Source organism: Blastococcus sp. VKM Ac-2987 (genome assembly GCF_026967805.1).
GTDB lineage: Bacteria > Actinomycetota > Actinomycetes > Mycobacteriales > Geodermatophilaceae > Blastococcus.
This window is the reverse complement of the sequence record NZ_JAPVBG010000001.1, coordinates 611,864-667,586: the sequence shown is the minus strand read 5'-3', so window position 1 is coordinate 667,586 and position 55,723 is coordinate 611,864. Positions and strand designations below refer to the sequence as shown.

The following is a 55,723-nucleotide window of genomic DNA, read 5'->3' as shown; positions in this document are numbered from 1 at the left end:
CCGTCGCGGAGCTGCGCGAGATCTACGTGGCCGCCCTCGGCTACGAGGTCACCGCCACCAACCTGCAGCGCGTGCTGCTGCGCCGCGGCGTCCTCGAGGCGACCGGCGAGACGGCGGCCTCCGGCCGTGCGGGCGGCCGGCCGGCGGCGCTCTACCGCTTCGTCACGTCGTCGCTCGAGGTCACCGACCCGTTCGCCGTGCTCAGACCGCCGTCGTCGCGCGCGCGCTGAGCGGCCCGCTGCTTCCGCAGGAGGGAGGCGCCCAGGGCCAGGTTGGCGATGCCCAGGAGCACGAAGGCCACCGCCGCGGCCGTGCTCTCGGCCGAGGCCCACATCACGACGGCGAGCACCGTCCACATCGCCCCGAGGACGAAGTACCACGTCGGGTTCGGGCGTCGGCCGCGCGTCTCCACGTGTCTTTCGTAGGCCACGGACCCGGGGGAGGGCAAGCGCCGGAGGTGGCGCGTTGCCACGGGACGGCACGGGGACGCCGCTGCCGGAGGCGTCCCCGTGCCGGCACGGGCCGGGTACCGGTGAGCGCGCCCGGCAGGGATCGAACCTGCGACCAAGTGCTTAGAAGGCACCTGCTCTATCCGCTGAGCTACGGGCGCTCGCGCCGCCGATCATCGCATCGCCCGGCGACGGCGTGCTGCGGGTCCGCGACGCGTCGTCCACAGGGCGCGGCTGCGTCCACAGTTCGCGTTCCGGCCTGCTCCCGCCGGGCGGCGGCGGCCAGTGTCGACGGCACACCGGCACCGCGCCGGTGGCGCCGACCCGGCGCCCACTCCTGGAGGAGCACCGTGAACGACACCATCGTGACCGTCGTCGGCAACGTCGCCGACTCCCCCCGCCGCAACAGCACCCAGAACGGCGCGGTGACCAACTTCCGCCTCGCCTCCACCGCCCGCCGCTACGACTCCGGCAGCGAGCAGTTCGTCGACTCCGGCACCTTCTGGGTCGACGTCGAGTGCTGGAACGGCCTCAGCGGCAACGTGTCCGCGTCCCTCAGCAAGGGCGATCCGGTGATCGTCCACGGCGCCCTCACGACGCACAGCTGGGAGTCCGACAGCGGGCCGCGCAGCAAGCCCCGCATCAAGGCCTTCGCGGTGGGGTGCAACCTGGCCAAGGGGACGTCGGTCTTCCGCCGCACCCCGGCGGTGCGCACCGCCCAGCCGGCCGAGGCGGGCCCGGCCCCGGCGGAGGCGCCGGCCGGGGAGGACTTCCCCGGCGCCGGCTGCGACCCGGTCACCGGCGAGCTGTACGAGACCGACACCGGTTTCGCGACCACGGACGCCGAGGAGCTGGAGGAGGCCGCCGGGGCGCTCGTCGGCCGCTAGGGGATTCGGGACGGGCCGGGCGCTGCCCGGTCCGTCCCGTCGGCGGCCGGGTCAGTGGCCGCAGGAGTCCTCGAGCTCACCCTCCCACGCCTCGCGCCCTTCCATGACGGCGAAGACGGCGATGACGAACCCGGCGACCGGGTCCAGCCAGGTCCAGCCGACCAGGGCGTACAGGCCCAGCCCGACGAGGGTGGAGATGCTGAGCAGCACGCAGATCCGGGTCTCGGCCGCGTCGGCCAGGATCAGCGGGTCGCCGCCCAGCTGCTCGCCGACCCTGCGCTTGGCCCGCGCCAGGATCGGCATGACCACGATCGAGGCGGCCAGGAGGACCAGGCCGACGGGGGAGGAGTCCGGCGTCTCGCCGTCCACCAGGCTCCGGATCCCCTCGACCGTCACGTAGCCGGCCAGCACGAAGAAGGTGAGGGCGACGGCCCGGAGCGCGCGGCGCTCCTTCACCTCGTCCGCGTGCCCGTGGCGCAGGCGAGCGGCCAGCCGCAGGCCGACCAGCACGGCCGACGCCGACTCGATGCCCGAGTCGACGCCGAAGCCGACCATCGAGACCAGGCCCGCGAGAACTCCCACGGTGATCGCGACGGCGCCTTCGACGACGTTGTAGGCGACCGTGAACCAGGCGAGCCGGAGACCGCGGCGGGTCAGCCGCTCGGTCTCGGCCGGGGTGAGGGTGGCAGCACTCACCGGATCTGCCCGGTCGGTCGCCGCGGCGGCATCGTCATGCGGCGATGCTAGCGGGGCGGCTCGATCGATCGGCAAGGTCTACCGCCGCGTCGGGAATCCGAGGGGACGGACGAGGCGTTGCACCGGATCGATCGATGGCCGGCCGCGCCCGGACGGTCGGCCGCGGAACGCCTGCGCCCCCAGCAGAGCGGACGTCCGCCATCCCCGCCCCCGGTAGGCTCGCCAGGCGGGATTCCCCGCGAGACGACGGAAGGCTCCGAAGCCCAGTGGCTCAGTACATCTACACGATGGTCCGTGCGCGCAAGGCGCACGGCGACAAGGTGATCCTCGACAACGTCACCCTGTCGTTCCTGCCCGGCGCCAAGATCGGCGTCGTCGGCCCCAACGGTGCCGGCAAGTCCACCGTGCTCCAGATCATGGCCGGCATGCAGCAGCCCTCGAACGGTGACGCGACGCTCGCCCCCGACGCCTCGGTCGGGATCCTGCTGCAGGAGCCGCCGCTCAACGAGAACCTCGACGTCCGCGGCAACGTGGAGGAGGCCGTGAAGCCCCTCCGCGACGCGCTCACCCGCTTCGAGGAGGTCAGCGCGGCGATGGGCGAGCCCGACGCCGACTTCGACGCGCTGATGGCCGAGCAGGGCGAGCTCATGGAGGTCATCGAGAACGCCGACGGCTGGGAGCTCGACGCCCGCATCGAACAGGCCATGGACGCGCTGCGCTGCCCGCCCGGCGATGCCGACGTCACCGTGCTCTCCGGTGGCGAGCGCCGCCGGGTCGCGCTGTGCCGGCTGCTGCTCGAGGCGCCCGACCTGCTGCTGCTCGACGAGCCCACCAACCACCTCGACGCCGAGAGCGTGGCGTGGCTGGAGCAGCACCTGGAGAAGTACGCCGGCACCGTCGTCGCCGTCACCCACGACCGGTACTTCCTGGACAACGTGGCGCAGTGGATCCTCGAGCTCGACCGGGGTCGCGCCTACCCGTACGAGGGCAACTACTCGACCTACCTCGAGACCAAGGCCGCCCGCCTCCAGGTGGAGGGCGCGAAGGACGCCAAGCGCGCCAAGCGCCTCAAGGAGGAGCTGGAGTGGGTCCGCTCCGGCGCCAAGGCGCGCCAGGCCAAGAGCAAGGCCCGGCTGGCCCGCTACGAGGAGATGGCGTCGGAGGCCGAGAAGTTCCGCAAGCTGGACTTCGAGGAGATCCAGATCCCGCCGGGCCCCCGTCTGGGCAGCGTCGTGGTCGAGACGAAGAACCTGACCAAGGGCTTCGGCGACCGCGTGCTCATCGACGACCTGTCGTTCACGCTGCCGCGCAACGGCATCGTGGGCGTCGTCGGCCCGAACGGCGTCGGCAAGACCACGCTGTTCAAGATGCTGGTCGGCGAGGAGAAGCCCGACGACGGCGACATCAAGGTCGGCGATACGGTGAAGCTCTCCTACGTCGAGCAGTCCCGAGGCGGCATCGACCCGAAGAAGACCCTGTGGGAGGTCGTCTCCGACGGCCTGGACCACATCAAGGTCGGCAACGTCGAGATGCCCTCGCGCGCCTACGTCGCGGCGTTCGGCTTCAAGGGCCCGGACCAGCAGAAGCCGGCCGGCGTGCTCTCCGGCGGTGAGCGCAACCGGCTGAACCTGGCGCTCACCCTCAAGCAGGGCGGCAACCTGCTGCTGCTGGACGAGCCCACCAACGACCTCGACACCGAGACGCTGACCAGCCTCGAGGGTGCGCTGCTCGAGTTCCCCGGCTGCGCCGTCGTCGTGAGCCACGACCGGTGGTTCCTCGACCGCGTGGCGACGCACATCCTGGCCTACGAGGGCGACTCGAAGTGGTTCTGGTTCGAGGGCAACTTCGCCGACTACGAGAAGAACAAGGTCGAGCGGCTGGGCCCGGATGCGGCTCGTCCGCACCGCGCCACCTACCGCAAGCTCTCCCGCGACTGACGGAAGACCCCCGGCACGTCCCCACCGACGGCCGGCGTGGAGCACCCGCTCCGCGCCGGCCGTCGGCGTTCCCGCGCCGGTGCGGAATCGAGTTCCTCGCTGAGCGACCCCTGGCCCACCGGGCGCCGGTTGCCTACTCTCGCGGCACTCCCGTCGCGTAACGGCGCGACCGCGAGAGCCCCGGAGTGCGCATGGACGTGATGGCCCTGGCCCGCGCCGAGCGCGAGGAACTCCGCGAGCTCCTGGCCGGGCTCGCCCCGGAGCAGTGGTGCGCCCCGACGCTCTGCGCCGGCTGGACGGTCCGGGACGTGGTGGCGCACATGCTGAGCTACGAGGAGCTCCGGCCGCGCCAGCTGGCCGAGCGGTTCTCCCGGGGCCTGTTCATGGTCGACCGCGTCAACGCCGTCGGGCTGCGGGCGTACGCGACGCGGACCCCTGCCCAGCTGATGCAGCTCCTGGACGACCACCTCACGCCGTCCGGGCTGACCGCGGGGATGGGCGGAGCCATCGCGCTGACCGACGGGATGATCCACCAGCAGGACATCCGCCGCCCGCTCGGCCTGCCCCGCAGCATCCCGGCCGAGCGGCTGGCGCCGGCGCTCCGCACGGCCCTGTTCGCGCCCACGCTCCTCGGGGTGCTGCGCGTCCGGGGGGTCCGGCTGGTGGCCACCGACATCGACTGGACGTTCGGGCGCGGCCCGGAGGTCAGGGGGACGGCGGAGGCGATCCTGATGGCCGTGTCCGGGCGCCGCGGAGTCGCCACGGAGCTCTCCGGCCCCGGGCAGGCGCGGCTGGCCCCACGGCTCGGCGGCTGAGCCGTCGTCCGCTCGCCCGGGCGGCGCCCGACCGGAGCCATGCGGCAGGGTGGACGCCGTGAGGCACACCGCGCACGTCCCCATGCGCTGGTCGGACATGGACGCCTACCAGCACATCAACAACGTGGCCTTCCTCGGCTACTTCGAGATGGCGCGGGTGCAGCTGTTCTTCGAGCAGCCGACGCACGACGACCACACCGGGATGCGCCGCGGGCTGGTCGTCGCGTCGCACGAGATCGCCTACAAGCGGTCGGTCGTCTACGACGCGGACCCGCTCGAGGTCCAGGTCTGGGTCTCCGGTGTCCGCGCCGCCGCGTTCACCTGCCACTACGAGCTCTTCGACCACGGGAAGCTCGCCGTCACCGGCAGCACGCTGCTGGTCCCCTTCGACTTCGCGCTCGCGCGGCCGCGCCGGCTCACCGTGGAGGAGAAGGAGTTCCTCGCCCGCTGGGCCGACGACCGGATCTGACACCGGACCGGTGCCGCGCCCTCGGTACGCCGCCGGAGCCGCGGCCTGGCGGGCAGTCGCTGCCCGTCCAACGGGACTGGGCGAGGGAGCGAGTGCCCGTGGACCGGTTGGTGGGGCGGCCGGCGACCCCGGCCGGATCCGAGGAGATGCCTGGGCGGGAAAGCGGTTCCGCGATCGCCGCGGCCGGGGCAGGGTGTCCCCTGCGGGGGCGGTCGGCCTCGACGCGGGCCCGGCCGGCACGGGCCTCCCGCGTCCCCGGCCGGGACGACGGGACGCTGCCACCCAGCGGAAGGACCCCGCCGTGACCTCCACCGAACCGACCACCCAGCCGACAGTGCCCGCGCCTCCCCCCGGGAGCTCCCCGGAACCGGCCCCGGGCACCGCAGACCTGGTCGAGCGGCTCTTCGCCGCCGTCCTGGCCACCCTCGACGTCCAGACGGCGTACCTCGGCGACCGGCTCGGCTACTACCGGGCGCTGGCCGACGGCGGGCCGCAGACGCCGGCCGAGCTCGCCGCGCGGTGCGGGACGGCCGAGCGGTACACCCGAGAGTGGCTCGAGCAGCAGGCGGTGACCGGCTTCCTCACTGCGGTGGACTCCCCGGCCGGACCCGGGAACCCACGGCTGCGCCGCTTCGCCCTGCCCGCCGCTGCCGTCGAGCCGTTCACCGATCAGCTCAGCCCCGACCACGTCCTCCCGCTGGCTCGCTTCCTCGTCGGCGTCGGCAAGCAGGTGGACGCGCTGGTCCGCGCCCACCGCACCGGCGGCGGGGTGAGCTGGGCGGAACTGGGCGACGACGTGCGTGAGGCCCAGGCTGCGGCGAACCGGCCGCTCTTCCTGGGCGCTCTCGGGCGGGACCACCTGCCGTCGCTGCCCGAGGTGGACCGCGCGCTGAGCACCGGGGGACGCGTCGCCGACGTCGGTTGCGGCGAGGGCTGGTCCGCCATCGGCATCGCCCTGGCCTACCCGGCGGCGACCGTCGACGGGTACGACGTCGACGTCCCCTCCGTCGAGGCCGCGCGCCGGCACGCCGCCGAGGCGGGTGTGGGCGATCGGGTCCGCTTCGAGGTCGCCGACGCCGCCACGGTCGGCCGGGACGGCACCTACGACGTCGTCACCGCGTTCGAGTGCATCCATGACCTGCCGCAGCCGGTCGACGTCCTCGCGGCCATGCGCCGACTGGCCGGCGAGGACGGCTACGTGCTGGTCATGGACGAGCGGGTGGCCGAGACCTTCGGCGCGCCCGGAGACGACGTCGAGCGGCTGATGTACGGCTACAGCGTGATGTGCTGCCTCGCCGACGGGTTGTCCTCCCAGCCTTCGGTCGGCACCGGCACCGTGATGCGGCCCGACGTCCTGCGCGGGTACGCCCGCGAGGCGGGGTTCGACGATCTGGAGGTGCTCCCGATCGCCGACGACTTCTTCCGCTTCTACCGCCTCTTCGGCTGAGGCCGCGCCCTCCGCAGTCATCGCGGCGGCCGCGTACGGGTGACGCGCCCGCCGCTCCCGGTGATGCGTGGGACGGGGTGTTCGGCCGTCGCCGCGCACGGGTCGACCCGGATCGCGCCGGGTGGAGCCGCGCGCGCATCCGGCTCGACCTCGCCGCGCCCGGGTCGACCCGGCGCCCAGGCACTCAGCCGGGAACGATCCGCGGCACCGGTCGGTCGGCCCCGGTCGGCGCACCCCGCTGGGCGGCCTCCTCGTCCGGCACCGGCCGCACGACGGCGCCGGCGGTCACCAGCCCGCCACCGAACACCGCCGCGTTGATCCCGCCGCGGTGCACCATCGCCTTCACCAGCCTCAGCCCGGTCAGCCGCTCCAGGTGCGTGCACGGCGGGCAGCGCTTCATGCCGAACAGCAGCGCGTCGCCCACCGCGAACCAGCGGCCCACCAGCGCCGGCAGGTCCACGCCGGTGGTCACCAGGTTCCGGCGGGTGTCCGCCGTCGTGAACGGCCCGCCGACCTCGGCGCCGACGGCGGCGACGTCGTCCCGGTCGATGAGCGTGAGCTGCTTCTCCAGGTCCGGGTACTGCGCCCAGGTGCCGCCGCCGAGGGCGTAGCGGTCGCCCTCCAGCCCGATGCCGGGCACCAGACGTGCCGACGGCGCCCGGCGCATCGGCGCGGCGGCCGCGGGCGTCATCCAGATCTCCAGCAGCGAACCGGTATCCATTCCAGACCTCCGGGGTCAGGCGGCGGGAGCGGGGGAGCGGCGTCCCCGGGCGGGCGGGACGTCGTCGGCGCCGCGGGCGTCGAGCGCCTCGCTGATGGTGTGCGCCATCTGCAGCAGCTGGACAAGCAGCGGGGTCACCGTCGTCCGCAGGCCCCGGATGCCGCGTGCCGAGCCGCCGCGCGCGGCCTGGGCCTCGCGGATGCGGTCGGCCCGCTCGGCCAGCACCGGGATGAAGCGCAGCGCCATGGAGATGACCAGGCCGATCCGCGCCGGGCGCACGCCCACCACCCGCAGCGGCGCGCACAGCCGCTCGATGACCGCCACCATCTCCGTCACCCGCGTCGTCGCCGTCACCACGGCGGCGGCGAGCACGAGGGCCAGCAGCCGCAGCACGGTCACCGCGGCCGTCGGCAGGTCGCTGAACAGCGTGTGGAAGACGAGCAGGCCGGCCAGCCACCAGCGCACCGTCCGTGCCTGCCGGGCCAGCGCGGTCGCCGGCAGCCGCGCGGCGCCCAGGCCCACCGCCAGCACCCCGAGCAGCGCGGCGACGACCACCGGCAGCGTCGGCACGGCGAACAGCAGCACGGCCAGGGCCGCGAGGGCCAGGAGCTTGCCGCCGGCGGGGACGCGGTGGACGACGCTGCGCCGGGGCACGTAGAGCGCGAGGGTCATCGCCGCTCCATGAGCGCCCGGTAGGCCGCGATCGCGGCACGGGGCGCGGCGTCCTCGACGATCCGGCCCCCGTCGACGACGAGGACGCGGTCGAACCCGTCGAGCAGATCGAGCTGGTGGGTCACCACGACCACCTGCTGCTCGAGCTCCCCGATGACCCGGGCCACGCGCCGCGCGTTGACCAGGTCCAGCAGCGTCGTCGGCTCGTCGAACACGACGCGGGCGGGGCGCATCACGAGCACGCCGGCGATCGCGAGCAGCTGCTTCTGGCCGCCGGACAGCAGGTGCGCGGGATGGTCGGCGTGCCCGGCCAGCCCGTACCGCGCCAGCACCTCGGTCACCCGCTCGGCCCGCTCGGCGGTGGGCACGCCCTGGTTCTCCAGCCCGTAGGCGGCGTCCTCGGCGACCGTGGGGTGGACGATCTGGGCGTCGGGGTCCTGGAACACGAAGCCGACCCGCCGGCGCACCTCGCGCACCGACGCCCGGGTGTCCAGGCCGTCGACCAGCACCTGCCCGGACGTGGGCAGCACCAGCCCGTTGAGCAGCCGCGCGAAGGTGCTCTTGCCCGAGCCGTTGGCGCCGACGACGCCGATCCGCGCCTCGGTCAGGTGCAGGTCGACGTCGGTGAGCACCGGGCGGTCGCCGTAGCGGTGGGAGACGCCGCGCAGCTCGATCCCCCGTGCGGGGTCGGCGACGGCGTCGGGCCGCGGCTCCGGCCGGCGGAACCTCACCGGGTGGCGACCGCCCGCTGCGGTCGCTCGATCACCGGGTAGCTGCGGCGCACCTGGGCGGCGATCGCCGCGGCGATGAACGCCTTGACGGCGTCACCGGGGAGGAAGGGCAGGGCGCCGGAGACGATCGCCTCGCCCAGGGACAGGTTCGCCACGGCGGCGAGCACCGGGACGCCGACCAGGTAGATGACGACCATGCCGCCGACCACGTTGAACACCACGCCCCACGCGACGTTGTAGCGGGCCCAGAAGCGCTCGGTCAGCCAGCCGATGACGAACGCCGCCACCGGCCAGCTGAACAGGTAGCCCGCGGTGGCGCCGGCGAACACCGCCAGGCCGCCCGAACCGCTGGCCAGCAGGGGCAGCCCGATCGCGACCAGGACCAGGAACAGCAGCACGGCGAGGAAGCCGCGGCGGGCGCCCAGCACGCTGCCGGCGAGCATGACGCCGAGGGTCTGCGCGGTGATCGGGACGGGCCCGATGGTCACGGCGGGGAGGGTGCCCAGCACGGCGATGATGGCCGCGAAGAGCGCGATGTAGGCCAGGTCCCGGGTCTTCATGCTCACTCCTGCGATGCGCCGGTGGACGGGCGCCGCCGTCCCGGCGTCACCTGCGGCAAGGTACCCGAGCGCCGTCCGGCGCCCGGGTACCGGCCGGTGCGCTCAGCCCTGCAGCCACACCGCGGCGTCGTCGGGCAGGGAACCGTCCTCGACCGGGGCGCTGCTGAGCAGCACCCGGCCCTCCGGCAGGAGGACCGGGGAGCCGGAGAGGTTGAGCAGGCAGACCAGCCCGCCCGGACGGCGGAAGGCGACGCAACGGTCGGGTGCCTGTAACCACTGCACCTCGTCCCCCGCGAAGGCGGGCGAGGAGGCGCGCAGGGCGATAGCATCCCGATACAGCGACTGCATCGAACCGGCGTCCGCCCGCTGCGCCTCGGCGGTCAGCGACGCCCAGCCCTCGGGCATGGGCAGCCAGGTGTCGGCGGCGGTGGAGAAGCCGTACGAGGGCTCGGTCCCCGACCAGGGCACCGGGATGCGGCATGCGTCGCGCCCCCGGTCGGCGCCGCCGGACCGGAACCAGATCGGGTCCTGCAGCACCTCGTCGGGCAGGTCGACGTCGGGCATGCCGAGCTCGTCGCCGTTGTAGAGGTAGGCCGCACCCGGGAGGGCCAGCTGCAGCAGCGCCGCCGCCCGGGCCCGCCGGGTGCCGAGCTCGCCGCCGCCGTAGCGGGTGACGTGGCGGGGGCGGTCGTGGTTGGACAGCACCCAGCAGGCCGGTGCGGGCGTGCCCGCCACCGCGGCCAGGGAGTGGGTGATCGCGTCGCGCAGCCCCTCGGGGGTCCACTCGGCGGTGAGCAGCTTGAAGTTGAAGGCCAGCTGCAGCTCGTCCTCGCGCAGGTACTGGGCCAGCCGCTCGTCGTCGGAGACCCACACCTCGCCGACGGCCATCGTGCCGGGGTACTGGTCGAGGACGCTGCGGATGCGGCGGTGCACCACGTGCACGCCGTCCTGGTCGAACCGGTGGTCGCCGGGGCCGTGGTCGTCGAGCAGCCCGGTGTCGTCCATCGGCACCATGTCGGGCAGCCCGTCGGGCTTGGCCATGCCGTGGGCGACGTCGATGCGGAAGCCGTCCACCCCGCGGTCGAGCCAGAAGCGCATCGTCTCGTCGAGGTCGGCGACGACCTCGGCGTTGGCGAAGTTCAGGTCCGGCTGCTCGGGCGCGAAGATGTGCAGGTACCACTGCCCGTCGGGCACCCGGGTCCACGCCGGCCCGCCGAACACCGACGGCCAGTTGTTCGGCGGCTCGGCGCCGTCCGGCCCGCGGCCGTCGCGGAACAGGTACCGGGCCCGCTCCGGCGAACCGGGCGCGGCGGCCAGCGCCGCCTGGAACCACTCGTGGTCGTGCGAGCTGTGGTTGGGCACCAGGTCGACGGTCACCCGGATGCCGAGGGCGTGCGCATCGGCCAGCAGCGCGTCGAACCCGGCCAGGTCGCCGAACACCGGCTCGACGTCCCGGGGGTCGGCGACGTCGTAGCCGTGGTCGGCCATCGGCGAGGGGTAGAACGGCGTGATCCACAGCGCGTCGACCCCGAGGTCGGCCAGGTAGGGCAGCCGCGACCGGATGCCGGCCAGGTCGCCCACGCCGTCACCGTTCCCGTCGGCGAAGCTGCGGATGTAGATCTGGTAGAAGACCGCGTCCCGCCACCAGTCGGTGTCGGTCGTGGACAGGGTGCGGTTCGGCTCCGGGCTCACCGGGCTCCTCGGGGGCTCTCGTGGGCGTTCGGGTGTGCGGGCGCGCCGGCGGTGATCGCCGGGCGCGGGCGGTCCGGCGGCGTGCGGCGGACCGGGACGGCACCCCGGCAGGGGCGCCGGCGGCTCAGCGGTTCTGCATGCTCCCCGCGGCCATCTCCAGGTATCCCCAGAGCGTGGCGTCCTGGTCCGGGGGGAGCTCGAGCGAGTCGACGGCGTCGCGCATGTGCGTCAGCCAGGCGTCGCGCTCGGCGGGGCCGATGGCGAACGGGGCGTGCCGCATCCGCAGCCGCGGGTGCCCGCGCTCCTCGGAGTAGGTCGTCGGACCGCCCCAGTACTGCTCGAGGAAGCCCCGGAGCCGGGTCTCGGCGCCCTCCCAGTCGTCCTGGGGGTACATCGGCACGAGCACCGGGTCGGTGCGCACGCCGGCGTAGAAGCGGGCGACCAGCCGGCGGAAGGTCTCCGCGCCGCCGACCTCGTCGTAGAAGGTCCGTGCCGACGGCAGGGACCGCCTCGACTCGCTCATGCGCCTGGTGCTCCCTCAGCCTCGGTCGGGGCGTCCGCCCGGTCGCGCGTCCGCCGATAGGCCATCAGCGCCGGGGCGACCGCGATCATTCCGAGCACCCCGGAGAGGGCCACCACGACGCTCGGGTCGAACTCCTCCGCGGCGAGGCCGGCGCCGATCGCGCCGAGCCCCTGGACGCCGGCCAGGCCGCTGGCCACGACGCCGAATGCGCGCCCGCGGTAGGCGCTGGGCACCGCCTGCACGAAGGCGACGTTGAGCGGGATCGACCACGCCGCGCCCAGGCCGGAGACGAAGAGCATCCCGACCAGGAACCAGAACGGCACCGCGCCCGGCCCGGCCGCGGCCGCGACGAGGCCGCCGACGAGGACGGGGGCCAGGGAGACCACGACGAGCGGGACGACGAGGCGTTCCCGCCGCGCCGGGGGCACCAGCCGCGCGATCACCAGCCCGCCGATGGTGACCCCGAGCGGGTTGGCGGCCAGGAGGACGCCGACCGCCGTCGTGCCCTGGCCGAGGGAGTCCACCAGCGGCGCGGCGATGCCCTCGGAGGCGTACACGAAGCCCGTCGTCACCCAGACGACGCCGACGATGGCCAGCAGCCGGGGGCTGCGGCCGATGAACCGCAGGCCCTCGGCGGTGTCGCGCCACAGGGACCCCGGCGCGCCGCCGCCCTCGGCCACCGGGGCCGGCCGCGGCGTCAGCCGTGCCCACAGCCAGACGGCGGAGATCAGGAAGGTCGCGGCGTCCACCAGCAGCGCGGCGGAGGGGTTGAGCACGGCGATCAGCGCGCCGCCGGCGAGGAACCCGGCGACCTGGGCCAGCTGCAGGGTGATGCCGGTCAGCGACGTGGCGACGGCGTACCGGTCCCCGTCGAGCACGTCGGCCATCAGCGCGGAGCGGGCCGACTCGAACGGCGGCGCGCACATGCCGACGACGAAGAGCAGGCCCAGCAGCACCGGGAGGGGCGTGCCGGGGATGGCCATGATCGCGACGAGGACCGCGCGGGCGACGTCGGTGGCGATCAGCACCCGGTGCCGTGGCAGCCGGTCGGCCAGCGTGGAGAGCAGCGGCCCGCCGAGCAGCCAGGGCAGGTGGCTGATCGCGAAGGTCAGCGCCGCCAGCAGCGGGGACGCCGTCCGGTCGTAGACGAGCACGGTGAGCGCGACCCGCGCCAGCTCGTCCCCGGCCGCGGACAGCACGAAGGTGCCGAAGAGCGGCCGGAACTCGCCGACGGCGAAGACCTCGCGGAAGGTGGCCTGCCGCACCGGGGCTCCCGGTACGGGGCCCTGCGGTGCGGGCGCGCTCAGCGGGACCCCGCCCCGGCGCCGGAGGCGCTCAGCAGCGGGACCGGCGTGCGGATGCCCTCGGCGACGAACCGCTCCTTGAGCCGCATGCGCAGCTCCCGGCCGACCCGCCACTGGGCGGCGTTGGTGGTGCGCACGGTGAGCCGGAGGAACACCCCCTCCGCGGTGATCTGCTCGACCCCGAGGGACTCCGGCTCGGCCAGGAGGATGCCGGCCCACTCGTCCTCGGCGTACATCGCGTCGGCAACCTCCTGCATGACCGCACGGCAGCGTTCCAGGTCGGTGTCGTGGGCGACCGGCATGTCGATGACCACCTGGGCGAAGCCCTGGCTCTTGTTGCCGACCCGCAGCACCTCGCCGTTGCGGACGTACCAGACGACGCCGTTGACGTCCCGCAGCCGGGTGATCCGCAGGCCGACCGCCTCCACGGTGCCGATGGCCTCGCCGAGGTCGACGACGTCACCCACGCCGTACTGGTCCTCCAGGATGATGCCGATCCCGGCGATGAAGTCCTTGACCAGGTTCTGCGCGCCGAAGCCGAGGGCGACGCCGACCACGCCGGCGCTGGCCAGGATCGGCGCCAGGTTGATCCCCAGCTCGCCGAGCACCAGGACGACGGCGATGCCCATGATCACCATCGAGGCGAAGCTGCGCAGCACCGAGCCGATGGCCTCGGCCCGCTGGGTGCGCCGCGCGGTGATCTGGTCGATGACCTCCTCGGCGGCGGGCGTGCGGCTGCGGAAGGGCCGCAGGATGGTGGGCATCGCCCCGGTCGCCGTGCGGTCGGTCAGCCGGCCGATCGCCCGGTGGGCCAGCAGCCGGAGCCCGGCCGCCAGCACGACGATCAGCAGGATGCGGGCCGGGGTGGCGATGAGCGTCTCGGCGTTCTCGGCCAGCCAGTCCATGCCGGACCAGTCGTAGACCTCCTGGCAGAGCCAGTAGTCGGCGCAGTCGGCGACGCCCGCCCCGTCGTCCGCGGCGAGCACCGTGGTGGGTCCGGTCATTACCGGAATGCTCTCAGGTGCGGGTGGCGGTGGCGGTGCAGCCAACAGTGCGTGTCCGGATGCTGACGCACGGCTGTCTCAGCCGGTGAGGCCCGTGTGTGCCGCCAGGAAGGCGAGCTGGTCCGCGGCAAGGCCCACGGTCCGGCTGACCGCACGGGCGCCGTGCCCGACCGAGACCTCGCGGCGGAGGACCACCGGGGCCGCGGAGCTGGTGGCGTGCTGCAGCGCGGCGGCGAGCTTGCGCCCGTGCAGCGGATCGACCCGGGTGTCGGACTCGAACGTCGTGAACAGCACCGCCGGGTACGCCGTCCCCTCGCGCACCGCGTGGTAGGGCGAGTAGCCCAGCAGCCAGCCGAGCTCCACGGGGTCGTCGGCGGTGCCGTACTCGTCGTTCCAGGTGCGGCCGAGGCCGAAGCGCTCGTACCGGACCATGTCCAGCAGCGGCGCGCTGCAGACGACGGCGGCGGCGAGCTCGGGGCGCTGGGTCAGGGTGGCGCCCACCAGCAGACCGCCGTTGGACCCGCCCATGACCGCCAGCTGCCCGTGCGTCGTCCACCCGCCGGCCACCAGGTGCTCGGCGGCGGCGGCGAAGTCGTCGAAGACGTTCTGCTTGCGCTCGCGCATCCCGGCGCGGTGCCACTCCTCGCCGTGCTCGGAGCCGCCGCGCAGGTTCGCCACCACCCAGACGCCGCCCGCGGCGACCCACGCCAGGGCCTGCGCCGTGTAGGCCGGCGTGAGGGAGACGTTGAAGCCGCCGTAGCCGTAAAGCACCGCCGGGCGCGGTCGGTCGGCCGTGCCCGTCCCGGAGAGCACGAACAGGTGCACCGGGGTGCCGTCCTCCGACGTCGCGTGCGTCTCGACGACGGTGAGCTCCGGCACCTCCCCGGCGACGTCGGCCCGCTCCCAGCCGTCCAGACCGGTGGGCGAGGCGGCGTCCCAGCGCAGCACCGACTGCGGCGTGCCGTAGTCGGTGTACCCGACCCAGGCGCTGGTGCCGCCCTCGGGCGGCGCGCTCACGCCGGAGATGCTGCCCGCGCCGGGAGCGGCGACGTCGGCGATCCGGCCGCTGCCGTCCGCCGCCCACAGCGACAGCCGGTCGGTGGCGTCCACGGCGTGCACGGCGAGCACCTGCGGGGTGCCGTCCGGGGCGTCGACGAGCGCCAGGTCGGAGAGGACGGCGCCGTCCTGCTCGGGGACGACGTCCTGCCACCGCTCCGGCGCCCACGTGGCGGGGTCGGCCGGGTCCGCGACGGCGAGCCGCCAGCGCGGGGCGTCGCGGTCGGACATCAGCCACAGCCGCCCGTCGCGGGCCACCCAGGCGGCGGTCTGCGCGTCGACGCCGAGCTGCAGCTCGCGGAGCGCGCCGTCCCCGCCGAGGTCGGCGAGCCACACGTCGTCGCGCGGTGCGGTGCCGACCGACCGGGAGACGACCAGCCAGCGGCCGTCGCGGCTGGTGCGTACGCCGAAGTAGCTCGCCGGGTCGCTGCCCTCGCCGTGCACGAGCACGTCGTCGTCGGCCGGCGCGCCCACCCGGTGGCGCCACACCCGGCGGTGGAACTGCTCCTCGCCGGCGGGCACCTGGTCGGGGGCGAGGCGGCGGACGTAGAACAGCTCCTCCCCGCCGGGCAGCCAGCCGACGGGGGAGTAGCGGCACCGGTCGACCGGCCCGTCGAGCAGCTCGCCGGTGGCGACGTCGAGGACGTAGAGCTGCGACTCCTCGTCGCCGCCCGTGGAGACCTGGTAGGCGAGCCGGTCGCCCTCCCAGGACGGCGACCAGGCGTCGAGCGTCGTCGTCCCCTCGGGGTCCAGGGCCATCGGGTCGACGAGCACCCGGACGCTGCCGTCGGCCTCGCGCACCCGGAGCACGGCGTGCTCCTGCCCGGGGTCGCGGCGGGTGGAGAAGGCGCGCTCGCCGCGCCACACCGGCAGGCCGACCGCGCCGGCGCGCACCAGCTCGCCCAGCTTCCCGGCGAAGCGCTCGCGCAGGGGCAGCGACGACAGCACCTCCGCGGTGAGCTCGTCCTGCGCCTGCGCCCACGCGCGGGTGCGGGGGTCGGCGGCGTCCTCGAGCCAGCGGTAGGGGTCGGCGATCCGGTGGCCGTGCAGCTCGTCGACGAGGTCCAGCCGCGGGGCTTCCGGGTAGCGCATGGCGGGCACGCTAGTCGGCGCCGGGGACAGCGAGCCCGGACCGGACGGATTTCGAGTGCGCCATCCCGGCGATCCCGGGTCAGAATGGGGCTGCCCGCGGGTCGTGCAGCACCCGGCGGTCCGGGGCGTCCGGAGGTGATCCGTGCCGCGTTCCGCGCCCGGGTCGACGCCGGCGGGTCACCCAGGCTCGCGGCGCGACCCCGTCCCGCCGCTCGTCCCCGTGCCCTCGCCCGCGACCACGGGCGCCACCCTGCTGCTCAACGCCACCTACGAGCCGCTGTGCGTGGTGTCCAGCCGGCGGGCGATCGTGCTGGTGCTCGCCGAGAAGGCCGAGTCCGTCGACGTCGCCGCCGACGTCTGCCACTCCGAGACCCTGAGCCTCCCGGTGCCCGTCGTCGTGCGGCTCACCCGGTACGTCCGGGTGCCCTACCCGGCGTCGGTCCCGCTGTCGCGGCGGGCGGTGTTCACCCGCGACGGGCAGACCTGCGTCTACTGCGGCGGCTCGGCCACGAGCATCGACCACGTGGTGCCGCGCAGCCGGGGTGGCACGCACACCTGGGACAACGTGGTGGCCGCCTGCCGCCGGTGCAACCACACCAAGGCCGACCGCTCGCTGGCCGAGCTGGGCTGGAAGCTCCCGCACCCGCCGTGCACCCCCAGCGGTGCGGCGTGGCGGCTGCTCGGCCACCGCACCGTCGACCCGCGGTGGCGGGAGTGGCTCGGCATGCCGGAGAGCGTCAGCGCGTGACAGCCCGCCCCGCGACCGCCCGCCGGCTGTGGGCGCTCGCCGAGCCGTTCCACGCGCTGACCTACTTCGCCGGCGAGGCGCGGGCCGCCTTCGAGGCGGCGGGGATCCGCGGCTTCTGGGCGGGTTACTTCGCCGGCCGGGCGGCGCCGCTGGGCGCCGTGGGCCCCGAGGTCGTCACCGCGACGTTCGGGAACTTCGCCCCGGGGTTCGTCGCCCGGCGGGTGCCCGCCGTCTGGGAGTCGGCGACGCCGTCGGCGGCCCTGGCGGCGCGGCTGGAGGGTGTCGACGCCGCGGTCCGGCGGGTGCTGGGGGACGGGTGGGTCGGCTCCGCCGCGGCGAGCGAGGCGATGGAGCTGGCCGCGACCGCGGCGGCCGCCGTCGACCTGCCCGGTCGTCCGCTGGCCGCCGCCAACACCGCGGTGGCCGTGCCCGGGGAGCCGCACCTGGTGCTGTGGCAGGCGCTCACCACGCTGCGCGAGCACCGGGGCGACGGGCACGCGGTGGCGCTGGTGCACCGGGAGATCGACGGCGTGCAGGCGCACGTCCTCGCCGCCGCGGCCGGCCGTTCCGACCGCGCCTGGCTGCAGAAGGCGCGGGGCTGGGACGACACCGCGTGGGACGAGGCCGCGGCGCGGCTCGGCGACCGCGGCTGGCTGGCCGGTGACGGGCTGACCGCCGCCGGGGCCGTGGTGGTCGCCGACGTCGAGGCGGACACCGACCGGCTGGCGCTCCGACCGTGGCGGGCGCTGGGCGACCGCCGCTGCGACCGGCTCGCGGAGCTGCTGCTCCCCGTGCGGCGCGCCGTCGTCGCCGCGGGGGAGTGGCCGGCCGGCAACCCGATCGGCGTTCCCGACCCCGGGTGAGCCCCACGGGCTAGCGTGCCGGTCGTGACCTCGCTGCACGACCTCACCGCGCTCGAGCAGGCCGCCGCCGTCCGCGCGAAGGAGGTGAGCCCCACCGAGCTGGTGGAGCACGCGCTGCATCGGATCGACGCGCTGGACGCGGGCCTGGGGGCGTTCATCACGGTGACCCCCGAGCGGGCGCTCGCCGGTGCGGCGGCTGCCGAGGCCCGGGTGCGCGAGGGCGGCGAGCTGCCGCCGCTGCTCGGCGTCCCGACGGCGATCAAGGACCTCAACAACACCGCCGGTGTCCGGACGACGTTCGGCTCCACCGCGTTCGCCGACTTCGTGCCGACGGTCGACGACGCCGTCGTGACCCGGCTGGCCGACGCCGGGACGATCAGCGTGGGCAAGACCAACACCCCCGAGTTCGGCTTCCCCTGCTGGACCGACAACGACCTGGTCGGGTCGGCCCGGTCCCCGTGGGACCCCTCCCGGCTGGCCGGCGGCTCCAGCGGGGGCGCCGCGGTCGCGGTGGCCGCCGGCTTCGTGCCCGTCGCGCAGGGCAGCGACGGCGGCGGGTCGGTCCGCATCCCGGCGAGCATCAACGGCCTGGTCGGCATCAAGCCCACGCGCGGGCGGATCAGCAACGCCCCCTACGGCAGCGAGGTCACCGGCCTGGGGACCAGCGGGCCGCTGGCGCGCACCGTCCGGGACGCCGCGGCGCTGCTCGACGCGATGGCCGGCCCGGAGATCGGCGACCCGTTCTGGGCGCCGCCGCTGCCGCCGGGGGAGACCTTCCTCGCCCTCGCCGACCGGGAGCCGGGCCGGCTGCGGATCGGGCGTTACTCCGAGTCCCCGATGCCCGGCGTCGAGCTCGAGCCGGAGGTCGCCGGGGCGTTCGACGACGCCGCCCGGCTGCTCGAGGACCTCGGCCACGTGGTCGAGGACGTGCCCGCAGGGCTGCTGGACCCGGCCGTCCTGCCGTCCTTCGAGCGGGTGTGGGCGCTGAGCGCCACCACGTTGCCGGTCCCGCCCGACCGGCTCGACCAGCTGCGGCCGCTGACCCGCTGGATGCGCGACCGAGGGCTGGCCCTGTCCGCCCGGGACGCGATGGAGGCGATGTTCGCGCTGCGGGTCTTCTCCCGGCAGTTCGTCCGCGCCACCGCCGGCTTCGATGTATTGCTCGCCCCGGTGCTGACCATGACGCCGCGGCCGATCGGCTGGTTCCAGGCCGACGGCGAGGGCGCGCCGGACTTCGAGCGGCAGAAGCGCTACGCCGCGTTCACCGCGCTCTTCAACGTCACCGGGCAGCCGGCGGTCAGCGTGCCGCTGCACTGGACGGCCGACGACCTCCCGGTCGGCACCATGCTCGTGGGCCGCCCGGCCGACGAGGCGACCCTCATCTCGCTGGCCGCGCAGCTCGAGGCGGCCCGGCCCTGGGCGCACCGGCGCCCCGCCGTCTGGACCGACAGCCGATGAACCGCGGGGGTCCCCGGTAAGTTGTCCGGCGTGACCGTCGCCGAGACCCTCCTCGTCTACGCCGGCATCCCGCTGGCCATCGTCCTCGTGCTGGCGTTGCTGACGCTCAGGCCCGGCGCCGACCGGCGCCCCCGCTACAAGCCCGGCCAGCCCTGGAACTACGCCCCGGTCTGGTACGAGCCGCATCCCGCGGCCACCGGCGGGCACGGCCCGGCCCCGGCGCACGGGCCGGCCGCGGTCCCGGGCAGCGGCACCGCGGCCCTCGGCTCCTCGATGTACCCGGAGCAGCCGGGTGAGCGCGCCCTGGAGTCCGGGCACGGGGTCGGCCCCGCCGTCGGCACCGGCTCCGGCGGGGCGCACGGCGGAGCCACGGCCGCCCGCCTCCCGCACCCCGCCGGGCCGCTCGGCGGCGCCCGTGGGACCTGGTGACCCGGTGACCCCCTGCTCCGTTCCGACGACCACCCCCGGAGGCCGGCCATGACCCGCGCGCCCGAGCTCAACACCCCCCGCACCGGCACCGACGTCGGCGACACCCTCCACCCGCGCACGGCGGAGGCCAAGCTCGACGAGGTCTTCAGCTTCCGGGAGCTGGCGCGCCTCGACGAGGCGCTGACCATGTCCTCCCGCGAGACCGGGCTGCGCTTCACGCTGTACGTGGGTGAGCTCCGCGCGCCGACCCGCGCGCACGCCGAGGAGCTGCACGCCCGCTCCGGCCACCACCCGACCGACGCGGTGCTGCTCGCCGTCTCGCCCGGCCAGCGGGTCGTGGAGGTCGTGACCGGTGCCGGGGCGGCCCGCCGGCTGCCCGACCGCGCCTGCGCGCTCGCCGTGCTCTCCATGACCAGCGCCTTCGGCTCCGGTGACCTGGTGGGCGGCATCGTCAACGGCCTGCGCCAGCTCTCCGACCAGGCCGGCCACCCGGCGGGGCTGCGCCCGCACTGAACGACGACGGAGGCGCCGCACCCCCTCGGGAGTGCGGCGCCTCCGTGCTGTCTGCCCGCCCCACTGTTGATCAGGTGACCTGATCGTTCCGGGTCCTGGCTCAGCACCGGTGGTGAGCCAGGACCCCTGTTGATCAGGTGACCTGATCATCATCGAGGGCGCGGACGACGACGGAGCCCCGCCCACCGGCTGGTGGACGGGGCTCCGTCGGATGCGGGTACGGCTCAGCGCTGGCCGGCGTCGGCGTCCCGCTCGCGGGCCCGCAGGGCCCGGGCGATGCCGTCCCGGCCCTCGAACACCAGCCGGCGCAGCGCGGGCGGCTGCTCGGCGTCGGACAGCCACGCGTCCGCCGCCGCGATGGTGCGCGGCTCGACCACCGGCGGGAACAGGTACTGGACGGCGTTCTTGGCGATCTCGCCCGGACGGCGGTCCCAGACCGGGCGGACCTCGGCGAAGTAGCGGTCGACGTACCCGGCGGTCAGCTCGCGCTGGGCCGGGTGCCAGAAGCCCTGCAGCATCGCCTCGTGCACGGCGTTGGGCAGCGTCTCGTCGGTGAAGGCCCGCTGCCAGGTCTCCTCCTTGGACTCCGCCGTCGGCCGCAGCGCCCGCGCCGTGGCCGCCCGCCGTATTCCGGTGGCGGTGGCGTCCCGCTCGGCCTCGGCGTCGATCTCCGCGTCCCCGGCCGCGCCGATCGCGACCAGCCCGTGCAGGAAGGCCCAGCGGGCGTCGGCGTCGACCTCGAGCCCGGCGACCGTCCGCGAGCCGTCGAGCAGACCGCGCAGCGCGGCGGCGTGCTCCTCGGTGCGGGCGGCGGCGGCCAGGGTGCGCGACCACAGCAGCTGCTGGTCGCTGCCCGCCGGGGCCGTCTCCAGCGCGGCGAGGGCCGCGTCGGCCAGCTGCGCCCAGCCGGTGGGCGCCCAGGCCGGGTCGGCGTAGGAGGACAGGGCGGCCTGCACCCGGGCCAGCAGCGACTGGATCACGCTGCTCTCGGTCTCCGTGCCGACCCCGGCGAGCACCAGCTGCACCCACTCGCGGGCGGGCAGCTCGGCGTCGCGTGTCATGTCCCAGGCCGCCGACCAGCACAGCGCGCGGGCCAGCGGGTCGGGAATGGCGCCGATCCGGGTGCGCAGCGTCGTCAGCGACCGCTCGTCCAGGCGCAGCTTGGCGTAGGTGAGGTCGTCGTCGTTGACCAGCACCAGGTCGGCCGCCGGGTGGCCGGCCAGCTCGGGGACCTCGGTGCGCGCGCCGGCCACGTCCAGCTCCACCCGGTGCGTGCGGGTGAGCCCGTCGGGGCCCTCGCTGTAGAGGCCGACCGCCAGCCGGTGGTTGCGCAGCACCGGGTGCTCGGCGACCGCCGTCTGCTCGATGGCGAAGCCGGCGTACCGGCCGTCGTCGGTGAGCTCGTACACCGGGCGCAGGGTGTTGACCTGGCTGGTGCGCAGCCACTGGTCGGCCCACTCCGACAGGTCGCGCCCGGAGCTCTCCGACAGCGGGCCCAGCAGGTCGGCCAGCGTCGTGTTGCCGTACTCGTGGCGGCGGAAGTACCGCTGCACGCCGGTGAGGAACTCCTCGCGGCCGACGTAGGCCACCAGCTGCTTGAGCACCGAGGCGCCCTTGGCGTAGGTGATGCCGTCGAAGTTGACCTCGACCGCGGCGACGTCGGGGATGTCGGCCGCGATGGGGTGCGTCGAGGGCAGCTGGTCCTGCGCGTACGCCCAGGCCTTCTCGGTGTTGGCGAATGTCGTCCAGGCCGTCGTGTACTCGGTGGCCTCGGCCTGGGCCAGCGTGCTGATGTAGGTGGCGAAGGACTCGTTGAGCCACAGGTCGTCCCACCAGCGCATGGTCACCAGGTCGCCGAACCACATGTGCGCCAGCTCGTGCAGCACCGTCTCCGCGCGGCGCTCGTAGCGCGCCCGGCTCACCTTCGACCGGAAGACGTAGTCCTCCAGGAAGGTGACCGCGCCGGCGTTCTCCATCGCCCCGGCGTTGAACTCGGGCACGAACAGCTGGTCGTACTTGTCGAACGGGTACGGGTAGTCGAACACCCGGTGGTAGAAGTCGAAGCCCTGCTTGGTGATGCGGAACATCTCGTCGGCGTCCAGGTACTGGGCCAGCGAGGCGCGGCAGTACAGGCCCAGCGGGATGCCCTCGTGCAGGTCGGTGACCTTGGCGTAGGGCCCGGCGATCAGCGCGACCAGGTAGGTGGAGATCCGCTTCGTGGGGGCGAAGCGGGCCAGCTGCGAGCCGCCCTCGCCCGCCTCGATCGTGCGGTCACCGGTGTTCGAGATGACCTGCCAGTCGAACGGCGCCGTCACGTGCAGGGTGAACGAGGCCTTGAGGTCGGGCTGGTCGAAGCAGGTGAACATGCGCTTGGCGTCGGCCGGCTCGAACTGCGTGTAGAGGTAGACCTGGCCGTCCTCGGGGTCGAGGAAGCGGTGCAGGCCCTCGCCGCTGTTGGAGTAACGGCAGTCCGCCGTCACCACGAGGGTGTTCTGCTCGGCGAGGCCGGGCAGCGGCAGGCCGCCGTCCTCGGTGTAGCCGCGCACGTCCAGCTCGGTTCCGTTGAGCGTCGCGGAGAGCACCGTCTCGGCGACCAGGTCGATGAAGGTGTCCGCGCCCGGCCGGCGGCAGGTGAACTCGACGGTCGTCGTCGACCGGAAGGTGCGCTCTCCGGGATGACCGGCCCCGTCGGTGACGTCGAGGGAGATGTCGTAGCTCTGGACGGCGAGCAGCTCGGCGCGGACGGCGGCATCGGTGCGGGTCAGGTTGGGTACGGCCACGCGGGCAGCTTGTCATGCGGCGACGACGCCCCGCCCGGGGCGCATCCGCCGGACCCGGCCGGGAACAACCCGCCGGGCACCGGCCTTGGCAGCCACCAGTAGCGGCCCCGGGCACTCCCGGCCCGGGCCACGGAGCGAGGAGCACGGATGACCGACGCAGTGCAGAGCGCCCCCACCAGGGCCCGCGTGGACTTCTGGTTCGACCCGCTGTGCCCCTGGGCCTGGCTCACCAGCCGGTGGGTGCTCGAGGCGGCGAAGGTCCGCGACATCGACCTGCACTGGCACGTCATGTCGCTGGCGGTGCTCAACCGCGGGCGCGACCTGCCGGAGGACTACGCCGAGATGATGAAGACGGCGATCGGCCCGGTGCGCGTGGCGATCGCGGCCGCGCAGCAGCACGGCGACGAGGTGCTCGGTGACCTCTACACCGCGATGGGCACGCTCCGGCACCACGAGGAGCGCGAGCTGGACGAGCTCATCGCCCCCGCCCTGGAGCGGGTCGGGCTGCCGGCCGAGCTGGCCGAGGCCGCCGGGTCGACGGAGTACGACGAGGTGCTCGAGAAGAGCCACCACGCGGGCATGGACCCGGTCGGCGACGACGTCGGCACCCCCGTCATGCACATCGACGGCGTGGCGTTCTTCGGCCCGGTGATCAGCAAGGTCCCGACCGGCGAGGACGCCGGCAAGGCCTTCGACGGCGCCGTCCTGCTGGCCAACCTGCCCGACTTCTGGGAGCTCAAGCGCACCCGCACGTCGGGCCCGGACATGGCCTCCGTCCCGGCCGACGCCCTGGAGCTCACCCGCCGCTGACGCCTTCCGCGCTTCTCCGCGGAAAGCCCCGGAGCCTCACCGCGGAAAAGCGCCGGGCGACGGGGTGCGGCACCATGATCGGGTGCCGCACCCCACCCGCCAGCGCATCCTGATCTCCGGAGCGAGCTCCGGCCTGGGCGAGGGCATGGCCCGCCGCTTCGCCGCGATGGGCCGGGACCTCGCCCTCTGCGCCCGCCGCATCGAGCGGCTGGAGTCGCTGCAGGCCGAGCTGCGCGCCGCGCACCCCGGCATCCGCGTCGAGGTCGCCGCGATGGACGTCGACGACCCCGCCTCGGTGGCGACCGTGCTGCCCGAGCTCGCCGACCGGCTCGGCGGGCTGGACCGGGTGATCGTCAACGCCGGCATCGGCAAGGGCGCCTCGGTGGGCACCGGCCGGGCCGCCGTCAACCGGGCGGTCCTGCTGACCAACGTGCTCGGCTCGCACGCCCAGTGCGAGGCGGCCATGGAGATCTTCCGCCGCCAGGGGATGGGCCACCTGGTGCTCATCTCCTCGGTCGCGTCGGTGCGCGGCATGCCCGGCACCCGCACCGCGTACGGGGCCAGCAAGGCGGCGCTCAACTCCCTCGCCGAGGGCATCCGGTCCGACGTCTACGGCTCGCAGATCGTCGTCTCGACGGTGCTCCCGGGCTACATCGCGACCGACATCAACGAGGGCCGCCGCGGCCCGCTCACCGTGGGCCTGGACAAGGGCGTGACGGCGCTGGTCGACGTCGTCGAGCGGGAACCGGTGCGCGGCTACGTCCCGGAGCTCCCGTGGCGCCCGATCGCCCGGCTGCTGCGCGTCCTCCCGCTCTCCGTCGTCCGCCGCGTCACCGGCTCCTGACCGCCCGGTAGCGGAGCGGTGCAGGTCCCGGGACCGGGACTCAGCCGGGGCGGGACGCGGCGATGCGCATGGTCGCCTCGGGGTAGGGACCCGTCTCGGGTCGGCCCTGCCGCAGCGCGGCGACGACGGCGAGCAGTTCCGCTCGCTGCGCCCCGACGTACGCCGCGTCCACCACTGCGCCGTGGCCGGGCACCACGGGGCCGCGGGCCAGCGCGTGCAGCCGGCCGAGCGTCGCCGGCCACTCCGCCGGCCAGGCGTCCTCGAACGCCGACGGTGCGCCTTCCTCGACCAGGTCCCCGGCGAAGAGCACGGTGCCGTCCCTCTCGGTCTCCACCTCCACCACGAGGTCGTGGTCGGTGTGCCCGCGGCCGAGGAAGCGCAGCACCACCTCCCGGCCGCCGACGTCGAGGACGGCGATGTCGTCCACCAGGCGGTCCGGTGGGTCCAGCGGGACGGCGGCCACGCGCGCCGCTCCCTCGGCATCGCCGGTCGCCCGCAGTTCGGCGACCCGATCGGAGCGCTGTCGCTCCCCGGTGTCGCGCAGGACCGCCGCGCTGCGCCGCGAGCCCCAGATCGGTGCCGGGCGGAAGGCCGCGTTGCCGAAGCAGTGGTCGTAGTGGGCGTGCGTGTTGACCACCGTCCAGGGTTGGGTGGTGACGGCGCGGACGGCGGCGGCGAGATCGGCCGCCTCGCCGAGGTCCGACCGGGTGTCGACCACCAGGCAGGCGCCGTCGCCGACGACCAGCCCGCAGTTGAGGTCGAGGCCAGGGTGTCGCCGCACCAGCACCCCGTCGGCCACCTCCTGCCAGCCGGTGGTCACCAGCTGATCCGCATCGGGCGGCCCCGGCTGTCGCGGACGTCGTCGCCCACGCTCTGCGCCGTGCCGGCCGCGATCCGCCCGGCCGACCACGCCGCCGCGCAGGCGTCCAGCGCGTCGACCGCCGGCACCCGGGCAGGCGCGTCCGCCAGCGCGTCCTCCACGTCCATCACCTCGCGCAGCGCCCGGAGCCGCTGCACCGTGCCGCGCGCGGTGACCTTCGGGTCGCGCACTCGCTCGTCAAGCGCCAAGAACGACAGCTCGGGATGCACCTCCACGACTCGTTCGGTGGGTGGATCGCCGAGCGCGTCGTCAAGCTGCCGGATTGCCTTCACCAGCTGGAACGCCTGGGCCGAGGGGGCGCGCGGGGGACGGGTGTGCACGCGGGAGATGGCCCGCGCCTCGGCGTAGTCGCCGGTCCGCAGCACCGCTCGCACGGGCGCCGGGAAGACCGAGCTCCCTCTCGCGCCGAGCAGCTTGGCGGCGGCCACGTCGCAGGCGCGGACGCCGTCGTCCGAGAGCCCGATCGGCATGTCGATGGCGACCACGTCGACGTCGGGGACGGCGAGCACCCCAGCGACGTCCTCCAGCGCCAGCAGCCGCACCGAACGGCCCTCGAGCAGCGCCCCGACCCAGCGGCCGCGCCAGCCGTCGACTCCCAGGACCGCCATGCCGGGCAGCCTGTCAGACTCCCCGGCATGCGCGTCTTCGTCGGAACCGACCATGCCGGCCTGGAGTTCAAGGAGCACCTCAAGCAGGCGCTGACCGAGGCCGGTCACGAGCCGGTCGACTGCGGTGCGTTCGAGTACGACGCCCAGGACGACTACCCGCCGTTCTGCTTCGAGGTGGGGGAGCGCACGGTGTCCGAGCCCGGATCGCTCGGCGTGGTCATCGGCGGCTCCGGCAACGGCGAGCAGATGGCGGCGAACAAGGTCCCCGGGGTGCGCGCCGCGCTGGTGTGGAACACCGCCACCGCCCAGCTCGCCCGGGAGCACAACGACGCGAACGTGGTCTCCATCGGCGCCCGGCAGCACAGCGCCGAGGAGGCCACCGCGCTGGTGCTCGAGTTCCTGCGGACGCCGTTCAGCGGCGACGAGCGGCACGTCCGCCGGATCGGGCTGATCACCGACTACGAGCGGGACCGGCACCGTCCCGCCGGCGGCCTGCCCACCCGCTCGCAGCACCCCTGACGGGCCCGGCGTCCCGTTTCCCGCAGCAGAGACGGGAGAGGCGGCGCTGAATGACTATGCAACATCGTGCATACTTGCCCTCGTGTCCAAGGTGCTCACCTCCCTGCCCACCGGCGAACGCGTCGGCATCGCCTTCTCCGGCGGTCTCGACACCTCCGTAGCGGTCGCGTGGATGCGCGACAAGGGCGCGGTGCCCTGCACCTACACCGCGGACATCGGCCAGTACGACGAGCCGGACATCGCCTCGGTCCCCGGCCGGGCGACGGCGTACGGCGCGGAGCTCGCCCGGCTGGTCGACTGCCGGGCGGCGCTGGTGGAGGAGGGGCTCGCCGCGCTCACCTGCGGCGCCTTCCACATCCGCACCGGTGGCCGCAGCTACTTCAACACCACGCCGCTGGGCCGCGCCGTCACCGGCACGCTGCTGGTGCGCGCGATGCTCGAGGACGACGTCCAGATCTGGGGCGACGGCTCGACGTTCAAGGGCAACGACATCGAGCGGTTCTACCGGTACGGCCTGCTGGCCAACCCGTCGCTGCGCATCTACAAGCCGTGGCTGGACGCCGACTTCGTGACCGAGCTCGGTGGCCGCACGGAGATGTCGCAGTGGCTGGTCGCGCACGGCCTGCCCTACCGCGACAGCGCGGAGAAGGCGTACTCCACCGACGCCAACATCTGGGGGGCCACGCACGAGGCCAAGACCCTCGAGCACCTGGACACCGGCGTCGAGACGGTGCAGCCGATCATGGGCGTGCGGTTCTGGGACCCCGAGGTCCCGATCGCCCAGGAGGACGTCACGATCGGCTTCGCGCAAGGCCGGCCGGTGTCGATCAACGGCAAGGAGTTCGGCTCGGCCGTCGAGCTGGTGCTGGAGGCCAACGCCATCGGCGGCCGGCACGGCCTGGGCATGTCCGACCAGATCGAGAACCGGATCATCGAGGCCAAGAGCCGGGGGATCTACGAGGCGCCGGGCATGGCGCTGCTGCACATCGCCTACGAGCGGCTGGTCAACGCGATCCACAACGAGGACACGCTCGCCAACTACCACAGCGAGGGCCGCCGGCTGGGCCGGCTCATGTACGAGGGCCGCTGGCTGGACCCGCAGGCGCTCATGCTCCGGGAGTCGCTGCAGCGGTGGGTCGGCATGGCCGTCACCGGCGAGGTGACCCTGCGGCTGCGGCGCGGCGAGGACTACTCGATCCTCGACACCACCGGCCCGGCGTTCAGCTACCACCCGGACAAGCTCTCGATGGAGCGCACCGAGGACTCCGCCTTCGGGCCGGTGGACCGGATCGGTCAGCTGACCATGCGCAACCTCGACATCGCCGACTCCCGGGCCAAGCTCGAGCAGTACGCCGTCTTGGGCATGGTGGGCGGGACGACGCCGGCCGCGATCGGTGCCGCGCAGGCCGCCGCCACCGGTCTCATCGGTGCGATGGACGTCGGTGGCGCCGAGGTGATCGCCTCGCGCGGCGAGGTGTCGGCCGAGGAGGAGCTGCTCGACCGCGCCGCCATGGAGCTGGGCAACGACTGAGCCCGAGTTCTGACCGCCCGGGCCGGGCGGTCAGAACTCGTCGGGGCACCAGGGCGCGACCGGCCAGCCGAACGCCGTGGAGGCCAGGGTGACTGCCCCGGGGCTCACCTCGGTGACCCGGCCGGCGCCCTGCAGCCCGGCCAGCGAGGCGCCGCCCAGGTAGACCGCGGAGAGCTCCTCGATGCCCAGCACGATGTCGGGGTCGCGGTCGGTGCGGCCGCAGTAGCCGCCCGCGGGGTGCCCGGAGAGCCGCCAGCGCCCGTCGTTCCACGGGCAGAACGGGTCGCGGACCTCGAGCACCAGGTCGATGGGGGCCGGGTAGCGGCGGGCGGCGAGCGCCCGGCCGACGTCGACCAGCCGCACCCACAGCGCGTCGACCGGGGAGGCGTGCAGCGCGCGCGGATCGGTCAGCAGGTGGCGGACCGGGTCGTCGGCGGAGGCGTGCGGCGCCGCGACGGCGCGCACCAGGTCGTGGGACAGCAGGAAGCGCCACAGCGCCGCGTAGGCGGCGGGACCGGTGGCCCGCACCTCCTCGACGGTCAGCGTGCTCTCCGCCTCGCCGGCCGCGTTGTACCTGCCCCTGATCCGGTAGGCGGCGTAGCCGTCCACCTCGCCGTCCGCGCCGACGTGCAGCGCGTACTGGCGCTCGTTCGCCCCGTGCCGCTCCTCCGGGACGTCGAGCAGCCGGCGGCCCCACCAGCGGTCGTCGCGGACGAGGTTGCCCGGCACCCAGCGCCGCACGGCCTCGTAGACCCGCGCCGCGGCGGGCCGGAACTCCTCGGCGTCGACCAGCCGGACGCGCCCGTCCCCGGTGTCGACGTCGGCGCGCAGCCGCAGCCGTCCGGCCTCTCCGCTCCACCCGCCGCGCCACGACGCGGGGGCGTATCCGAACCGGCCGTAGATGGAGCCCTCCGCGGCCCACAGCGCCGCCACCGGCTCGCGCTCCTGCTCGTGCAGCTCGGTGAGCTGCCGGCGCATGATCGCCGTCAGCACGCCCCGGCGCCGGTGGGTGGGGGAGACGGTCACCCAGGTGACGCCGGCGGTCGGGACGACGGCGCCGCCGGGCACGCTCATCCGCAGGCTGTAGAGCCCGGAGGTGGCGGCGATCCGCCCGTCGTCGTCGAAGAGGGCCAGCGAGCGGTCCAGCTCGGCCACCGGCGGCACGGAGTCCGTGTAGGGCCCGGTCAGCGGATCACCGAAGACGGTGTGCATGGCGCGGGTGAAGGCCGGCCACTCGTCGGCGGTGATCGGGCGGAGCTGGGCGGAGAGGTCGTCGGCCACGCGTCGTGTCTACCGTCCGGGTGCGACGGGACGCCAACGAGTTGACGGCCGGTGCCGCCCGCACGGGAGGCCGGCGATCGACATCGGCTGCCAGGATGCCGGCATGGCGGAGCCGGAGCGTCCGATCGGCTGGTGGGTCAGGCGGCTCGACGCGCTGCTCGAGGAGGCGTTGGACGCCGCCGTCGCCGGGGAGGGGCTCACCCGCCGGCACTGGCAGGTGCTGCACTCACTGGCCGGGGGAGAGGCGGCCGGGACGGAGATCGAGGACGCGCTGCGCGACTTCCCCGGGGACGTCGCCGCGGCGGTCTCCGACCTCGCCGCCCGCGGATGGGTGACCCGCCCGGCGCCGGATCGCCTCCGGCTGACCGATGACGGCGCCGCGGCCCACGACCGGGTCTGGCGCGCCGTGGGGCGGGTGCGCCGCCATGCCGCCGACGGCCTCTCCCGGCAGGAGTACGAGCGGGCGATCACGGTCCTGGCCCGGATGGTCGAGAACATGGAACGCGCGCTGGGCCGGGGCTGAGTCGGCTCCGGAGGCAGGCCGGCGTGGCGAGCACGCGGCGGTGCCGGTCCTCGCCCGGGGCCAGGCCCAGCTTGACGAAGATGTGCTGGGTGTGCTTCTCCACGGCACCCGGCGTGACCACCAGCGCGGAGGCGATCGCGGTGTTCGGGCGCCCCTCGGCGATCAGCCCGAGCATCTCGCGGGGATCGTCCCGCCCGGCCGCCACCGGTGTCCAGGCGCCCGGCCGGGCGCCGTTCCCCGCTATCGTCGTGGGCCGCTGGCCACGCCGACGTCGTCGTGCCCCCCGCAGGACGGGCGTGCCCGGCGGACGGAGGATGCCCGTGCGCGCTCGTGCGCTGCCGATCGCCCTGACCGCCGCGCTCTTCACCGGGGCCTGCACCAGCTCCCCGGACGAGGGCTCGGACCCCGAGGAGCAGGCGGCGCAGGTCGCCACCGCCGCCCCGGGGGAGCGGCTGACCCTCGTCGCGGACGAGGACCCGGTGGCCATGGCCGCGAGCGCCAGCCGCACCTTCTTCGACGAGGCAGGCGTGGTCGTGCTCGTGGCGGAGGACGACCGGGAGGGCACGCTCCTCGGCGCCTCCGCCGCCGTCGCGCTCGGCGTCCCGCTGCTCGTGGGGGCCGACGGCTCCGGGGTGGACCAGCCGGTCCTGGCCGAGCTGGAGCGGCTGGGCACCACGACGGTCCTGGCCGTCGGCGACGCGGCACCCGCGCCCGCCGGCGCATCGTCGTCGTCCGCGGCGTCGTCGTCCCCGGCGGAGACCGATGCCGAGGTCATCGGGGTGCCCGCCGACCCGGCCGCCGTGGCGGCCGTGCTGGACCAGGAGCTCGCCGAGGCCGACCCGGTCGCCGAGGGCGGCGAGGTCGCCGCCGTGGCGGCGCTGGACCCGGCGGAGCCGGCCGCGCTGCGCCCGGAGAGCGGTCGCGGCGGCGCGGCGGAGGAGTCCTCGTCGGAGGCGGACGCCGAGGGCTCGCTGCCCGAGATCGAGGCCGCCGAGCCGCTCGAGGGCACGCTGGTGATGACCACCGGGACCCCGGACGCGCTGGCCGCCGCGGCCACCGCGCGCGCGGCCGGCGCCCGGGTGCTGGTCACCGGCGGCACCACCGACCCGCGCGCCTCGGAGGAGCTGATCAGCACCCTCGCCGAGGACGACGCCGAGCACGTGGTCGCGCTGGGTGCCGGCTTCGGCGCGGAAGAGGGTCTGGACTGGAAGCTCGCGACGGCGGCCACCGGGACCCAGCTGCCCGGCGGCGGGCAGGTCCTCTTCCCGGGCCGGATGATGGTCGCGCTCTACGGCCACCCGGAGACCGGCGCGCTCGGCGTGCTGGGTGAGCAGCCGGTCGAGGCGGCCATCCAGCGGGCGCGGGAGCACGCCGCCCCGTACGAGCCGCTGGTCGACACGACCGTCGTCCCGACCTTCGAGATCATCGCGACCGTCGCGTCCGCGTCCGCGGGGCCGGACGGCAACTACTCCGCCGAGGGCGAGGTGGAGATGCTGCGGCCCTGGGTCGAGGCGGCCGGCGAGGCCGGGCTCTACGTCATCCTCGACCTGCAGCCGGGCCGCACCGACTTCGTCACCCAGGCGGAGCTCTACCGGCCGCTGCTGGAGCTGCCCTACGTGGGGCTGGCGCTGGACCCCGAGTGGCGGCTGGGCCCGAACGAGGTGCACCTGGTCCAGATCGGCTCGGTGGACATCGAGGAGGTCAACCGGGTGGTCACCTGGCTGGCCGACCTGACCCGGGAGAACGAGCTGCCGCAGAAGCTGCTGGTGCTGCACCAGTTCCGGGTCGACATGATCCCCGGCCTCGAGCGGCTGGACACCTCCCGGGACGAGCTGGCGATCATGGTCCACGCCGACGGCCAGGGCGGCCAGGGCGCCAAGCAGGCCACCTGGCAGGTGCTGCACCGCAACGCCCCGGAGGGGCTGTTCTGGGGCTGGAAGAACTTCTACGACGAGGACATCCCGATGCTGACCCCGGCGCAGACGATCGAGCAGGTCGACCCCCTGCCGGAGCTGGTCACCTACCAGTAAGGGTCCCGACACCCGCGTCCGCGTACCGGTCGTTACGGTCGATCCGGATCCCCCTGCGCACCGTCACGGGGGACCACGCGATCGAGAGGAATCCCGCATGAGACGGCGCACCACGCTGTCCGTGGCGGCCGGGACGGCGGCGCTGATCCTGGCGCCGCTGAGCCCGGCCGCGGCGGCGCCGAGCACGGCGGACGACCTGACGCTGACCATGCTCGCCACGACCGACCTGCACGGGCGCGCGCAGAACTGGGACTACTTCGCCGACCGGCCGTACTCCGAGCGGGCCGGGTTCGAGACCGGGTTGGCGAAGGTGGCCACGGTCGTCGACTCCGTCCGCGCGGCGCGCGGCGAGGAGAGCGTCCTCGTGGTGGACAACGGCGACTTCCTGCAGGGGACGCCGCTGAGCTACTACTACGCCAAGCAGGAGCCGGTCACCGAGACCGGCCGGGAGCACCCGATGGCGGCGGCGTTCGACGCCATCGGCTACGACGCCCAGGTCGTCGGCAACCACGAGTTCAACTACGGCCTGGACCTGCTGCGGGCCTACGAGGAGGACGTCGACCACCCGGTGCTCGGCGCCAACGTGCTCCGCGACGGCACCCCCCGCCCGTACCTGAAGCCGTACACGATCGAGACGATGCGCGTGCCCGGCCACAAGCCGGTCCGGGTCGGCATCATCGGCCTGACCACGCCCGGGTCCGCCATCTGGGACAAGGGCAACGTCGAGGGCCGGGTGACGTTCCAGGACATGGTCGAGGCCGCGGAGAAGTGGGTCCCGATCGTCGACCGGAAGGCCGACGTCGTCGTCGTCCTCTCGCACGCCGGCGTCGGCGGGTCGTCGTCCTACGGCCCCGAGGTGCCCACCGAGAACCCCTCCGACGTCATCGCCCGCACCGTGCCGGGCATCGACGCGATGGTGGTCGGCCACACGCACCAGAACGCCCCCTCGCAGGTGGTGACGAACGAGGTCACGGGCGAGGAGGTGCTGCTCACCCAGCCCTACCGCTGGGGCGCGACGGTCTCGCAGGTCGACATCGAGCTGGAGCTCGACCGCGGGCGGTGGGACGTCGTCGGCACCTCGGCGCAGGCTCTGAGCACCGCGGGGGTCGCGGAGTCGCAGGAGGTGCTGGACGCCACGGCCGAGGCGCACGCGACCACGGTCGAGTACGTCAACCAGGTCGTTGCCACCTCGGCGGAGGAGCTCTCCGCGCGCACCAGCCGGTACGAGGACACCGCGATCCTGGACTTCATCCAGGACGTGCAGACCGACACGGTGGCCGCCGCGCTGGAGGGCACCGACCGGGCCGACCTGCCGGTGCTGTCGATCGCGGCGCCGTTCAGCCGGGACGCGGTCTTCCCGGCCGGCGACGTCACGATCCGCGACATCGCCGGGCTCTACATCTACGACAACACCCTCGAGGCCGTGGAGCTCACCGGGGCGCAGCTGAAGGAGTACCTGGAGTTCTCCGGCCGGTACTTCACGCAGGTGCCGGCGACCGGGGTGGTCGACCCGGAGACGATCACCAACGCGGTGGTGGACGGTGTCCCGAACGGGATCCCCGACTACAACTTCGACATCCTGTCCGGCGTCGACTACGGCATCGACGTGTCCCAGCCGGCCGGCTCGCGCATCGTCGACCTCTCCTACGAGGGGGCGCCGGTGGCCGACGACGCCCGGTTCGTCGTGGCGGTGAACAACTACCGCCGCAGCGGGGGCGGCGGCTTCCCGGCGATCAGCACGGCCCCGGTCGTCTACAACGAGCAGCTGGAGATCCGGCAGCTGCTCATCGAGCGGGCCGAGGAGGTCGGCGTGATCGACCCGGCGGAGTTCTTCGTAGAGAACTGGCGGCTGGTGCGCAACGGCGAGCCGCTGCTCCCGTGACGCACTGACACCGACCCGCCCGACGACGGCGGGCAGGGCCGGGAGCCACCGGAGGTCATCGCTCCGGGGGCTCCCGTTCTGTCGGTGCGGTGTGGTCTGCTGACCGCACATCGACCGACCCCGAGGGGTGTTCTCCAGTGACCAGCGTCGCCATCGGCCCCACCGACCAACTGGACCCCCGGCTGCTCGAGCACCGCCGCGAGCTGACCGGGTACTGCTACCGGATGCTCGGCTCGGTCTTCGACGCCGAGGACGCGGTGCAGGAGACGATGGTCCGTGCGTGGCGGGGGCTCGCCGACTTCGAGGGCCGGTCGGCGGTCCGCTCCTGGCTGTACCGCATCGCCACCAACGTCTGCCTCGACCAGCTCTCCGGCCGGCAGCGCCGGGCGCTGCCGATGGACCTGGCCGGCAACCCGTCGCCTCCGGTGGCGGCGTCGCTGGCCGGGCGCCGCCCGACCACGGCGTGGGTGGAGCCGATCCTCGACCGCCAGGTGCTGCCCGAGGACGGCGACCCGGCCGAGCAGGCCGTGGCCCGGGAGTCGGTCCGCCTGGCGTTCATCGCCGCCCTGCAGCACCTGCCGCCGAAGCAGCGGGCGGTGCTGATCCTGCGGGAGGTGCTCCGCTGGAAGGCCGACGAGGTGGCCGAGCTGCTCGACACCACCGTCGCTTCGGTGAACAGCGCGCTGCAGCGGGCCCGGGCGACGCTCGCCGACGCGGGGGGCCGCCCGGCGCCGCGCACGCTGGACGACGAGGACCGCGCGCTGCTGGCCCGCTACCTCGACGCCTTCGAGCGCTACGACATCGACGCGTTCGTGCAGCTGCTGCACGAGGACGCCACGCAGCACATGCCGCCGTTCGAGATGTGGCTGCGCGGGCGGGAGGACATCGGCGTCTGGATGACCGGCCCGGGCGCCGGCTGCAAGGGCTCCCGGCTCATCGAGACCTCGGCCAACGGCACGCCCGCCATCGCCCAGTACCGCCCGGCGGAGGGTGGTGGTCACGTGCCCTGGGGTCTGCACGTGCTGGAGATCGAGGGCGGGCGGGTCGCCCACATCTCCAGCTTCCTCAACCTCGACTGCGAGCTGTTCGTCGCGCTCGGGCTGCCCGCGGGCTTCGACTGAGCGGGTCGTCGCCGGGTCCGCCACGGTCCGCGTCCGCTTGACCCCCGACCGCTGCAAGGCCAGCCTGGGGCGATGACGGCGGTGGTGCTGCCCGTTCACGGGCGATGGACGTGGGATGCCCGTGGTGAGGGACGTGCGGTCCGCGTCTCGGCGCACGTCGAGCGGGGGCTGGTGAACCTCAGTCTCTGGCGCGGCGAGACCTGCGTCGGCACGGCCCGGCTCGCGCCCGACGACGCGGCGGGGCTGGTCGCCGGACTGACCGAGGGCCTGGCCACGCTGGCCGCGCGACCGCGGGTCGTCGGCCCGGACGCCAGCCAGGTCGCCGACCTGGAGGACCGGTTGGCGCGGCTGGAGCGCGAGCGGCAGCCGGTGTGGCGCCGGGCCGCAGATGCGGCCGGCGGCTGGGCGGTGCGGAAGGCTGCGCGCCGACCCCGCTGACCGTCCGGTGGCTGCACCACCGGACGGCAGCCGGGCAGGTCAGGCGCTCGTGCGGGACCGGTCCTCTGCGGGAGCGCCGGTCACACCTCGGCCGGCGTCCCGGCGGGCACCCAGCAGGACCCGCCCGAGCAGGCGCGGGCGCATGAGCGCCGGTGGACGGGTGAGCATCCCGATGACCCGGATGAAGGCCGCCGCCACCTCGGGGTCGTGGTGGGCGGCCGGGAGCAGGCGCTGCAGGTAACCGGTGATGAGGCGCCACGACAGCGGCCGCGGGCCGTCCACCTCCGGGTGCACGAGGTCGGACCCCGTGGCGAGGTCCCACGCGTCCTGGACGGCCCACCGCGCCGCCGACAGCGTCCGGAGGCCGACGCGGTCCAGGCCGTGCGCGTCCAGGACGCGGTCCAGTTCCAGGGCCTCGATGATCGCCACGGTCATGCCCTGCCCGAAGCGGGGATCGAAGGAGCAGACCGCGTCGCCGGCGACGAGATAGCCCTCCGGCAGGCGGCGCAGCCGGTCGTACCGGTGCCGGGTGAACGACGGGAAAGCCGCTCGCGTGGCCTCCCCGATCGGCTCGGCGCCGGCGACGACGTCGTGCAGGTCGCTGCTCCAGAGGCCGGCCGCGTAGTCGGTGAAGCCGCCCAGATCCGCCGGAGGGCGTTCGCCGAGCATGCCGATGAGGGTGACCAGCCACCGCCCTTCCTCGACGGCGAGCGCGACCCCGCCCCGGCGGCCGTCCGGCGGGACGTCCACCAGCACGTTGCGGTCCCCGCCCAGGCTTGCGGGGTCGCGACGGAACAGGCGCGTCGTGTAGTGGATGTCGACCTTCAGCCGCTCCTCGGCGGGCGGGGCGTAGCCCAGATCGGCCAGCCGGCGCGGCGTCCCGGACCCCCGACCCGTGGTGTCGACGACCAGGTCCGCTACCAGCACCCGCTCCTCGGTGGGGTCCGCCTCGGACCGCAGCCGCACCCCGGTCACCCGGGTCCGGTCGGCGGTCGTCCGCAGCTCCCGGGCGGCCCAGCCGTCGAGCACCTCCACCCCGCCGAGCGCACGCACCCGGTCGCGGACGACATTCTCGATGAGCGGCCGGGTGGCCCCGGTGATGCGGAGGTCGGAGTCGCTCAGGTCCAGCCGGCCGCCACCCATGTGGAAGCGCCACTCCCGTGCCGGGATGACGTGGGCGCCGCCCGCGGCGAGGTCCTCGACGATCCCGGGCAGCAGCAGTTCCAACCGGGTGAGTCCGCCGGGCACCAGCAGGTGGATGTGCCGGCCCTGCGGCACGCCCCGGCGGTCGACGTTCCCGTCGGGCAGCACGTCCCGGTCGACCAGCGTGACCCGGTCGAAACGGCGGGCCAACGGCACGGCGTGCACGAGCCCGGCCATCCCGGCACCCAGCACGACGGCGTGTTCTCCGAGGCGGGTCACGGCATCCTCCTCGCGGCAGCAGCGGTGGTGTCTGCCCACGCTAGGAGCGGCGGCGGCCGGCCGGCATCGACCGGATGGTGCAGGTCGGCCCGGAGCCGGCTGCACCATCCTGTGCAGGTGGCTGCACCAGGTGGTGCTCGTAGGCGTAGGCGGTCGCTGCGGACCGGTTGGGCAGCGCCAGCTTGGTGAAGACGTTGTGCAGGTGCCGCGCCACGGTCTTGTCACTGATGACCAGGTGCTCGGCGATCTCCCGGTTCGTGCGCCCCGCCGCGACCAGGCGGATCACGTCGAGCTCGCGGGGGGTCAGCCCGGCCGCGGCGCCCGGGGCGCCCGATCCCCGGGGCGCGAGGTCGGGCGCGGCCCCGACCGCGGCGAACACGCGCTCCGCCGCGGCCACCTCCATGGCCGCCGTGTCCTCGTCGCCGAGCGACCGCAGGGCCCGCCCGATCAGGACGCGGGTCCGGGCCGCCTCGTAGGGGGCGGGCAGCACCGCCCAGCCCGACAGGGCGGTCGACAGGTCCTCCAGGGCCGGCCCGTACCGGCCCTCGGCGAGGGACACCGCTCCCCGGGCGCGCGCCGCGGTGGCGCGGACGACGCCGGTGCCCATGGCGTCGGCGATGCCGTCGAGCTCGACGCAGGTGCTGCGCGCCGCCTCGACGTCCCCTGCGGCCAGCAGGATCTCCACGGCGGCGGCCAGCAGCTCCGCCCGCGGCCGGGGTGCGCGCACGTCGTCCACGACGTCCCGTCGGCCGGAGGACGACCGGTCGACGGTGCAGCGGATGGCGGCCGCCGCCGTGCTCGTGCGTCCCTGGGCGAGCCGCAGCAGCGCCAGCCCCGGGTGCGGGTCGTGGCCCAGAGCGACCGCGTGCTGGAAGGCGGCCTCGGCGGCGTCGTGCTCGCCGCGCACCCGGTGCAGCTCGGCCCGCTGGTAGTAGGCCATCCCCGCGGCGGCGTCCGGCGGGTCCGACAGCCAGCGGCAGGCGCGGTCCGCCTCCGCCACCGCCTCGGCCCAGTCGCCCCGCCACTGGGCCAGCTCGGACCGGTGCACCAGGCACTGCCCCCGGAAGGGGACGAGACCTGCCTGCGCCTCGCACCAGCTGCTCAGCGCAGCCGTCCACTGCTGGGCCCGCCGCAGGTCGAGCACCTGCTGGCAGGCGGTGATCACGGCGCAGTACACGATGCCGGTCGCGACCGGCGAGACGCGCCCCGCCTGGACGGCCACCATCGCCTCGTCGAGCTGCGCCAGCCCGCGGGCCGCCTCGCCCTCCCGGACGAGCGCCTGGCCCTGCCCGAGGCAGCCGAGCGTGGCCAGGTCGGCGTCCCCGGAGCGCAGGCCGATCGAGGTGGCGCGCGCGAACAGGCGGTGTGCCGCGGCCGGGTTCCCGACGTCCAGCTCACGCAGCCCGTCGGGCAGCAGCAGGTAACCCCGCTCGGCGCAGTCCCGCGGCGCGGATTCCAGCACCCGGTGCGCCCGGGCGAGCCAGCCGGTGCCCCGCGCCTCCGCGCCGCAGACCGAGATGAGCACCAGCCCCAGCCAGAACGCGCACCGAGCGGCGGCCAGGACGTCGCCGCGGTCGACGAACGCCTCGTACGCCCGCTCCCATGCGCTGTCGGCCAGTTCGTCCCTGCGGGTGAGGTGGGCGCTCAGCCCGAGCCGCATCAGGTCCTCGGCGTCATGGAGCTCGCCCTGGGCGTCCGCGGCGGCCAGGTGGGTGCATGCCTCCTCCCACGCGCGGCGCTCGACGGCCGAGCGACCCAGGTGGAGAGGGTCCATGGTTCCTGGCTACACCCCGGTCGGAGGTCCGGACAGTGCTTCCCGCGCGCGGGCAGACGTCGGCCGCGGGGCGTCAGGACGAGGCGGGGCGCGGCTCGGGGGCCGGCGCCTCGTCCGGAGGGTGGACGGCCGGGCCGGTCACCGGGCAGTGCAGGCACTCCTCGATCCGCATGCGACCGGCGCCGGACGGCCGCGCCGGGGTCTCCGGTCCGGCGTCGCCGAGCGGGCGGCGCACGTACGCGGCGGCCACCAGCGCGCCGACCAGCAGCAGCCCGGCGAGGATGAGCATCGCCGTCCGGAAGCCGTCGGCGAAGACCTCAGGATCGGAGTAGTCGGCGCCACCTAGCCCGGCCGCGACCGGGACGACCGCGACGGCGAGCAGGCCCGCCGCGCGGGCGACGGCGTTGTTGACCCCCGAGGCGACCCCGGCGTAGCGGTCCGCGGCGGAGTCGAGCACGGTCGCCGTGAGCGGGGCGACCAGCAGCGTGAGACCGGCGCCGAAGAGCACCGCTGCGGGGAGCACGTCGAGCAGGTAGGAGGCGTCCGGACCGATCCGGAGCATCAGCAGCACCCCGGCCGCGGCCACCAGCGGCCCACCCGTGAGCAGGGCGCGCGGCCCGATCCGCTGGGCGAGCGCCCCGACGCGGGCGGAGAACAGCAGCATGAGGACGGTGACGGGCAGCAGAGCGGTGCCCGCCAGCAGCGGGCTGAACCCGGAGACCACCTGCAGGTGCAGGACCAGCAGCACGAACAGCGCACCGAGCGCGGCGTAGACGAACAGGGTCACGGCGTTGGTGGCGGAGAACTGCCGGTCGGCGAAGAGCGTCGGGGGCACCAGGGGGTGCCGCGACCGCAGCTCCACGGCGACGAAGGCGGCCAGGGCTGCCAGCCCGGTCGCACCCCACAGCCAGGTGCTGGCGCCGGCACCGGTCTCGCCGGCGGCGGTGAGCGCGTAGGTCAGCGCGCCGAGGCCGGTGACGACCAGCAAGGTCCCGGCCCAGTCCAGCCGCGGGGCGGCCGCCGGGTCGCGCGACTCGGGCACGTGCCGCACGGCCACCAGGACCACCAGCGCCGCCAGCGGCAGGTTGATCAGGAAGACCGCCCGCCAGCTCCACTCCACCAGCCAGCCGCCGACGAACGGCCCGACCGCGGCGGCGACGCCGGAGAGCCCGGACCAGGCACCGACCGCGGCGGCCCGGTCGGGCCCGGAGAACGACGCCGAGATGATCGCCAGGCTGCCCGGGGTGAGGAGGGCCCCGCCGATGCCCTGCAGCGCCCGGGCGGCCACGAGGGTGCCGATGTTCGGCGCCAGCCCGCACAGCAGCGAGGCGGCGGCGAACCAGCAGACGCCGACGACGAAGATCCGCCGCCGCCCGTAGCGGTCGCTCAGCGAGCCGCCGAGCAGGATGAGGGCGGCCAGCGTCAGCGTGTAGGCGTTGACCGTCCACTGCAGGCCGGAGAAGTCCGCGTCCAGGTCGGACCCGATCCGCTCCAGGGCCACGTTGACGACGGTGGCGTCCAGCATGGCCACGCCCGAGCCCAGCACGGTCGCGAGGAGGACCCAGCGTCCCCGGGCCGTGCCCATGCGCAGGCCCGTGCCGGCAGGGGTTGGCGCAGTCATCGGGGTTCCTCTCCGCCGGCTGCCGGACAGCATCCAGCGCGTCGCTCGTCGCTGTCCAACGCCTGCGCGGCCCGCCGATTCCTGCGGCCGCCCGATCAGGCGGGCGCGGCCTTGGGAGGCCCCGGGGCGGCGCGCATGATGTCGGCATGTCGCCCCAGGCAGACCTCGTCATCGCGGCCGGCGAGATGCCCGGCTACCTGGCGCCCACCGCCGCCCTCGTCGTCGCGGCAGCGGTCATCGGCTACCTCACCGCCCGCGTCCGGGTGGTGCCGATCGTCGGGTTCCTGGTGGCCGGCGTCCTCATCGGCCCCGCGCAGTTCGGCGTCGTCGACAGCAGCGAGGCCGTCGAGGCCGCGGCGGACATCGGCGTGATCCTGCTGCTGTTCACCATCGGCATCGAGTTCTCGCTGGAGCGGCTCGCTCGCGTCTGGACGTGGATCGCCGTCGCCGGCGGGCTGCAGCTGGTGCTGGCCACCGGCGCCGGGCTGGGGGTGACCCTCGCCCTCGGCGGCAACTGGCGGGACGGGCTGTTCACCGGGTTCCTGCTGGCCCTGTCGTCGACGGCGATCGTGCTCAAGTTGCTGGGGGAGCGGCGGGAGAACTCCGCCGTCCGCGGCCGGCTGGCGCTCTCCGTGCTGATCGCCCAGGACCTCGCGGTGGTGGCGATGGTGCTGGTCGTGCCGCTGCTCGGCCCGACCGCGGAGGGCGGCGGCTCGGCCGGCGGTGCGCTGCTGTGGGCCGTCCTCACCGCGGTGGGGGTCATCGTCGCCGTCCTGGTGCTGGCCCGCCGGGTCATGCCCGCCGTGCTGGACGTCGTCGCCCGCACCTGCTCGCCCGAGGTGTTCCTGCTCGCGATCGTCGCCGTCTGCTTCGGCACCGCCTACCTGACCGCGCTCGCCGGCGTGAGCGTTTCGCTCGGGGCCTTCCTCGCCGGCCTGGTGGTGAGCGAGAGCCGGGCCAGCACGCAGGCGCTCGCCGAGGTGCTGCCGCTGCAGATCGTGTTCAGCGCGGTCTTCTTCGTCTCCGTCGGAATGCTGCTCGACGTCGGCTTCATGCTGGCCAACCTGCCGCTCGTGCTGGGCGCCGCCGCCGGCGCCCTGGTGCTCAAGACGCTGACCACCGCCGTCGCCGCCACCGCCGTCGGCATCCGCTGGCGCACCGCCGCCGCCACCGGGCTGCTGCTGGCCCAGGTCGGCGAGTTCTCCTTCGTCCTGCTGACCGTGGGCACGGCCGCCGGGCTCGCGCCGCTCGGGCTCGCGGACGACGGCGCGCAGGTCGTCGTCGCCGCCACGGTGCTGCTCATGCTGGGCACCCCGCAGCTGGCCGCGGCGGCGGCCCGGCTCGACCGCGCACCTGTCGCCACCGCGGGCGGCCCCGGCGCACCCGAGGAGGACGGCGAGCACCGGGACCACGTGGCGATCATCGGGTGGGGGCCCACCGCCCTGGAGTTGGCGGCCACGCTGCGCGACCGGGGGGTGGGCGTGGTGATGACGACGCTCAACCCCGACGGGGCGGCGCAGGCCGAGGCCGACGGGCACACCGTGGTGCGAGGGGATCCCACCAAGGTTGAGATCCTGCGGCTGGCCGGGGTGCCCGCCGCCCGCCTCGCCGTCGTCGCCGAGGACGACCCGGAACAGGCCGTGCGGGTGGTCACCGCGGCGCGGGCGGTCACGAGCGCGCCCATCGTGGCGCGCCCGCTGGGTGCCGTCGACGTCGTCGAGCTGGCGGACGCCGGCGCCGACCACGTCCTCGACCGGGACCGGATCTCCGGCCACGCGCTGGAACGTGCCGTCCTCTCCGAGCTGGGGCACGCGGTGGCGCACCCGGACGGCCGGCGGACCGCCGTCGACACGACCCGGGTGGTCCGCTACGCGTGGCCGGAAGGCAGCGGCTGCGACCACGGGAGCACCTCCCGGCCGGTCGTGCCGTGGGCCCCGGTCTGCGTGGGCTGCCTGCGGGAGGGCACCGACTGGGTGCACCTGCGCGTGTGCCTCGGGTGCGGGTACGTCGGCTGCTGCGATGCCTCGCCGCGCCGGCACGCGCGGCGGCACGCCGCCGCGGACGACCACCCGCTGATCGCCTCGGCCGAGCCCGGTGAGAGCTGGGCCTACTGCTTCGTGGACGACGTGACCGTGCCGGCGCCCGGTGGCGCCGCGCCGGAGGCGGAGGCCCCGGCCGCGCAGCAGTGACGTGTTCTCGTCCCACTCGAACGTATAGCGCACCCCGGGGCTTGCGGCAAGACCCTGGTCGGGCCGCACACTCGCCCGCCGGGGGCGGCTGACCGCGCGCGGACGGGCGCGGCGGCCCCCCGGATCGGAGCCGCCGCCATGACCGTGTCCACTCGCGCCTTCGCCCTGCCCGACCACCTCGCCGCCAAGGCGGACCCGGCGCTGATCGCCGCTGACGAGCGGCACTTCACCTTGATCGCCGAGAGCCTCGGGCGGTCGATCGCCGAGCTCACCGAACGGCTGGCCGCCGAGCGCGCGGCCCCGGGCGGCACCGGCCAGGCGGCGCTGGACCGCGACCTGGAGGTGCACCGGCTCGCCACCCGCCTGCGCACCCTGCGCCGGTTCGGCCTGGACCTGTGCCTGGGCCGCGTCGTGCCCGCCGACGGCGGGGAGCCGGTGTACGTCGGGCGGCTGGGCCTCACCGACGGCGCCGGCCGCCGGCTGCTCGTCGACTGGCGGTCGCGGGCGGCCGAGCCGTTCTTCGCCGCCACCCACGCCGATCCGATGGGGCTGGCCAGCCGCCGCCGCTACCGCTGGACCCGCGGCCGGATCACCGACTACTGGGACGAGGTCTTCACCCCCGACGGGCTCGAGGGGCACGCCGCCCTCGACGACCAGTCCGCCTTCCTCGCCAGTCTCGGCGGCAACCGGTCGGCCCGGATGCGCGACGTGCTCGGCACCATCCAGGCCGACCAGGACTCGATCATCCGCGCAGGCTCCCGCGGTGCGCTGGTCGTCGACGGCGGGCCGGGCACCGGGAAGACCGTCGTCGCCCTGCACCGCGCCGCCTACCTGCTCTACTCCGACCCGCGCCTGGGGCAGCGCGGGGGCGGGGTGCTGTTCGTCGGCCCGCACGAGCCCTACCTGGCCTACGTCGCCGACGTCCTGCCGGGCCTGGGGGAGGAGGGCGTGCGCACCTGCACCCTGCGCGACCTGGTGCCCGAGGGGGCCGCCGCCGCGCCCGAGGCCGACCCCGAGGCGGCCCGGCTGAAGGCGTCGGCGGAGATGGGGACGGCGATCGAGGCGGCCGTCCGCTTCTACGAGGAGCCGCCGGTCCGGGCGACGACGGTGACGACGCCGTGGGACGACGTCCGGCTGACCCCCGCGGACTGGGCCGAGGCGTTCGACGCGGCCGAGCCCGGCACGCCGCACAACGAGGCGCGCGAGCAGGTGCGGGGCGCGCTGCTGGAGATCCTGGTGGACGCGCACGACCCCGATCTCGACGCCGACCAGGTGCGCGCCGCGCTGGAGCAGGACCGCGAGCTCCGGGCCGCCTTCGACCGGGCGTGGCCGCTGCTGGACGCCGGCGACGTCGTCGGTGACCTGTGGTCCGTGCCCGCCTACCTGCGCCGGTGTGCGCCGTGGCTGAGCACCGCGGAGGTGCGCCGCCTGCAACGGGCGGAACCGCAGGCGTGGACCGTCTCCGACCTGCCGCTGCTCGACGCCGCGCGGATGCGCCTGGGCGACCCGGGGGCGGTGCGGCGCCGGCAGCGGGAGGCGGTTGTGGTGGCGCGCGAGCGCGAACGCATGTCCGCGGTCATCGACGAGCTGATCGCGGCCGACGATTCCGAGCTGCTGCTGATGACCACCCTGCGGCACGGCGACCTGCGCGACGCCCTGGTCGACCAGGACGCGCTCCCCCCGGTGGACGCCGATCCGCTGGCGGGGACGTTCGCGCACGTCGTCGTCGACGAGGCCCAGGAGCTGACCGACGCGGAGTGGCAGATGCTGGTGCGCCGCTGCCCGTCCCGCAGCTTCACCGTGGTGGGGGACCGGGCGCAGGCGCGGCGCGGCTTCCCCGAGCCGTGGGAGGAGCGGCTGCGCCGGGTCGGGCTGACCGAGGTGCGCCGGATGTCGCTGACGGTGAACTACCGGACGCCGGTGGAGGTGATGGCCGAGGCGGAGCCGGTGATCCGGACGGTGCTGCCGGACGCCAACGTGCCGACGTCGGTCCGCAGCACGGGGGTGCCGGTTGCGCGCGGGTCGGTCGCGGAACTGGGGTCGGTGCTGGACGGCTGGCTGGCGGCGCACGCCGAGGGGGTCGCCTGCGTGATCGGGGCGCCGGCATTCACGGGGCGGCCCCGCGTGCGGTCGCTGACGCCATCGCTGGCGAAGGGACTGGAGTTCGACCTCGTCGTCCTCGTGGACCCGGAGGCGCTCGGGACCGGCGTCGGGGGAGCTGTGGACCGCTACGTGTCGATGACCCGGGCGACTTCGCGGCTGGTGGTGCTCACGAGCCGGTGAGGTCGAGCTGCGCCACCGGACGTCCAGCCGCGTCACGGCGCGGCCGGACGTCCGGCCGCGCGGCTCAACCCTCGGCCGCAGCCGGGGGCGGGGGCGCGGCCCGCCGGAGCGACCGGCGCAGCGGGACCAGCACGGCGGCGGCCACGAGAGCGGTGACCGCCAGCCAGGGCAGGACGACGCCGATCGCGACGACGGCCGCGCCCGTGACCGCGACCAGCGACCGCCACCCGGTTCCCAGCCCGTCGAGGAAGCCGTCCGGCCCGCCGGCGGGCGCGACGCCGAAGGGCTCCAGGTGCACGCGGAGGGTCGACAGCTCCACCTGGTCGGCCAGCGCCGCCCGCCGGGACTGCAGCGACTCCAGCTCCTGCTGCCGCTGCGACAGCGCCTGCTCCGCCTCCAGCAGCGCCTCGGTGGTGGCGGCGTCGTCCATCAGGGCGAGCAGCCGCGCCACGGAGGACTGCAGCGCGGTGATCCGAGCGTCCAGGTCGACCGCCGTGGCGGTGACGTCGGAGCGGGACACCGACACGTTGCCGACGTCGCCGAGCTCCTCGAGGTCGGCCAGCATGCCGGTCAGCTCCGCGGCCGGCACGCGCACCACGAGGTCGGCGACCGTGCCCTCGACCCCGTCCTGGACGGAGGTTGCGTGCACGGTGCCCTCGTCGACGCGCCCGCCGGCGGACTCGACCAGCTCGCTCACCTGCTGCGCGCCCTCGGCCGGGTCGTCGACGGCGAGCGAGGCGCTGGCGGTGGTGACCACCTGCCGGTCGGGAGCGGCCTCGTCGCTGCCCGGGACGGCCATCACGGGCGCGACAACACCCCCGGCGCCGTCCACGCTGTCCGACTCCCCGCCGGAGGAGCCGGTGCAGCCGACGAGCAGGACCAGGATCAGCGCGGCCGGGACGAGGAGGCGCCTGGCAGGAACGGTGTCCATGCCCGGTGGACGGGGCGGCCGAGCGGATCGGTTCCCGCCGGTCAGCGGGCAGCGAGCCCGAACTTCGCTCGTCGATTCGCGGGCACGAGGTCGGCGTAGTCGGGGTGGCGCTGGATCCAGCTCCGGATGAACGGGCAGAACGGGAGGACCGACGCGCCCTCCTCCCGCACGGCGTCCAGGGCTCCCCGGGCGAGCGCCGACCCCACACCGCGGCCCTCGAACTCCGGATCGACCACCGTGTGGGTGAACGCGACGGAGGACCCCCGCCGCCGGTACTCGGCGAGCCCGGCCACCTTCCCGTCGACCAGCGCCTCGAAGCGGCCGGTCTCCGGGCGGTCCACGACCGTCGTCCCGCCGGTGGTCACGGTCGGTGCCTCCGGCGGTGATCGGGGGAGCGGGACGGGTGCCACCGGGCGGCCATCGGCGGCACAATGCCGACGTCCCCACGCCGTCTCGGAAGGGACCGCAGATGCCGGAGAACCCGCCTGCCGCCACGGACGCCGGCCTGCCCACGGTGGCGGACGTGATGCGGCCACCGGTCACCACGGTGGAGCTCACCGCGCACCTCGCCGGTGCCGCCTACCTGATGAAACGTGCGCACGACGGCGCGCTCGTGGTCATCGACGACCACGTCGAGCGCCGGCCGGTGGCGCTGCTCTGCGACGCCGACATCATCCAGGCGGTCGCGGACGGCAAGGACCCGGAGCAGACCCGCATCACCGACCTGCACCGTCCCGCGCCCGTCACCGTGGGCCCGGACGTGACCGTGGCGGACGCCGCGGAGCTGATGCTCTCGAGCGGGCTGCAGTACCTCCCGGTGGTCGAGGAGGGCCGGCTGCTCGGGCTGGTCGACCTCACCCTGGTGTGCCGGTCGCTGCTGGGCACCCAGGCGGGGGCGCCGCAGTCCTGATCGGCCGGCGGTCACGGCGCCGCCGTCCTCAGCCGACGTCGAGGAGCTCGAGCAGCACGCCGGTGACCAGCCCCAGGGTCGCGTGCCCGACCACCCCGCGGGCGTGGCTCTCCAGGGGGTAGGCGGTGAGCAGGGGCAGCGCCGTCCCCTCGTCCACCACCAGGAACGCGCCGGCACCGACGCAGAGCCCCGCAGCCAGCGGTCGCATCCCCCGCCGGGTGAGAGCCGCGGCGAGGACCCCGTAGGTCACCCCGAACGACCGGTGCACCGCCAGCCCGACCCGGCCCGCCGCCTCGTCGTCGAGGTCGCGCCCCGTGGCGCCGCCGAGCTTCTTGCCGAGCTGGACCAGCGTGCCGCCCGGCGCCAGCTCCTCCTCGCGGATCTTCGTCGCCTCGCTGTGCCGGCGGTAGAACCACCGGGTGGCGACGTCCATGGTGCGGCTGGCTACGTAGCCGCCCAGCGCTCCGGCCACCAGGTCCCTCCGGCGGCGGGTCACGTCGTCGCCCCGGCGCGGACGGGCTGGGCGGCGCGGAGCCGTCGCAGCGCATACCCCGCGCTGAGCAGGGTGGAGACCATCAGGACGATGTAGACCCAGGTGGCGGGGGAACCCCACCGCACCACGTCGACGTACCGGGCGAGGACGACGAGCTCCAGCGCCCCGAAGACCGCGTAGGCCACCGCGGCCAGCTCCAGGCGGTGGAGGTCGCGGTCGCGCAGGGCGAGCACGATGCCGATGCCGAAGGCGAGCAGCCACGAGGCGACGGCCCGGGCGGTGAGCGGGGTCAGCGGCCACGGCCACAGCTCCGACTCGGTGGCCGGCGCGACGAACAACACCGCCCCCACGACGAGGAAGACCGCGCCCTGCGCGGCGAGCACCGCGGCGAGCCCGCCGGGCAGCGGCAGCGCCGCGGGTGGCTCCGCCTGCCGGGACCGTTCCTGCCGGACCAGCATCACCAGCATCCCGACCGGGATGACGACGTAGACGGCGAGCCAGAACCAGGCGGCCGACCGTGCCACCAGGCCGGGCTCCTCGAAGTGGAAGGGGTCCAGGTGCAGGAGGGTGGCGAGCAGCGTGAGCAGCGTGAACACCAGGACGGTGACGAACGGGACGCGGATGCGCGCCCATCGCTCCTCCCGCAGGGACAGGACGACGAGCACGCAGCCGGCGGCGTAGGCGGCGCCGAGGAAGGCGGCGCTCGCCGGGGGCGCGATGGTCCAGGCGAAGTACTCGTCGGTGCGCCCGGACCCGAGGAAGAGGGAGACGAACGCGAGCAGCGTGAGGGCGGTGAAGACGACGAGCAGCAGGCGGGTGCCGGGGAGCACGGGACGGGATCCAGACGGATCCATCATGATCAGACCTCGGTGCGGTGGAGGACCGGATCGGTGCAGAGCACCAATCCCCTTGACCCCCCGTGCAGTGACGCCCTAGGCATGCTATATGGGCGCTTCCGACGCCGACAACGAATTGACCGCGCGAGCGGCACTGGTCCTGGTGAGCCGGGACCCGCCGGTGCGCGACCAGGTCGGGCAGGAGCTGGCGAAGCGCTACGGGGCCGACTACGCGGTGGCAGTCTGCGACGCCGAGGACGACCTCGCCGCCCGGCTGGCCCAGCTGCAGGACGGCGGCATCCCGATCGCGGCGATCCTGGCAGGCCTGAGCCCGGCGGACCCCGACGGCCTCGACGTGCTGGCGCGGGCGGGCGCCCTGGCGCCGGGCGCGGTGCGGGCCTGCATCGTGCGGTGGGGCGACCTGGAGACGGCGGCGCCGATCTTCGAGGCGATCACGCTGGGCCGGCTGGACGGGTGGCTCTACCGCCCGGACCGGGCCGGCGACGAGGACTTCCACCTCTCGGTGACCGAGTTGCTGGCGGAGTGGGACAGCCGGCAGGGCACCGGCTACGAGGCGGTGCAGGTGATCGGCGAACGCTGGTCGGCCCGCTCGCAGGAGCTCCGCGACATGTTCACCCGCAACCGGGTGCCGGTCGGTTTCTACGACGCCTCCGCTTCGGATGGGCAGGAGTTGCTGGCGGGCCTGGGGCTGGAGCAGCCCGCGCTGCCGGTCGTCGTCCTCCGGTTCCGCCCGGAGGTGCCGGCGCTGACCGACCCCAGCGCGATGGACATCGCCGCCGCGTTCGGGGTCCTGGAGCCGGTGGACGAGAGCACGCTGGCCGACGTCGTCGTGGTGGGTGCCGGGCCCGCCGGCCTCAGCGCCGCCGTGTATGCCGCGTCGGAGGGCCTGCGCACGGTGGTGGTCGAGCCGCTGGCCATGGGCGGGCAGGCCGGCACCAGCTCGCTGATCCGCAACTACCTCGGCTTCCCGCGGGGCATCAGCGGCAACCGGCTGGCGGCCAGCGCGTACCAGCAGGCGTGGTCGTTCGGCGCCGGCTTCATCTGGTCCCGCAGCGTCGTGGGGATGTCGAGCACCGACGGGGAGCACCGGGTGCACCTCTCGGACGGCGCGACGCTGCGGGCCCGCACGGTGGTGGTCGCGACCGGGGCGGAGTGGCGGCGCCTGGAGGTGCCCAGCCTCGAGGCGATGCAGGGCCGCGGCCTCTTCTACGGAGCCGCGGTCAGCGAGGCGCGGGCGATGTCGGGCAAGCACGTCCTGGTGGTCGGCGGGGGCAACTCCGCGGGGCAGGCGGCCGTGCACCTGGCCCGGTACGCCGACCGGGTGACCGTCCTGGTCCGGCGCGGGCTGGCCGAGACGATGTCGGAGTACCTGGTGCACGAGATCGACGAGGCGCCGAACATCGACGTCCGCTCGCGGGTGCAGCTCGTGGACGGGTCGGGCGGGCAGGTCCTGGAGGAGGTCGTCGTCGAGGACCTCGACACGGGGGAGCGGGAGACGATCCGGGCGGACGCCGTCTTCGTGCTCATCGGGTCGAAGCCGGCGTCGGGGTGCCTGGGGCCGGAGGTGGCGAAGGACCAGTCGGGGTTCGTGCTCACCGGGCCGGACCTGGACGGCGCAACGCCGGGCTGGCCGCTGGAGCGGCCCCCGATGTTCCTGGAGACCAGCGTCCCGGGCGTGTTCGCTGCCGGCGACGTCCGGGCGGGCTCGGTCAAACGGGTGGCGTCCGGGGTGGGGGCGGGCGCCATCGCGGTCGCGCTGGTGCACCAGTACCTGGCGTGGGCCGCCGCGGTCGCAGTGGACGGCTGACTCCGGTGCCCGAGTTCGTGTTCCGGGACGAGTGGCGGGTCGCGGCGCCGCCGGCCGCGGTGCGGGAGGTGGTGCGCGCCGTCGAGTCGTGGCCGGAGTGGTGGCCGTCGGTGCAGAGCGTCACGCGGGTGCCCTCCGGCGACGGCGACGGCGAGGTGTGGCGGTTCGTGTTCCGGACCCGGCTGCCGTACCGGATGGAGTTCGAGGCGCGGGTGCTGCGGGACGACCCGCTGCGCGGCGTGCGGACGACGGTGACCGGCCGGGTCGAGGGGGAGGGCCGGTGGGACATCGCCGAGGTCGAGGGCGGGGCGGTCGTGAGCTTCGACTGGGAGGTGCGGCCGCAGCTGCTGTGGATGCGGGTGCTGTCGCCGCTGGCGCGCCCGGTGTTCGTGTGGAACCACCGGGAGCTGATGGAGGAGGGCGGGGAAGCCCTGGCGCAGCGGCTGGGCACCCGACTGCTCGCGCCGACGGTCAGCACCCCCGCCGTGGGGCCGGCGATCGCAGCGTCGACGGGGTGGTTCGCGGCGCTGCTCGCTCCGTGGGTGGTGGCGCGGCGGGTCGGGCGGCGTCGTCGTGGTCGGGTGGGGAGCCGTCGACCGCGATCCGACCGGACACGCTGGGGAACCGTCGTCGGCGGTCGTGCTGCTGGCCCGGTGAGGTGCGGCGCGCTAGCGTCCGGGGCACCAGGCCGCTGCGACTGCACACCGGGAGCCCCGCCGTGCCCGCACACCGCATCTTCACCACCCCGTTCGCCAGCGTCTACCCGCACTACGTGGCCAAGGTCGAGCGCAAGGGGCGTACCCGGGGGGAGGTCGACGAGGCGATCTGCTGGCTCACCGGCTACGACGATGCAGGCCTCGCCGCAGCGCTGGAGGACGAGGTGGACTTCGCGACCTTCTTCGACCGCGCACCGGCGATGACCGCCCACGCGGCGCTCATCACCGGCAGCATCTGCGGGGTCCGGGTGGAGGACGTCGATGACCCCCTCATGCGCAAGATCCGCATGCTCGACAAGCTCGTCGACGAGATCGCCAAGGGGCGGCCGATGACCAAGGTGCTGCGGGGTGGTCACGACAGCCGCACCACGGTGTAGGCCCGCGCTACCGGGTGAGGCGCACCTCGGAGGACGCGCCCGCGCTGTGAGCGGTGCCCGGTGAGCTGTCCAGCAGACCGGCTGCCCGCCACGCCGCGACGGTGTCGTGGACGTAGGTCTCGAACGACCGCGGCTCCCGACCGAGCAGCTGCCTGGTCGTGCGGAGTTCCCGGTGCGAGGTCGGCCTCGAGATTCGGCGCAGCAGGCGGAAGGACGCCGTCCCATCCGCGAGACGCGGCCCGTCCAGGCAGCGGGCGAAGGTCCGCACCATGATGTCGTCGTCGTCCCCGAGGTAGACCACCGCTCGCCCGAGGCAGGGGCGGGACGGTGGCACGGCGATGCCTCTCGGGCCGGGTCCGTCCCGGCTTCGTGGACGAGCCTCGGTGGCCCCCTTGTGGCGTACTCGTCCCTGGCTTGCCCCCGGTGCCGTGACCTGAGTTGCCGAGGCCGACGAGGGGCTCGATCGCCCGCTGCGCCGCGGTGCACGCGATGGAGAGCTGGGCTCTCCAGGAGCTGGAAGTCCGGGTCCTGCGGGTGCGGCGCGGCCCACATCCTGCGAACGGCGTGGCTGCGGTCGATGCGGGTAGGGGGCCCGGCATGTCCGACTTCGAGATCACCGCCCTCGTCCTGGCCGAGCACGAAGTCTTCCGGCGGGAGTTCACCGCGCTCGACGACCTGCCCGCCGACGAGCTCGCCGCCGCCTGGGAGGCGCTGCACGCCAAGCTCGAGGTGCACGCCGTGGCCGAGGAGCAGCTGTTCTACCCGTTGCTCGCCCAGGAGGCGGACGGCGAGCAGGAGACGGCGGAGGGGGTGCACGACCACAACGAGATCCGGCACGCCGCGGCCGCCGTCGGGGAGCACGAGGTCGGCAGCGAGGGATGGTGGGAGGCGGTGCGCAACGCCCGACAGGTGAACGCCGACCACATGGCCGAGGAGGAGACGGATTTCTTCCCACCCTTCAAGGAGGCCGTCGACGAGGAGCAACGCGAGGCCCTGGGGATGCAGTGGCTGGCCTTTCACGACAAGCACGAGGAAGCCGAGGGGCTGTCCGGCGAGGACGCGGAGGTGGAAGAGGTGATCGCGACCGAAGTGCCGGAGGGGGACCCGTCCGTCTAGGGACGCCGCCACTCGGCGGAGCTGCGAGAGCTGCGCCGGGCGGCGGCCTACCGGGCCCGCGACGTGCTCCCAGGACGATGTACCCGCTGTCCGTGAACTCGCCGCCGGGGTCGGCCTCCTCCGGTAGGAAGCGCAGGACGACGTCCTCGGCCACGAGCGCTGTGCGTGCCCCGCCGGCAGCCGGGCCGTCGAGACACCAGTGCCAGGGGCACCCATCCACAGGCGCCTCGTGCCCTCACCCCAGCGCCCGTCGCCCGACCGACGACAAGGCGCTCCGGTTGCGTCAGGCGACGAGCCGGTGGAAGCGCCAGAAGCTGTCATCTACGCGCAGGACGGTGACATCGAGGACGCCCGCTACGGGCGTTCCGCCGAACGATGTCCGGAGCATCATCCTGCCAGTGGCGGCGGAGTCCCCGTGTGAAGGTGGAACCACGACCTCAGCCGGTCAGAGGAACAGGCGATGCGCGAATCGGGCAGCGAGGAACGAGCCGAGGACGGCCGGCGCCCAGAAGGTGAGCAGCCGGAAGGCGAGGACGCCGGCGCATGCGATACCCAGGGGTTCGCCGAGAGCGGTGAGCGCGAGGGTCAGCGACACCTCCGCGATCCCGGGTGCTCCGGCCACCGGGAGCGCGGCCCAGAAGAGCCGGAGAGCCGTGTACACCGCGGCGGTGACGGTCACCGGGACGTGCCCGCCGACGGCGTGCAGCGCCGCGACGAGGGCGGCGGCCTCGAGCGCGATCGCTGCAGCGGACCAGCCGGCCCCCGCCGCGATGCGCCGCGCACCCAGCCGGCGCAGTTCAGGGGGCTGCCGCGTAGCGGACGCGGGCGACGCCCGCCGCCGGGTGAGTGACTGCCCGAGCGACACCAGGAGGAAGGCCGCGACACCGAGCGCAAGGAGGGCCAGCACGGAATCCGGACTCCGCCAGGTGGTGCAGACCACGGGCGACCACGGTGAGAGCTACTGCCGCGCCCAGCCACCGCCACCCCTCGAACTCCACCTCCGCCAGCACCCCGGCGGTTCCACCGATCGCTTCCAGGCCGACGAACACGGTCGCCGCCCCGGCCACGACGGCCAGCCAGACCAGGACGCCGGCCGGCTGCAGGCGCGGCCGTTCCGGATCCGGCAGGCCGAGCCGGCGGTGCGTCTCGCGGCGTAGGCCGTCCAGTCGCGTCGGCTCGGTGCGCAACCCGGCGCGGGTGACCGCCGACAGTGCCAAGGGCTCCATGCCCGGAAGTGCGCGGGTCAGGACGTCGCCGCCGAGCCCCGCGACAGCGCTGCCGACCACCAGTCCCGGGTCGGTCCGCAGTGCCAGCGAGGCCATGAGTTCGGCGACGTCGCGGTCGAGGGTGTCGTCGCCGGCGCCGGTCTCGGCGTTGCCGAAATCCACGATCCACGGGTTCCCGGCACGGTCGACGAGCACGTTCGAGGCGACCAGATCGCGGTGGGCGATGCGGGCCGCCCGGAGGAGGGCGACCTGTTCCCAGACGCGATCGAGGAGTACGGCGGTGATCTCCTCCGGTGCGAGGCTGTCCAGGGAGCGGGCGTCGATGCGCTTCTGCACCACGAGGGCGCGGCCGTCGGTGCCGCGGGCCAGGAGCACCGTCGGTACGCGTACGCCGCGTTCCCGGGCGGTCATCGCGGCAACGGCCTCGTCGGCGGCCTGCCGGCCCAGCGGTGCGAGTGCACCGACGTCCCTGACGTCCCCGACGACGAGCATCCGGGCCCCGCGGTAGAGCCAGTCGCGGTCGAAGGGGTCGGGGTCGAGCACCTTGATGAACAGCGAACTGCCGTCCGCGCCGGTGCCCCAGAAGGGGTGCGAGCTGCGCGCGGGAACGGCTGCCGGACGCAGCTGCTGCGCCGGCAGGCCGAACCGGGCCAGCAGACGGGCGACGTGCGGGACGGCAGGCGACCAGCGCGGCACCCCGAACGCGTAGTGCACCAGCGAGCCGCAGATCCAGCCCACCAGCAGACCGCCCACGACGTCCAGCGGAAGGTGCGCTCCCACGTAGATGCGGGCCAGCCCGACCGTCACCGCGAGCGCCCACGCCACCCGCCGCAGCCGCCGGGACAGGTACGGCGCCGCTGCGGTGGCGAGGGCGGCAGCCACAGCGGAGTGCCCGGACACGAACCCGTTGCCGCCCAGGATCGCTTCGTGCAGCACGGCGCCGACGGTTGGTGAAGTCCTCACCCACCGCGCCGATGTGCGCGGAGTCGGGTCGTCCTCCACGACGGCGGCGACCGAGGTGGCGTCCCGTTCCAGGGCGGCGAACAGCGCGTCGCTCTCGTGGTCGGCGAAGATCAGGCCGAGGGGCACCACGAGCACGGCCAGCACCAGCGCGGTGATCGTGAGGTAGGAGACCAGCAGGCGGCGGGTCATGACGGGGAATCGAGGCGGTAACCCACGCCGCGCAGGGCGGCGGTCCAGCGCGGGTCGCCGAGCTTCTTGCGCAGCGACGCGACGTGCACGTCGAGGGCCTTGGTCGAGCTCCACCAGTTCTCGTCCCAGACCCGGGCGATGAGCTCCTCCCGGCGTCGGACCGTGCCGGGCTCCTCGGCGAGCAGCTCCAACTCCTTGTTCGTGAGCTCCACCGGTTGCCCCGGCAGCAGGACCTGCCGGCCGCGCCGGTCGACGGTCAACGGCCCGAGTGCCTGCCGCCCGTTGGCCGCGGGCACCCGGGCACCGCGCCGCAGCACCGCGCGGATGCGGGCCACCAGTTCTCGGAAGCCGAACGGCTTGACCTCGTAGTCGTCGGCGCCGATCTCCAGCAGCAGCACCCGGTCGAACTCGTCGCCGCGGGCCGTGCCCACGATGACCGGCGTCGCCGACGGCCCGGTCAGGGTCCGGCAGACCTCGCGCCCGTCGACGTCGGGCAGACCCGGGTCGGGCAGCACCAGGTCGGCCTCGGGCTCCGCGAGGGCCGGTCCCTGCAGCCGGCCAGCGCCATCACCACGACGCCGCCCTGGCTGGAGCCGGGCACGGCGACCGGTCGTCGAGGAAGTCCTCGTGGAAGAGCGGACGGGTCATGGCGCCGGGGAGGAAGACCACGGCGACCCGGTCGGGCTTCCCGTCCGACACGGACAGCATGATCGGTGCCCCCGCCGACGGGATGAGGACCTCGCGGTGGGCGGCGGATCGCTGGACGGCGGTGAGCTGTCGCTGGGTGGTCGAGCGCATCCGCGGGCTCCCGCTACGGAAGTGCCGGCCCGCGTACCCGGTCGCTCATTCGGCGACGACGGCGAAGTAGGTCTCCTCCTCGGCGAGATGCAGTTGGAGCAGCGTGTGCAGCGCCGACAGGCAGGCCAGCAGGTCGGCCCGGCGCTCGGCGTCCAGCTCGCCGCCCTCGTCCAGTGCGTCGACATGGACCTGCAACCGCTCGGCCAGCCGGCTGATCTCCGCGTGCGACCTCTCCATCGCAGCCGCCCCCTCACTGGCCCCCTGGACCGAAGCCAGGTTCGGGACGAGCTGGGACTGCTCGGCGCGCTCGTGCGGCATCACCCGGTCGACGAGCGCGGACCGCGCGCGGCGCAGGGCGTCGACCGCGTCCTGGGCGGGTCCGCCGGCCAGCGCGTCGGCGGCCATCCGGAGCAGGGGGAGGACTTGCCGCACGTCGTCGTGCTCTCCGGCGAAGCGCCGCACGAGGGTACGGGTGCTGGGCGGCACGGCCGGGCCGCCGGCCTGGCCGCCGCGAAGCGCGCGAAGGGCGTTGAGGATGACCGCGACGTCGATGCCCTCCTGGAGCAGGGCGCCCAAGGTGGGCGGGAGCAGCCCGACGGCGGCGAACGCCATGGCCACCAGGGACATGACCATGCCGGCGACCGCGCTCTGCACGGCGATCCGGCGGGCGCGTCGGGCGATCTCCATGGCATCGGCCACCCGGTCGAGCCGGTCGGTGGTGAGCACCACGTCGGCGGC

Annotated in this window: 55 protein-coding genes, 1 tRNA gene and 1 pseudogene (2 of these 57 cut by a window edge); 27 read left to right on the top strand and 30 right to left on the bottom strand. The window is 74.7% G+C overall.

Annotated elements, in window-relative coordinates:
* Positions 1–230 carry the 3' portion of an NUDIX hydrolase gene (locus tag O2W17_RS03230; RefSeq protein ID WP_269190953.1) on the top strand. Its footprint begins 481 nt before the window's first position, so the window shows 230 of its 711 coding nt (coding positions 482–711); its start codon lies beyond the left edge, outside the window; the stop codon is at positions 228–230.
* On the opposite strand, the gene O2W17_RS03225 is transcribed toward O2W17_RS03230, so the two are convergent.
* Both O2W17_RS03225 and O2W17_RS03220 read right to left on the bottom strand, forming a co-directional pair.
* The gene (locus tag O2W17_RS03225; protein WP_269190952.1) at positions 152–412 is read right to left on the bottom strand and encodes a hypothetical protein; all 261 of its coding nucleotides are present in this window, start codon (positions 410–412) and stop codon (positions 152–154) included. The genes O2W17_RS03230 and O2W17_RS03225 overlap by 79 nt on opposite strands.
* Positions 413–537: 125 nt before the next feature.
* Positions 538–610 (bottom strand) — tRNA-Arg (locus O2W17_RS03220).
* 189 nt (positions 611–799) lie between these two features.
* On the opposite strand from O2W17_RS03220, the gene O2W17_RS03215 reads away from it, so the two are divergent.
* Complete coding sequence (locus tag O2W17_RS03215; protein WP_269190951.1) at positions 800–1,336, top strand: single-stranded DNA-binding protein; 537 nt, start codon at positions 800–802, stop codon at positions 1,334–1,336.
* A gap of 51 nt (positions 1,337–1,387) precedes the next feature.
* Here the strand turns inward: O2W17_RS03215 and O2W17_RS03210 are convergent, their stop codons facing one another.
* Positions 1,388–2,032 carry a cation diffusion facilitator family transporter gene (locus O2W17_RS03210; protein ID WP_269190950.1) on the bottom strand — a complete coding sequence of 215 codons (645 nt, stop codon included), beginning with the start codon at positions 2,030–2,032 and terminating at the stop codon, positions 1,388–1,390.
* Positions 2,033–2,298: 266 nt separating this feature from the next.
* On the opposite strand from O2W17_RS03210, the gene ettA reads away from it, so the two are divergent.
* The 4 genes from ettA to O2W17_RS03190 all read left to right on the top strand — a co-directional run bounded on the left by ettA (position 2,299) and on the right by O2W17_RS03190 (position 6,700).
* Positions 2,299–3,969: an energy-dependent translational throttle protein EttA gene (ettA, locus tag O2W17_RS03205; RefSeq protein ID WP_269190949.1), complete on the top strand. Its 1,671-nt coding sequence runs from the start codon at positions 2,299–2,301 to the stop codon at positions 3,967–3,969.
* Positions 3,970–4,160: 191 nt separating this feature from the next.
* Positions 4,161–4,784, top strand: a complete 624-nt coding sequence (locus O2W17_RS03200; RefSeq protein WP_269190948.1) for a maleylpyruvate isomerase family mycothiol-dependent enzyme — start codon at positions 4,161–4,163, stop codon at positions 4,782–4,784.
* Positions 4,785–4,842: 58 nt separating this feature from the next.
* Positions 4,843–5,253: an acyl-CoA thioesterase gene (locus O2W17_RS03195; RefSeq protein WP_269190947.1), complete on the top strand. Its 411-nt coding sequence runs from the start codon at positions 4,843–4,845 to the stop codon at positions 5,251–5,253.
* 301 nt (positions 5,254–5,554) lie between these two features.
* Positions 5,555–6,700, top strand: a complete 1,146-nt coding sequence (locus O2W17_RS03190; RefSeq protein ID WP_269190946.1) for a class I SAM-dependent methyltransferase — start codon at positions 5,555–5,557, stop codon at positions 6,698–6,700.
* Between the two features lie 184 nt (positions 6,701–6,884).
* Here the strand turns inward: O2W17_RS03190 and O2W17_RS03185 are convergent, their stop codons facing one another.
* The 9 genes from O2W17_RS03185 to O2W17_RS03145 form a co-directional block, all read right to left on the bottom strand.
* Positions 6,885–7,421 (bottom strand): MOSC domain-containing protein, encoded by a 537-nt coding sequence (locus O2W17_RS03185; protein WP_269190945.1) that lies wholly within the window; start codon positions 7,419–7,421, stop codon positions 6,885–6,887.
* A gap of 15 nt (positions 7,422–7,436) precedes the next feature.
* Positions 7,437–8,093 (bottom strand): energy-coupling factor transporter transmembrane component T family protein, encoded by a 657-nt coding sequence (locus O2W17_RS03180; RefSeq protein ID WP_269190944.1) that lies wholly within the window; start codon positions 8,091–8,093, stop codon positions 7,437–7,439.
* Positions 8,090–8,824, bottom strand: a complete 735-nt coding sequence (locus O2W17_RS03175) for an energy-coupling factor ABC transporter ATP-binding protein (protein ID WP_269190943.1) — start codon at positions 8,822–8,824, stop codon at positions 8,090–8,092. Before O2W17_RS03175 ends, O2W17_RS03180 begins: the two co-directional genes overlap by 4 nt.
* Positions 8,821–9,384 carry a biotin transporter BioY gene (locus O2W17_RS03170; protein ID WP_269190942.1) on the bottom strand — a complete coding sequence of 188 codons (564 nt, stop codon included), beginning with the start codon at positions 9,382–9,384 and terminating at the stop codon, positions 8,821–8,823. The genes O2W17_RS03175 and O2W17_RS03170 overlap by 4 nt, the downstream gene beginning before the upstream one ends.
* A 102-nt stretch (positions 9,385–9,486) precedes the next feature.
* The gene (locus O2W17_RS03165; protein ID WP_269190941.1) at positions 9,487–11,076 is read right to left on the bottom strand and encodes a glycoside hydrolase family 13 protein; all 1,590 of its coding nucleotides are present in this window, start codon (positions 11,074–11,076) and stop codon (positions 9,487–9,489) included.
* Positions 11,077–11,200: 124 nt separating this feature from the next.
* Positions 11,201–11,599, bottom strand: coding sequence for a globin (locus tag O2W17_RS03160; RefSeq protein WP_269190940.1), 399 nt, complete (start codon positions 11,597–11,599; stop codon positions 11,201–11,203).
* The gene (locus O2W17_RS03155; RefSeq protein WP_269190939.1) at positions 11,596–12,864 is read right to left on the bottom strand and encodes an MFS transporter; all 1,269 of its coding nucleotides are present in this window, start codon (positions 12,862–12,864) and stop codon (positions 11,596–11,598) included. Before O2W17_RS03155 ends, O2W17_RS03160 begins: the two co-directional genes overlap by 4 nt.
* A gap of 38 nt (positions 12,865–12,902) precedes the next feature.
* Entirely contained in the window at positions 12,903–13,907 is a 1,005-nt protein-coding gene (locus O2W17_RS03150; RefSeq protein WP_269190938.1) for a mechanosensitive ion channel family protein, read from the bottom strand.
* A gap of 78 nt (positions 13,908–13,985) precedes the next feature.
* Positions 13,986–16,055, bottom strand: coding sequence for a prolyl oligopeptidase family serine peptidase (locus O2W17_RS03145; RefSeq protein WP_269190937.1), 2,070 nt, complete (start codon positions 16,053–16,055; stop codon positions 13,986–13,988).
* 220 nt (positions 16,056–16,275) lie between these two features.
* Here O2W17_RS03145 and O2W17_RS03140 point away from each other — a divergent pair, with 220 nt between their 5' ends.
* From O2W17_RS03140 to O2W17_RS03120, 5 genes are read left to right on the top strand one after another with little or no spacing between them, the layout of a single operon-like run.
* Complete coding sequence (locus O2W17_RS03140) at positions 16,276–16,803, top strand: HNH endonuclease (RefSeq protein ID WP_269190936.1); 528 nt, start codon at positions 16,276–16,278, stop codon at positions 16,801–16,803.
* Complete coding sequence (locus O2W17_RS03135) at positions 16,800–17,666, top strand: SCO6745 family protein (RefSeq protein WP_269190935.1); 867 nt, start codon at positions 16,800–16,802, stop codon at positions 17,664–17,666. Before O2W17_RS03140 ends, O2W17_RS03135 begins: the two co-directional genes overlap by 4 nt.
* Positions 17,667–17,690: 24 nt before the next feature.
* A complete protein-coding gene (locus O2W17_RS03130; RefSeq protein WP_269190934.1) occupies positions 17,691–19,124 on the top strand; it encodes an amidase in 1,434 nt (477 codons plus the stop codon).
* A gap of 30 nt (positions 19,125–19,154) precedes the next feature.
* Positions 19,155–19,553 (top strand): aa3-type cytochrome oxidase subunit CtaJ, encoded by a 399-nt coding sequence (ctaJ, locus tag O2W17_RS03125; protein WP_269190933.1) that lies wholly within the window; start codon positions 19,155–19,157, stop codon positions 19,551–19,553.
* 48 nt (positions 19,554–19,601) lie between these two features.
* A complete protein-coding gene (locus tag O2W17_RS03120; RefSeq protein ID WP_269190932.1) occupies positions 19,602–20,066 on the top strand; it encodes a DUF5130 family protein in 465 nt (154 codons plus the stop codon).
* Between the two features lie 224 nt (positions 20,067–20,290).
* On the opposite strand, the gene pepN is transcribed toward O2W17_RS03120, so the two are convergent.
* Positions 20,291–22,846, bottom strand: coding sequence for an aminopeptidase N (gene pepN / locus O2W17_RS03115; RefSeq protein WP_269190931.1), 2,556 nt, complete (start codon positions 22,844–22,846; stop codon positions 20,291–20,293).
* A gap of 147 nt (positions 22,847–22,993) precedes the next feature.
* On the opposite strand from pepN, the gene O2W17_RS03110 reads away from it, so the two are divergent.
* Both O2W17_RS03110 and O2W17_RS03105 read left to right on the top strand, forming a co-directional pair.
* Entirely contained in the window at positions 22,994–23,656 is a 663-nt protein-coding gene (locus O2W17_RS03110) for a mycothiol-dependent nitroreductase Rv2466c family protein (protein ID WP_269190930.1), read from the top strand.
* An 82-nt stretch (positions 23,657–23,738) separates the two neighbouring features.
* Positions 23,739–24,500 carry an SDR family oxidoreductase gene (locus tag O2W17_RS03105; protein WP_269190929.1) on the top strand — a complete coding sequence of 254 codons (762 nt, stop codon included), beginning with the start codon at positions 23,739–23,741 and terminating at the stop codon, positions 24,498–24,500.
* Positions 24,501–24,540: 40 nt separating this feature from the next.
* On the opposite strand, the gene O2W17_RS03100 is transcribed toward O2W17_RS03105, so the two are convergent.
* Positions 24,541–25,320: an MBL fold metallo-hydrolase gene (locus O2W17_RS03100; RefSeq protein ID WP_269190928.1), complete on the bottom strand. Its 780-nt coding sequence runs from the start codon at positions 25,318–25,320 to the stop codon at positions 24,541–24,543.
* Entirely contained in the window at positions 25,317–25,988 is a 672-nt protein-coding gene (locus O2W17_RS03095) for a DUF429 domain-containing protein (RefSeq protein ID WP_269190927.1), read from the bottom strand. The genes O2W17_RS03100 and O2W17_RS03095 overlap by 4 nt, the downstream gene beginning before the upstream one ends.
* A 27-nt stretch (positions 25,989–26,015) precedes the next feature.
* Here O2W17_RS03095 and O2W17_RS03090 point away from each other — a divergent pair, with 27 nt between their 5' ends.
* Together O2W17_RS03090 and argG are read left to right on the top strand one after the other, a co-directional pair.
* Entirely contained in the window at positions 26,016–26,507 is a 492-nt protein-coding gene (locus O2W17_RS03090) for a ribose-5-phosphate isomerase (protein WP_269190926.1), read from the top strand.
* Positions 26,508–26,589: 82 nt separating this feature from the next.
* A complete protein-coding gene (argG, locus tag O2W17_RS03085; protein ID WP_269190925.1) occupies positions 26,590–28,038 on the top strand; it encodes an argininosuccinate synthase in 1,449 nt (482 codons plus the stop codon).
* Between the two features lie 30 nt (positions 28,039–28,068).
* Here argG and O2W17_RS03080 read toward each other — a convergent pair whose 3' ends face one another.
* Positions 28,069–29,319: a GNAT family N-acetyltransferase gene (locus O2W17_RS03080; protein ID WP_269190924.1), complete on the bottom strand. Its 1,251-nt coding sequence runs from the start codon at positions 29,317–29,319 to the stop codon at positions 28,069–28,071.
* A 103-nt stretch (positions 29,320–29,422) separates the two neighbouring features.
* On the opposite strand from O2W17_RS03080, the gene O2W17_RS03075 reads away from it, so the two are divergent.
* On the top strand, positions 29,423–29,842 hold the full coding sequence (locus O2W17_RS03075) for a MarR family winged helix-turn-helix transcriptional regulator (protein ID WP_269190923.1): 420 nt from the start codon (positions 29,423–29,425) through the stop codon (positions 29,840–29,842).
* Here the strand turns inward: O2W17_RS03075 and O2W17_RS22260 are convergent.
* The gene (locus tag O2W17_RS22260) at positions 29,787–30,017 is read right to left on the bottom strand and encodes a LuxR C-terminal-related transcriptional regulator (protein ID WP_442864534.1); all 231 of its coding nucleotides are present in this window, start codon (positions 30,015–30,017) and stop codon (positions 29,787–29,789) included. The genes O2W17_RS03075 and O2W17_RS22260 overlap by 56 nt on opposite strands.
* Positions 30,018–30,156: 139 nt before the next feature.
* Between O2W17_RS22260 and O2W17_RS03070 the strand changes: the two genes are divergently transcribed.
* The 4 genes from O2W17_RS03070 (at position 30,157) to O2W17_RS03055 (ending at position 35,313) form a co-directional block, all read left to right on the top strand.
* A complete protein-coding gene (locus O2W17_RS03070; RefSeq protein WP_442864500.1) occupies positions 30,157–31,872 on the top strand; it encodes a hypothetical protein in 1,716 nt (571 codons plus the stop codon).
* Between the two features lie 97 nt (positions 31,873–31,969).
* The gene (locus O2W17_RS03065; RefSeq protein WP_269190921.1) at positions 31,970–33,754 is read left to right on the top strand and encodes a bifunctional metallophosphatase/5'-nucleotidase; all 1,785 of its coding nucleotides are present in this window, start codon (positions 31,970–31,972) and stop codon (positions 33,752–33,754) included.
* A 137-nt stretch (positions 33,755–33,891) separates the two neighbouring features.
* On the top strand, positions 33,892–34,875 hold the full coding sequence (locus O2W17_RS03060; RefSeq protein WP_269190920.1) for a sigma-70 family RNA polymerase sigma factor: 984 nt from the start codon (positions 33,892–33,894) through the stop codon (positions 34,873–34,875).
* A 72-nt stretch (positions 34,876–34,947) separates the two neighbouring features.
* Positions 34,948–35,313 (top strand): hypothetical protein, encoded by a 366-nt coding sequence (locus O2W17_RS03055; RefSeq protein WP_269190919.1) that lies wholly within the window; start codon positions 34,948–34,950, stop codon positions 35,311–35,313.
* Between the two features lie 39 nt (positions 35,314–35,352).
* Here the strand turns inward: O2W17_RS03055 and O2W17_RS03050 are convergent, their stop codons facing one another.
* The 3 genes from O2W17_RS03050 to O2W17_RS03040 form a co-directional block, all read right to left on the bottom strand.
* Positions 35,353–36,735: an FAD-dependent oxidoreductase gene (locus O2W17_RS03050; RefSeq protein WP_269190918.1), complete on the bottom strand. Its 1,383-nt coding sequence runs from the start codon at positions 36,733–36,735 to the stop codon at positions 35,353–35,355.
* A 40-nt stretch (positions 36,736–36,775) separates the two neighbouring features.
* Positions 36,776–38,509: a LuxR family transcriptional regulator gene (locus O2W17_RS03045; RefSeq protein WP_269190917.1), complete on the bottom strand. Its 1,734-nt coding sequence runs from the start codon at positions 38,507–38,509 to the stop codon at positions 36,776–36,778.
* Positions 38,510–38,582: 73 nt separating this feature from the next.
* Positions 38,583–40,130, bottom strand: coding sequence for an MFS transporter (locus tag O2W17_RS03040; protein WP_269190916.1), 1,548 nt, complete (start codon positions 40,128–40,130; stop codon positions 38,583–38,585).
* A 146-nt stretch (positions 40,131–40,276) separates the two neighbouring features.
* On the opposite strand from O2W17_RS03040, the gene O2W17_RS03035 reads away from it, so the two are divergent.
* Positions 40,277–42,319: a cation:proton antiporter gene (locus tag O2W17_RS03035; RefSeq protein WP_269190915.1), complete on the top strand. Its 2,043-nt coding sequence runs from the start codon at positions 40,277–40,279 to the stop codon at positions 42,317–42,319.
* A 138-nt stretch (positions 42,320–42,457) separates the two neighbouring features.
* The gene (helR, locus tag O2W17_RS03030) at positions 42,458–44,602 is read left to right on the top strand and encodes an RNA polymerase recycling motor ATPase HelR (protein ID WP_269190914.1); all 2,145 of its coding nucleotides are present in this window, start codon (positions 42,458–42,460) and stop codon (positions 44,600–44,602) included.
* A gap of 64 nt (positions 44,603–44,666) precedes the next feature.
* On the opposite strand, the gene O2W17_RS03025 is transcribed toward helR, so the two are convergent.
* Both O2W17_RS03025 and O2W17_RS03020 read right to left on the bottom strand, forming a co-directional pair.
* Entirely contained in the window at positions 44,667–45,533 is an 867-nt protein-coding gene (locus O2W17_RS03025; RefSeq protein WP_269190913.1) for a DUF4349 domain-containing protein, read from the bottom strand.
* A gap of 41 nt (positions 45,534–45,574) precedes the next feature.
* Positions 45,575–45,898 carry a GNAT family N-acetyltransferase gene (locus O2W17_RS03020; protein WP_269190912.1) on the bottom strand — a complete coding sequence of 108 codons (324 nt, stop codon included), beginning with the start codon at positions 45,896–45,898 and terminating at the stop codon, positions 45,575–45,577.
* Between the two features lie 104 nt (positions 45,899–46,002).
* On the opposite strand from O2W17_RS03020, the gene O2W17_RS03015 reads away from it, so the two are divergent.
* Positions 46,003–46,443: a CBS domain-containing protein gene (locus tag O2W17_RS03015; RefSeq protein WP_269190911.1), complete on the top strand. Its 441-nt coding sequence runs from the start codon at positions 46,003–46,005 to the stop codon at positions 46,441–46,443.
* Between the two features lie 28 nt (positions 46,444–46,471).
* On the opposite strand, the gene O2W17_RS03010 is transcribed toward O2W17_RS03015, so the two are convergent.
* The gene (locus O2W17_RS03010; protein ID WP_269190910.1) at positions 46,472–46,939 is read right to left on the bottom strand and encodes a hypothetical protein; all 468 of its coding nucleotides are present in this window, start codon (positions 46,937–46,939) and stop codon (positions 46,472–46,474) included.
* Positions 46,936–47,793, bottom strand: coding sequence for a hypothetical protein (locus tag O2W17_RS03005; RefSeq protein WP_269190909.1), 858 nt, complete (start codon positions 47,791–47,793; stop codon positions 46,936–46,938). Before O2W17_RS03005 ends, O2W17_RS03010 begins: the two co-directional genes overlap by 4 nt.
* An 88-nt stretch (positions 47,794–47,881) precedes the next feature.
* Here O2W17_RS03005 and O2W17_RS03000 point away from each other — a divergent pair, with 88 nt between their 5' ends.
* The 3 genes and pseudogenes from O2W17_RS03000 (at position 47,882) to O2W17_RS02995 (ending at position 50,693) form a co-directional block, all read left to right on the top strand.
* Complete coding sequence (locus O2W17_RS03000; protein WP_269190908.1) at positions 47,882–49,600, top strand: FAD-dependent oxidoreductase; 1,719 nt, start codon at positions 47,882–47,884, stop codon at positions 49,598–49,600.
* A pseudogene (locus O2W17_RS22255) lies at positions 49,570–50,034 on the top strand (SRPBCC family protein); the annotation flags it as partial. The gene O2W17_RS03000 and the pseudogene O2W17_RS22255, both read left to right, overlap by 31 nt.
* A gap of 284 nt (positions 50,035–50,318) precedes the next feature.
* The gene (locus O2W17_RS02995; RefSeq protein ID WP_269190907.1) at positions 50,319–50,693 is read left to right on the top strand and encodes a DUF2200 domain-containing protein; all 375 of its coding nucleotides are present in this window, start codon (positions 50,319–50,321) and stop codon (positions 50,691–50,693) included.
* 7 nt (positions 50,694–50,700) lie between these two features.
* Here the strand turns inward: O2W17_RS02995 and O2W17_RS02990 are convergent, their stop codons facing one another.
* Positions 50,701–51,027 (bottom strand): hypothetical protein, encoded by a 327-nt coding sequence (locus O2W17_RS02990; protein ID WP_269190906.1) that lies wholly within the window; start codon positions 51,025–51,027, stop codon positions 50,701–50,703.
* 263 nt (positions 51,028–51,290) lie between these two features.
* On the opposite strand from O2W17_RS02990, the gene O2W17_RS02985 reads away from it, so the two are divergent.
* Entirely contained in the window at positions 51,291–51,809 is a 519-nt protein-coding gene (locus O2W17_RS02985; protein ID WP_269190905.1) for a hemerythrin domain-containing protein, read from the top strand.
* A gap of 445 nt (positions 51,810–52,254) precedes the next feature.
* On the opposite strand, the gene O2W17_RS02980 is transcribed toward O2W17_RS02985, so the two are convergent.
* The 5 genes in view from O2W17_RS02980 to O2W17_RS02960 are tightly spaced (at most 45 nt apart) and all read right to left on the bottom strand, a layout consistent with a single transcriptional unit that may run on beyond the window.
* A complete protein-coding gene (locus O2W17_RS02980) occupies positions 52,255–52,674 on the bottom strand; it encodes a lysylphosphatidylglycerol synthase domain-containing protein (RefSeq protein ID WP_269190904.1) in 420 nt (139 codons plus the stop codon).
* The gene (locus O2W17_RS02975) at positions 52,607–54,187 is read right to left on the bottom strand and encodes a phosphatase PAP2 family protein (protein ID WP_269190903.1); all 1,581 of its coding nucleotides are present in this window, start codon (positions 54,185–54,187) and stop codon (positions 52,607–52,609) included. The genes O2W17_RS02980 and O2W17_RS02975 overlap by 68 nt, the downstream gene beginning before the upstream one ends.
* Positions 54,184–54,741, bottom strand: a complete 558-nt coding sequence (locus tag O2W17_RS02970) for a response regulator transcription factor (RefSeq protein WP_269192040.1) — start codon at positions 54,739–54,741, stop codon at positions 54,184–54,186. Before O2W17_RS02970 ends, O2W17_RS02975 begins: the two co-directional genes overlap by 4 nt.
* Before the next feature lie 13 nt (positions 54,742–54,754).
* Positions 54,755–54,985: a hypothetical protein gene (locus tag O2W17_RS02965; protein WP_269190902.1), complete on the bottom strand. Its 231-nt coding sequence runs from the start codon at positions 54,983–54,985 to the stop codon at positions 54,755–54,757.
* 45 nt (positions 54,986–55,030) lie between these two features.
* Positions 55,031–55,723 carry the end of a heavy metal translocating P-type ATPase gene (locus O2W17_RS02960; RefSeq protein WP_269190901.1) on the bottom strand. Its footprint extends 1,641 nt past the window's final position, so the window shows 693 of its 2,334 coding nt (coding positions 1,642–2,334); its start codon lies off the right edge, out of view; its stop codon occupies positions 55,031–55,033.

Bases quoted from the DNA above. Each gene is read 5' to 3' on its own strand.
- O2W17_RS03045 (WP_269190917.1), bottom strand. From the start codon at position 38,509: ATGGACCCTCTCCACCTGGGTCGCTCGGCCGTCGAGCGCCGCGCGTGG.
- O2W17_RS02975 (WP_269190903.1), bottom strand. From the start codon at position 54,187: ATGACCCGCCGCCTGCTGGTCTCCTACCTCACGATCACCGCGCTGGTG.
- helR (WP_269190914.1), top strand. From the start codon at position 42,458: ATGACCGTGTCCACTCGCGCCTTCGCCCTGCCCGACCACCTCGCCGCC.
- O2W17_RS03170 (WP_269190942.1), bottom strand. From the start codon at position 9,384: ATGAAGACCCGGGACCTGGCCTACATCGCGCTCTTCGCGGCCATCATC.
- O2W17_RS03070 (WP_442864500.1), top strand. From the start codon at position 30,157: ATGCCCGTGCGCGCTCGTGCGCTGCCGATCGCCCTGACCGCCGCGCTC.
- O2W17_RS02985 (WP_269190905.1), top strand. From the start codon at position 51,291: ATGTCCGACTTCGAGATCACCGCCCTCGTCCTGGCCGAGCACGAAGTC.
- O2W17_RS03185 (WP_269190945.1), bottom strand. From the start codon at position 7,421: ATGGATACCGGTTCGCTGCTGGAGATCTGGATGACGCCCGCGGCCGCC.
- O2W17_RS02965 (WP_269190902.1), bottom strand. From the start codon at position 54,985: ATGCGCTCGACCACCCAGCGACAGCTCACCGCCGTCCAGCGATCCGCC.
- O2W17_RS03095 (WP_269190927.1), bottom strand. From the start codon at position 25,988: ATGGCGGTCCTGGGAGTCGACGGCTGGCGCGGCCGCTGGGTCGGGGCG.
- O2W17_RS03120 (WP_269190932.1), top strand. From the start codon at position 19,602: ATGACCCGCGCGCCCGAGCTCAACACCCCCCGCACCGGCACCGACGTC.
- O2W17_RS03015 (WP_269190911.1), top strand. From the start codon at position 46,003: ATGCCGGAGAACCCGCCTGCCGCCACGGACGCCGGCCTGCCCACGGTG.
- O2W17_RS03040 (WP_269190916.1), bottom strand. From the start codon at position 40,130: ATGACTGCGCCAACCCCTGCCGGCACGGGCCTGCGCATGGGCACGGCC.
- O2W17_RS03180 (WP_269190944.1), bottom strand. From the start codon at position 8,093: ATGACCCTCGCGCTCTACGTGCCCCGGCGCAGCGTCGTCCACCGCGTC.
- O2W17_RS03160 (WP_269190940.1), bottom strand. From the start codon at position 11,599: ATGAGCGAGTCGAGGCGGTCCCTGCCGTCGGCACGGACCTTCTACGAC.
- O2W17_RS03025 (WP_269190913.1), bottom strand. From the start codon at position 45,533: ATGGACACCGTTCCTGCCAGGCGCCTCCTCGTCCCGGCCGCGCTGATC.
- O2W17_RS03110 (WP_269190930.1), top strand. From the start codon at position 22,994: ATGACCGACGCAGTGCAGAGCGCCCCCACCAGGGCCCGCGTGGACTTC.
- O2W17_RS03090 (WP_269190926.1), top strand. From the start codon at position 26,016: ATGCGCGTCTTCGTCGGAACCGACCATGCCGGCCTGGAGTTCAAGGAG.
- O2W17_RS22260 (WP_442864534.1), bottom strand. From the start codon at position 30,017: ATGCTCGGGCTGATCGCCGAGGGGCGCCCGAACACCGCGATCGCCTCC.
- O2W17_RS03065 (WP_269190921.1), top strand. From the start codon at position 31,970: ATGAGACGGCGCACCACGCTGTCCGTGGCGGCCGGGACGGCGGCGCTG.
- O2W17_RS03200 (WP_269190948.1), top strand. From the start codon at position 4,161: ATGGACGTGATGGCCCTGGCCCGCGCCGAGCGCGAGGAACTCCGCGAG.
- O2W17_RS03075 (WP_269190923.1), top strand. From the start codon at position 29,423: ATGGCGGAGCCGGAGCGTCCGATCGGCTGGTGGGTCAGGCGGCTCGAC.
- O2W17_RS03000 (WP_269190908.1), top strand. From the start codon at position 47,882: ATGGGCGCTTCCGACGCCGACAACGAATTGACCGCGCGAGCGGCACTG.
- O2W17_RS03145 (WP_269190937.1), bottom strand. From the start codon at position 16,055: ATGCGCTACCCGGAAGCCCCGCGGCTGGACCTCGTCGACGAGCTGCAC.
- O2W17_RS03150 (WP_269190938.1), bottom strand. From the start codon at position 13,907: ATGACCGGACCCACCACGGTGCTCGCCGCGGACGACGGGGCGGGCGTC.
- O2W17_RS03005 (WP_269190909.1), bottom strand. From the start codon at position 47,793: ATGATGGATCCGTCTGGATCCCGTCCCGTGCTCCCCGGCACCCGCCTG.
- O2W17_RS03055 (WP_269190919.1), top strand. From the start codon at position 34,948: ATGACGGCGGTGGTGCTGCCCGTTCACGGGCGATGGACGTGGGATGCC.
- O2W17_RS03035 (WP_269190915.1), top strand. From the start codon at position 40,277: ATGTCGCCCCAGGCAGACCTCGTCATCGCGGCCGGCGAGATGCCCGGC.